Raw genomic sequence first — 55,502 nt, 5'->3', positions numbered from 1 at the left:
GCCGCACTACCCGGGCGTGGGGACCTTCACCGGACGCCACCTCCACACCCACGGCTACCGGCACCCCGGTGAGTTCGCCGGCCAGCACGTCGTCGTGGTCGGCGGAGGGGCCTCCGCGGTGCAGCTGCTGGCCGAGGTCAGCGAGTACGCGTCCGGGACCACCTGGGTGACGCGCCGCGCGCCGATCTGGCGCAGCGAACCGTTCACGCCGGAGGCCGGTCGGGCCGCCGTCGCACTGGTGGAGGACCGGGTCCGACAGGGCCTGCCCGCGCAGAGCGTCGTGAGCGTCACGGGCCTGATGCTGCGGGAACAGGAACAACCAGCCTGGGACCGCGGCGTCTACCAGCGGCAGCCGATGTTCGAGCGCATCGACGGCGGCGACGTCGTCTGGGCCGACGGCAGGCGACAGCACGCCGACGCGATCATCTGGGCCACCGGCTTCCGCCCCGACGTCGCCCACCTCGCCCCACTCGGTCTCACCTCGCCCGCCGGTGGGATCCAGCTCGAGGGGACCGAGTCCGTGGTGGACCCTCGGGTCCAGCTGGTGGGGTACGGGCCATCGTCGAGCACGATCGGAGCCAACCGCGCCGGACGGGTGGCCGCCCGAAATGTGATGCGCCTACTGGGTCGGTAGCAGCGCAACCGCCGCCACGGCGCCCGCAACCATCCACGGCCCGAACGGGATGTCGGTGTCCTTCCCACCGCTGCGGGCCAGGAGGACCACGAGCGCCACGACGGCGTTGAGCACGAACGCGGCAAGTGTCCCGGCTCCGAGGTGGGCCCAACCGAACCAGCCCAGGAAGCCACCCACCACGCCCGCGAACTTCACGTCCCCGAGGCCCAGACCCGCGGGATTGATGAACGCGAGCACGAAGTAGCCCACAACCAGCGCCAGCGCCGCCAGTGCGGCGCGGCCCAGCCGCGACCAGTCACCCTCGACCGCGGAACTGACCGCGAGCCCCACGAACAGCAGCCCGGCGGCCGCAACAACCATCCTGTCCGGCAGCCGGGCGGCCTCCTCGCCGAGTTCCCTGCGCAACCAGGGAGTCAGCAGGGCGGCAAGCAGCGCGCACAGTGCTGCCACGGCCAGGACGAGCGGGATCGGCATCACATTCCGCTGAACGCGGCGACCATGTTGATGACGGCTGGTCCGAGGACGACGATGAAGAGCACGGGCAGGATGAACAGCATCAGGGGCATGAGCACCTTCACCGGGATCTTCTGTGCGGCCTCCTCGGCGCGCTGCCGGCGCTTGAGCCGCATCTCCTTGGCCTGGGTGCGCAGCACGTCAGCGATGGAGATGCCGTAGGCGTCCGCCTGCACCACGGCCCGCACGAACCGGCGCAGGTCCGGCACGGACGTGCGCTGGGTCAGCGACTCGAAGGCCTGACGGCGCGAGCGGCCGATCTGGATGTCCTGGAGGGTGCGGCGCAACTCCTCCGCAAGCGGGCCCTTCCCGTTGCGGGCAGCCTGCTGCATGGCGGCGTCGAAGCCGAGGCCGGCCTCCACGGAGATAGTCATCTGGTCAAGGGTATCGGCCAGCTCGTACTGGATCTTCTCGTTTCGGGTGGCGCCGTCGCTGTTGAGCTTGATCTCCGGGTAGAAGTACAACGCGATCGCCATCACCACGATGACCAGCGCGAACAGGGGAGGAAGTTCGGATCGCAGGACGCCGAACACGACGAGGGCCGCGACCGGTACCCACAGCATCTTCATGACCAGCAGCTTGTCGATGGCCCAACCCTGGGGGGGACGCCCTGCCAACAGGTGTTGGCGGTGCAGCATCCGCAACACAGGGGGCGGGGTGACCCGGCGCGCGAACGCCGCGATGGCGCTGGTGCTCTCGGGGGCGGGTCGAATGTCGTCGCCCCTGGGGGCGGCCACGACGTTGCGGCCCCGGTTCAGGTTGGCCAACACCTGGCGTCGGCTGGGGTCGACCAGTTCGGCCAGTCCCCACCCGATCAGGGCGGCTGCGGTGGCGGCGAGGCCGGCGGCGATGAGCGTGATCTCGGTCATGGCATCAGAACTTGATCGTCACGGTCTTGGAGAGCCAGATCCCGCCGATGACCAGCATCACGACGCCGGCTCCGAGGATCGCGAATCCGAGCAGGCCGCCGGAGACCAGCGGGGCGAGGTAGGTGGGGTTGGTCAGGAGCAGGAAGGCCATGACGACGAATGGCAGGGCCATCAGGATCACTGCGGACAGGCGGCCCTCGGCGGACAGCGCGCTGACCATGCGACGGATCTCGTTGCGTTCCCGGATGGTGTTGGCGACCTGGTCCAGCACCTCGGCGAGGTTTCCGCCCACCTGGTGGTTGATCGCGATGGCCTGGGCCACCCAGACGAAGTCCTCGCTCTCCATGCGGGCGGCTTCTCTGCTCAATCCAGCCAAATTGGACACGCCGATCGGGACCACGTGGGAGCATGTCCGGGTGAGTTCTACCCAGAGCAAGGCGAGCCACCCAGCCGATTCCCACGACCTGATCCGCGTCACGGGTGCACGGGAGAACAACCTCAAGGACGTATCCGTCGAGATCCCCAAGCGGAGACTCACGGTCTTCACCGGAGTGTCGGGCTCAGGGAAGAGTTCGCTGGTGTTCAACACCATCGCGGCCGACTCGCAGCGGCTCATCAACGAGACCTATTCGGCTTTCCTGCAGGTCTTCATGCCCAACGTCGCTCGTCCCGACGTGGACCGGCTCGAGGGGCTGACCACCGCGATCATCGTCGACCAGGAGCGCATGGGGGCGAACCCACGCTCGACCGTCGGCACCGCCACCGACGCCAATGCCCTGCTGCGGATTCTCTTCAGCAAGCTGGGCGACCCGCACATCGGCCCACCCAATGCGTACTCGTTCAATGTGCCCTCGGTCAGCGCGTCGGGCGCGATCACCGTCGAACGCGGCGGCAAGACCATCGCGGAGAAAGCGTCGTTTCACCGGCTGGGCGGAATGTGCCCGCACTGCGAGGGCAGGGGAGAGGTCAGCGACTTCAACCTCGCCGCCCTCTACGACGAGGAGAAGTCCCTCAACGAGGGCGCCATCACGGTCCCCGGCTACAGCATGGACGGTTGGTACGGACGCATCTACCGCGAGTCCGGTTTCTTCGACCCGGACAAGCCGATCAAGAAGTACAACAAACGAGAGATGCACGACTTCCTCTACAAGGAGGCCACCAAGGTCAAGGCCAGCGGAATCAACATCACCTACCTCGGCCTGATCCCGCAGATCCAGAAGTCCTACCTCTCCAAGGACGTCGAGGCGATGCAGCCCCACATCCGCCGGTTCGTGGACCAGGCCGTGGTGTTCGGGACCTGCCCCGAGTGCGACGGCACCCGGTTGGCTCCCGAGGCCCGCTCGTCGAAGATCCGGGGCATCAACATCGCCGACGCCTGTGCCATGCAGATCACTGATCTCGCAGCCTGGGTGGCGGAACTCGACGAGCCCTCGGTGGTGCCATTGCTGCGCACCCTGGGGGAGACGCTCGACCACTTCGTCGAGGTCGGTCTGGGCTATCTCAGCCTCAACCGTCCCGCCGGCACCCTCTCCGGCGGAGAGGCGCAGCGGACCAAGCTGATCCGCCACCTCGGCTCCTCCCTGACGGACGTCACCTACGTCTTCGACGAACCGACGATCGGTCTCCACCCGCACGACATCAGGCGCATGAACAACCTGCTGCTGCAGCTGCGCGACAAGGGCAACACGGTCCTCGTGGTGGAGCACAAGCCGGAGGTCATCGAGATCGCCGACCACGTCGTCGACCTCGGCCCACGGGCCGGGTCCAAGGGCGGCGAGATCATGTTCGAGGGCGACGTCACCGGACTGCGCCGCAGCTACACCCTCACGGGCAAGCACCTCGAGGACCGCGCCTCCCTGAAGGAGTCCGTTCGCGAGCCGAAGTCCGCCCTGGAGGTGCGGGGAGCAAGAACGAACAACCTCCGGGACGTCGACGTCGACATCCCGCTCGGCGTGCTGGTGGTGCTCACCGGCGTGGCGGGCTCCGGCAAGAGCTCGCTCATCAACGGCTCGGTGGCCGACCGCGACGACGTGGTGGTCATCGACCAGACCGGCATCCGAGGATCCCGCCGCAGCAACCCGGCCACCTACACCGGCATGCTCGACCCGATCCGCAAGGCGTTCGCGAAGGCCAACGACGTCAAGCCTGCCCTGTTCAGCGCCAACTCGGAGGGCGCCTGCCCCACCTGCAAGGGGGCCGGCGTCATCTACATGGAGCTCGGCATCATGGCCACCGTCTCCACCCCGTGCGAGGACTGCGGCGGCAAGCGCTACGACACCGCCGTGCTGGAGTACAAGCTCGCGGGCAGGGACATCAGCGAGGTCCTGGCGATGTCGGTGGACGAGGCCGTGGAGTTCTTCGCGGCCGGCGAGTCCAAGGTCCCCGCGGCCCACAAGATCCTGGTTCGCCTCTCCGACGTCGGACTCGGGTACCTACTGGTGGGACAGCCCCTGACCACCCTGTCCGGTGGTGAGCGCCAGCGCCTCAAGCTGGCCAACCAGATGGGTGACAAGGGCGACATCTACGTCCTCGACGAGCCCACCACCGGCCTCCACCTCGCCGACGTGGACAATCTCCTCGCCCTGCTGGACCGGCTCGTCGACGGTGGCAAGTCAGTCATCGTCGTGGAACACCACCAAGCTGTCATGGCGCATGCCGACTGGATCATCGACCTCGGGCCCGGCGCCGGCCACGACGGCGGCCGGGTCGTCTTCGAGGGCACACCAGCGACCCTCGTCGCCGATGCCTCCACCACCACGGGCGAGCACCTCAAGGCCTACGTCGGCGCCTGACTGCTGCCACCGCCAACACCAGTAGCCAGACCACCGCGCCCACCGAGGTGGCCAGTTCCAAGGGACCGGCGATCAGGGCCGCTGCGGTGGTTCCGGTCCTTGTCGGGAGGATGTCGACGCCGTGCGCGGACCCGGGACCGGTCTCGCGCCAAAGCACCTTTCCCTCGGGGCCGATCAGACCGCTGACGCCGCTCGTGGTGACGACGAGGACCTCGCGCCGCAGCTCGGCAGCCCGGGCCCGGGTGATGGCGAACTGCTGCTCGATCTGGGCAGTTCCCTGGTACATGGCGTTGCTCGACTGGACCAACAGGACGTCGGCTGCCGCGACCTCGTGGACGTAGGGATCGAAGATCACGTCGTAGCAGACGAGCACGCCGAGCCGCAGGGGAGTGCCGTCGGCCAGTTCGACGTCGAGGAGTCCGGGCTCGGTCCCGGCCACCGACTGGGCGCCGACGTAGCGCAGCTGCGGGATGAGGGGGAGCAGCACGTCGCGGAATGGGATCCACTCACCGAAGGGCACGATGCCGCGCTTGACGTAGGTGGCGCCGATGGTGCCGTCGGGTCGCGTCCATCGGCTCGCCGTCTGCCTCTCGTCGGGGCCGGGCCCCTCGAGCACGGAGCCGACGAGGACCGGGGTACCCACGGCGTCGACCGCATCCTTGACGAGCAACCCGGTGGTGGCGTCGGTGTCGGGATCCATGTCGGTGGAGTTCTCGGGCCAGACGACGAAGTCAGGGGTCGGCAGCGCGCCCGCCGCGACGTCGTCGGCGAGTTCCGCAGTCGCGTCGGCCTGGTTGGTGGTGATGGTCCGCGCCGGTCCGAGGCCGTAGACGCCGCCGCCCGGAGCGCCGCCCTGCACCCAACCGACGGCTGCCGATCCGGACGCTGTTGCAGGGGGAACTGCCGACCCCAGACCCGCTGTCAGAGCGATCACGGCCAGCAATGCCGCAGCACCGGCGGCGCGCCGGCGGGACCACCTCAGGCCCAGCCACACGACGGTGGTACCGATGAGCGCCGTCGCCAGACCGGCTCCCACAACGCCGAGGAGGGGGAAGAGTCCCGCCAGCGGCGAGTCGACCTGGGTGTACCCGAGGCGCAACCATCCGAACCCACCGAAGGGAAACCGCGACGCGGCGTAGTCGACGGCCACCCAGGTGCCAGCCGCCAGGAGGGGCCACCAGCGGGTGTGCTCGGTCAGCTTCAGGGCTGGCCCGAGGAGCGTGTACCAGAGCGAAACGACCAGGATCAGGCCGACGGTCGCGGCCACGTCGATCACGTGCATCCAGTTGATGGTGAAACTCGTCAGCGAAAGCCCGAACGCGGCGCCGACGGCCGTCGCTTCCCTCGCGCCAGCCGAGAGTCGGACCGCAAGCACCAGACCGGCCACCCCTGCCGGCGCGAGCGGCCACCAGCCGAGCGGGGCGAATCCGGTTCCGAGCGCCAGGCCCGACACGAGGGCCACCGCAAGTAGCAGCGGAAGCCCCAGCCGTGGGCCTGCTTGGGTCCGTGAGGATGCGGCGGGATCAGGGGCAGCCCGCACGTCAGCGTCGGCCACCGTGGTCATGGAATCAAGCGTAGTCGCACTCTCCGAGGGCTCCGAACCAGCACCGCAGCCCTCGGCCTGTCAGCCGGTGGAGCGGAGGTCGTCGTCCTGGTCGACAGCGTCGGCCTCGGCGGAGGGTGGGTGGTTGGGTTGGAAGTGGATGCAGGTGACGTCCATCGGGGTGCCCCGCAGGGGTGTGGGTCCTGGTGGTGGGTGCTGGGTGGGTGGGACTGTGTCGGGGAGTTGGATCAGTAGTGGTCTGCCGTGTGGGTTGTGGAAGGTGAGTCCGGTGGGGGTGGTTGGGTCGCCGTGGATGCTGAAGCGGTCCTGGTGGAGTTCGCGGTGGTGTCTGGGGCACAGCGAGACGAGGGAGTCGATGTCGGTGCCGCCGCCCTTGCTCCAGTGGGTGATGTGGTGGTTCTCGAGGAAGCTGGTGGTGGTGCAGCCGGGGTAGCGGCAGCCGCCGTCGCGGTCCTCGACGAGGCGGCGGGTGCGGTCTGGGACGATGCGTTGGCTGCGGCCGACGGAGACGGGTTTGGCGTCGCTCCACCACACGGGCCGGATGGTGCCGTCGCAGGTGACTTGGCGCATCAGGTGTGGGGGGAGTGCGCCCTTCTTGTTGAGCCAGGCGTTGCCGTCGGTGTCGAGGTTGATGTGGACGCGGTAGTGCTCCAGGCGGGACTTCGACTCGACGGTGTTCAGGGAGCGGTTGGCGACCTCGAGGAGGGCATCGGCGTAGGTGGCGTCGGTGTCGCCGGCGTTGAACAGGGCGTCCTTGGCCTCCTTGATGGCGCTCTCGAGGAGTGCGCCGTCGACCGGGTTGGCCTCGAAGCGGAGGTGGAAGCGGCCCTCGGTGGTGTGCATGGTCAACTTCGGGCCGTCGTCGACAGGGTTGAGTGGGCGCTCGTCCTCGGGCATCGCGGCGACGGCTTCGTCGTAGGGGGTGATGTCCTCCTTCGGCTTGGGAGGTGTGAACTGGTGCTTGTTCAACGCCCTCCGCAGCTGCGGCACCGTTGCCATCGACACCAACTCATGCGTTACCGAGCCGACGTAGTGGTCCGGGACGTTGCGGGCGACGACGGCCGCCTGGTCCAGACTGACCCGGCCGGCCTGCATCTGGTCCACCAGCCCTGACATCGCAGCGCGGCGTTGGCCCAGCGCAACGACCTCACTTGCACGCGCGGGCGACAGTGCGCAGTAGACCATCAGCCAGTGTTCGGGGGAGCGGACGCCGTCGCCGGCCCAGGTGCGGGTCTCGATGAGATCCGCGGCCAGGTCGACGAGGTCCGCATGGGTTTGTGCGAGTTGGGCGGCCAACACCCCGGCCCGGCCGGTCATCGCGACCCAGCGGTCCAGGTGGTGGTTGACTTCCTCGTCCATTCCCTAATCGTACACCAGTACGAATACCATGGGAAGGGGTTTGGGCAATCTCTATCGAGATCGTCCATACCGATTCTGAGCGCGAGGACTGACACTGGCCAGGGCCCGGACGATACTGAGGGATGGCCTCCTTCATCAGTCACACGACCTTCGATTGCCGAAACGCCTATCAACTCTCGCAGTGGTGGAACAGGTGCTCGGCTACGTCGACATCGAGGACGACCCCAACGAACCGGGCCACGAGGAATGCATGATCCAGCGCCCGGACGGCGGGCGCCAGATCCTGTTCATCGAGACGCCTGACGAGAAGTTGGTCAAGAACAGGCTGCATTTCGACCTGCGACCCAGTGACGGCAGCCGCGACGCCGAGGTCGCCAGGCTCGTCGAGTTGGGCGCCACACAGCTGGCCAACCATCGCGAGGTCCGCGGCGACGGCACGGGCTGGGTGGTTCTTGCAGACCCCGAGGGCAACGAGTTCTGCGTCCTTCGCTCCGAGGGTGAACGGATGGTCGGGTGACCCGTTGCGGCTCTGGACACCGCTGCGGATTGTAGTCCGATAAGCAGCATTATGTCACTTCACGACGCACAGTCCCGGACCGACCACCCTGCCGACTTGGGACTCCCCTCCCTCACAGGATCAATTCGGAGGACAGACGCGCTCGGGCGACTCTTGGTACGCCGGCACGGCCCGGCTCTCGGCCTCCTGAACCGTCGTCGCGATCCCGTTCTCCTGGATGTCCTTGATCAGCCACTCCATCTCGAAGATCTCCTTGCGCTGCGCCTCACTGATCGCGTATGCCAGTTCACACACGCGCACGTCTGAGATGTTCGCACGCTCCGATCGGGTGATGGCAAGCGAGTGGTGCGGAATCATCGCGCTCATGAACCCGGTGTCGTCCACCGTGGCCTGACTGCGGTCAAGGGTCGCACCGCCCACGAGTAGCGCGAGGCTGACCACCACTATCACGACGTTTCCCATGGTGCTCTTGTACATGTTCAGCATCCAGGCGAGCATGATCAGACCCATGGTGCCGCCCATGGTGAGCGACATGAACACCCGGCTCTGACTCCAGCGCACGTGGCTCCACTCCCAGGAGCCAACAAACATGGTGAAGTACATGGCCACCATGCTCGTCAGGATCATGGCCGCGAAACGAAGGTACATCTGCTTCGTGTGAGACTTCTGTTCAGGGCTCTTGCCGTCCTGATCCGATTCCTCCATCTTGCTCATGTCAGACATGACTCCACTCCCTTCCGTGGCCGGCCGTTTGGCTCGAGTCGTTGCCCCGTGTGCTCCACACTGCCATCGTGTGGCTTGCTGCAAGCGGAAACCGGTGCTGTTTGGCATCGCGATGATCGTCAAACGGGATCCTCAAGAGCAAGGGCGCCCGTGCAGCAACGACAGCGAGCCGACGGCAGGTGGAGTGGAAAGTGACTGAGGACGAGATCATCCAGCAGGTCGTCGGAGTGGGTCGGGCTGGGCCCTGAAATCGCTCGTGGCGCGTCGGATGTGACGCCGAGCCCCCGGCGGCGGGCATCCCCGCACCCACGGAGTACCGCGTCCGGCACTGGCGAACCACGGGCACTCGGACCTGAGCGCCATTACTCGGTCTCGTCCTGCTCCCACTTCTCGAACGACTCGGCGCTCTCCTCGGACACGTTGTCCCCGCCCACATCCGGGTTGTGCCTGTCGGCGTCCTCCTCGGAGCGCCGCAGGGGCGCATCCTTGACCTGGCGTTCCTCGTCGTGACCGGCAGCTTGTCCGTCGTTGTTCGTGCTCATGGTTCCAGAGTGGCACAGCGGGGCTCGCACTGGACGGCTCCCGTGACAAGGTGGATCCATGACCAATGACGCATTCGACCTTCCCGACGCCGACGAGCTGGCGCACGTCGACGAGTTCCCGCACGAGGACGAGACAGAGATCATTGAAGAGGCCAACGAGGAACTGCTCGCCAGCGAGTCCGAGGTCACCGACGAGGACCTGTCCTCCTCCGACCTGATCGACGACGGCGTCCCACCCGAGGACGTGGAGCCCGACGCCATCGGCCGGCGCGAGCTGCAGGACGACCTGCTCGAGCCCGCCGGTGAGGAGACCATCGACGAGCGCCTCCGGCAGGAGATCCCGGACCCCGACTCGGCAATCGTCCCCCCGGAGACTGAGCCGGGCCAGGCCTGAGGCGTGCCCGAGCCAGCTGGTCTCCCCCGCTGCTCGCGCGGGACTAGGATCGTCCCCATGGCTATCTCGCGGGACGAAATGATCAAGATCCTGGCTCAGGCGGACCCGGTTGGCCTGATCGCAGCCGGCGCACCCAGGGACGAGTACGCGAACGAGGCCGACGAGATCCTCGCCCTCCGCGGCACCCCTCAGGTGACCGAGATCACGGGGGTCTTCTCAGTCAGCTTCAGCGAGCCCGGCGCCTGCACCCGCGAGACCGCCCGTTGGATCGCGGAGGAGATGGCGCGGCGTTCCGCTGAACGGGGCGAAGGCTAGCAGCGCAGTACTTGACGGATGGCGGGCCAGGCGCGCTCCCCCAGCCGTTGCGCCCCTCCTGCGTCACCGCCCACAGCGTAGGGACGCGCCGGGTTCCCGACCGGCTCGCCCGGCAGTACCACCGCGTGACCGGCTCCGGGGTCGCTCACGAGGGTCGTCGACATCCCGTGGGAAGAGCGCCTCGCAGAGATCGCCCTCGCGTGCTCGAGGCTGGGCCAGACCTGGTCGTCGCCGCCTGCGACCAGCACGAGCTCTCCCCCGAACCGTTCGACGGGAATCCTCGACGCCTCGACCACGCCGGCACCCGCCGCCACCTTGCTGGCCTCGTACCAGGGCCGAAATGACGGAGGCCCGGCGTCCGGCTCCCAGTCGCGATCCATCGGGACGAACGGAACCGGCGCGCCCCGACAGGTCCACTTGCTCCTGGGCGGTCCGGTCTCATCCGAGCGGTGCCCCTCCCACGCGACGTCCGACGGCTGCAGCGCAACGACGGCGTCGACGCGGGGATCCCTCACCGCGGTGAGCAGCGCGGCCTCGGCCCCGTAGGAGAGGCCGAGCAGGACCACGCGGTCGCACTCGGCGGCGAGCAGGTCGAGCGCGGCGGTGAACGTCTCCAGCGGCACTTCGGAGGGCACGGGCGGTTGCCCCGAGCCACCGAACCAACGCAGCGCCAGCGCGGTGACCCCTCGCGAGGCGAGGAGGTCCGCCCGCGCGACGTCGAACCGGCCGCTCGAGCCCGCCAGGACCAACACTCCGGTGCCGTTGCACCCCCGGGAGTGGGCCCAGTGGAGATCAGTGGCTGCGATCACGGACGCAAGGCTATCCGCCGCCACACCCACTTCCCGCCACTGGACCCCCGACGGGCGGTCAGCGGAAGCGCACGATGTTGTTGAACACCCAGCCCTGGTCGCGGAACCAGGTCCGGTTGCCGGCGGAGTCGAGCTTGGAGTTGATGAAGCCCGACCAGGCGTAGCTGCGGCAACCGTTGCCACCGGTGACCGGGGTGTCACAGGCGGTGCGCCAGCGGCGCCCGTCCGCGGCGGTCCACTCCCCCGCGTATCCGAGCGGGTTGTCGGCCCACTGCGAGCGCTTCATCATCGGCAGGTACGTCATGTTGTTGAAGTACCAGTCCGTGACCTGCGCGTAGGCGGTGCCGTTGAACACCACCTGCGTTGCCAGGATCTGCGTACGGCAGCGGACGGTCTGCGAGTAGGGCTCGCAGGTGGTGAACCACTGCCTGCCCCCGACCCGGTGGTACCCGGGCGTGGAGTACAGGTCGCCGTGCGGGTCGAACCAACCGGGCACCGAAGGTTTCGCGCTGGGTGACGGGCTGGCGCTCGGACTCGGCGACGGCGACTGGCTGGGTCCCGGGGAGGGCGACTCGCTCGGCTCGGGCTCGTCGGCCGCGGCCTCCACCAGCAGCGCGGCGGTCCGTGCCGGGATGGTGAGCTCCCCGGTGGCCGTGGCCCACGCCGTCGCCTTGACGACGTCGTCGACGCCATCGGCCTGGATCGGGCTGAGTGCGTACTCGCGTCCCGCCAGGGCCGGCACCGCGACGGTGACCGCGTCGGGCGTGGCGTTGATGGCCACGAGAGCGCCGTCGAGTTCGGGATCGACGTCCTGGGCGTGCACCGGCGGGCGGTCGTCGACCGCCATCAGCACCAGTCCCGGTACTGCCTCGGCGCCGGAGCCCGGGAACGTGACCCGCTCGGCCACCAGCTCGGCCGTGCCCAGCGTGAGCAGCGGCGTCGACCTGCGCAGCCTGAGCAGGTCCAGCGCCTGGGCGAGGGACTCCTCCATGGCCACCGTGTCCGGGTCCAGGTCCGGGTCCTCGAGCAGCGGCGCCATCACGGGCCACTTGTCGCCGTTCTTCTCCTCCACGGGCAGGCCGGAACCGAACGTGTTGGAACCCAGGCTCCAGTCGACCGCGTTGAAGTGGTCGCCCGAGTTGTAGGAGTCCCGGTCGAGGGACTTGGACCGCAGGACCTCCGTGCCGGCGTGCCAGAACGACGGTGACTGGCCCAGGGTCACGGTGGCGAGCGAGACGGTGTTCATCCGGACCCGATCCGCCATGGACGTCCCCACCGGGAGCTTCATGATGCCCAGGTCGTAGAGCGTCTCGTTGTCGTGGGCGTCGACGTAGTTCACGGACTCCTGCGGCTCGCTCGCGTAGCCGGCAGGCTGGCCGTTGTAGTCCAGCTGGTCGCCCCGCTTCTGCGTGCCGTCGGAGGCCGTCAGCACGTAGTCGCTCAGGTTGCCCGCCATCCCGATCCGGACCAGGTCCGCCGAGTGCTGCAGCGTGGCGAGCTGTTCGGCCTCGGTGGCCTCACTGAGGCCGTTCGGGTCGGTGTAGAGGCCGGTGCCGAAGCCCTGGTTGACGCGGTGGTCCTCGTCGAAGGGTCCGCCGCCGTGGACGGCGTCGCGGAGTCGGTCGTTGAACGCCCCGATCCCGGTGCCGTCGAGCTGGCCCTGCTTGGCCTGCTCGAACTGGGCGTTGCCCGCCACCTCGCCGAAGTCCCAGCCCTCGCCGTAGAGGTAGATGGCCGAGCCGTCGACCCCGTCCTCGGCGACGGTGAGCGCGTCGAGCGCAGCCCGGACCGCCTCCATGTTGGCGCGGGAGTGGTGGCCCATCAGGTCGAACCGGAAACCGTCCACCTTGTACTCAGTGGCCCACGTCACGACGGAGTCCACCATCAGCTTCTCGGCCACGCGGTGTTCGGTGGCGATGTTCTGGCAGCAGGTCGAGGTCTCGACGGTGCCGGCGGCGGAGAGTCGGTGGTAGTAGCCGGGCACCACCTTGTCCAGCACGGAGCGTTCACCCTGTCCGGACTCGGCGGTGTGGTTGTAGACCTCGTCCAGCACCACCTGCAGTCCGGTCGCGTGCAGCGCACCGACCATCTCGCGGAACTCGTACGACCGGGCGCCGCCGACCTGGTTCGCTTCGGTGGCGTAGGAGCCCTCGGGCGTCGTGTAGTGGAACGGGTCGTAGCCCCAGTTGAAGGCGTCCTGGTCCGCCACCGCGGACACCGCCGCCTGCTGTTCGGGCGAGGCGGGGCCGGCGTCGGGGACCTCCGGGATCACCTGGAGGTCCCGGTCCTCCTCGATCGTGGCGATGTCGAAGGTGGGCAACAGGTGGACGGTGTCGATACCGGCCTCGGCCAGCTGCGCCAGGTGCCTCATGCCGTCGGACTCGGACCGGGTGAACGCCTTGTAGGTGCCCCGTTCCGCCTCGGGCACGGTCTCGTCGGCGATGGAGAAGTCCCGCACGTGCAGCTCCCAGATGGCTCGCGACGCGTCGTTGCGGACTTGCGGCGACGGTGTCTCGCTCCACTGCGTGGGCGCGAGTGCCGGGTCCGACAGGTCCACGAGGACCGACCGCTGTGAGTTCAGGGTCAGCGCCAGTGAGTACGGGTCGGTCACCTCGTTGGTGACCACGGCGTCCTGCGCCGGCACGTAGACGTCGATGGCCCACAGGTACTGGGCGTCCTTCCACTCCGGGTTACCGGTGACCGCCCAGCTACCGTCGGAGGCTGCGGTGGCCTGTTCGACGGTGGGCTCGCCCGAGCCGTCGGCCGGCCAACGCAGCAGCGAGACGTCACTGGCAGTCGGGGCCCAGACCCGCACGGTCGGGACGTCGCCGTCCCAGACGGGTCCGAGTTCGACCCCCTCGAGCGCGTCGGCGTGGAGCGCGTCGAGCACCCACGGGATCTGCACGGAGGTGGCGGCGACAGGGGTCTCGCCCCGGGTAGCAGTCACCAACAGCTCTCCCCCGACGACGTCCTCGGCCACGCTGCCGTCCAGGGTGAGCGCGACATAGTCGGACAGGTGCGGGAAGCGCTCCACCAGCGGCCCCGGCAGGTCGCCGGCATGGGCCAGTGCCACCGACTCGCCGCCCGAGACGCCGTCGCCCACCTCGAGTGCCCCGGCGGGGTCGTGGTGCAGGGTCCAGGAGAGCTCGGCGAGGTCACCCGCCAGGAGGGACCGCGGCCAGGCGATCACCTCGGGCGTGAGCCACTGCGCCCAGGCCTGGCCGAGCCCGGCCAGCGGCGGGTTGGCCACCTCGATCGTCAGGGCGTGGGTGGTCTCGTCGTAGGTGACCGTGACCACCTCGCCCGCGTTGGTGCTGAAGAGGTAGTTCTGGCCGTCGGGCACACCGCCGACGCCGTAGTTCTCGTCCCAGGAGCCGCCGACGGCGACCTTCAGCTCGTAGCTGCCCGTTGGCAGCGCGTCGGTGGCGAACGTCCAGGTCCCGTCGCCGAGCGGCCGCATCGCGGTGGCCAGGCAGTCCGGCTGCCAGTCGCCCGGGCAGCCCAGCGCGGCCTGCCAGCTGCCGGGCAGCGTGACGACGTCGGCCACGGGTACCACCCACGACAGCTTCGTCGCCGGGTCGTGGAAGAACCGCAGCGGGCTGCCGTCGGTGGTGTAGGTCAGGTTGTCGCCGCCGGGCACTCCACCGGCGCCGTAGTTCTCGTCCCAGGTGCCGCCATAGGCCACCTTCCACTCGTAGCTCCCGGCTGGCACCGTGAACACGCCTGTGTACAGGCCGGACCCGTCGAGGGTGAGGGCGGCCTCTGCGCACCCCGGTGCCCAATCGGCTGCGCAACCCATGGCGGCATTGTGGCTGCCGGGAATGGTGACCTCAGTGCCGCCGGGCTCCTCGCCGCCGCCCTGGGGCGGGGTCAGGGCCAGGTCCTGGCCCACCCAGACGAGGGCCGAGTCCCCGGCCACGCCGTCGGCATCGGTGAGGACGCCGCGGACCTCGAGGGGGGTACCCGCCGCGTGCGCGGAGAAGTCCGCGTACACCCGCGGGGTGTCGTCCTCGGCGACGGCGATCGTGGCGAACCCGTCCCCCGCGCCCAGCGTGCGGTACGCGAAGGTCGTCTCGGCCCAGCGGTCGGCGTCGACCGTCGCGGTCAGGGCGAACAGGTCCCCGCCCACGGCGGCGCCGTCGGGCAGGTCGAGGGTGACCTCCCCCGAGCCCGCGGCCACCGGCCGGTCGGCGAGCAGCACCACGGCGGACAGTCCCGCGACCTCGAGCGTGAGGACGCCGTCGGCGTCGGCGGTCACGGTGTCTCCCCCGCCGTGCATGGGGGTGTAGGTGGCTCCCGGAGTCAGCGTGTTGAACGTCGCGGTGCTGGCCCCGGTGGCGTTGTTGAGCGCAACGACGTACTCCCGACGCTCCTCGGCATCCACGCGCGAGAAGGCATAGATTCCCGCACCGTCGGAGGCGAAGCGCTCGTACTGGGCGCCGTCTGCCAGCGCGGGGTGCGCGGCCCGGAGCGCCGCGAGGTCCTCGATCGCTGAGTAGAGCGTCGTGTCCGTGGCGAAGCGGTCCGCTCCGCCCACAGTGCTCCCGTCGAGCAGCTGCTGGTCCCGGTACATCGGTACCTGGCTGCCGAACAGGCTCTGGCGGGCCGCCTTGTCACCGCCCGACCCGGCGAATCCCTGCTCGTCGCCGTAGTAGACGACGGGTTGCCCGCGGGTGAGGTACATCAGCTCGTGCGCCAGCACGGCACGCTGCTCGGGCTGGTCGGAACCGGCCACGAAGTGTCCGATGCGGCCCATGTCGTGGTTGCCCAGGAACGTCGGGATCGCGGCCGCCGAGGAGTCGGCGGTCAGGTACAGGTCGTCCCCGGCGAACAGCGACGAGAGGCCCTTGGTGGTGAAGCCCTTGGCGAAGTTGGCCGCGGCGGACTGGAAAGCGAAGTCGAGGGTGGCGTCCATGTCCGAGTTGCGGACGTAGGGCGACAGCAGTGCCGGGTCGGCGTCGTAGACCTCTCCGAACATGAAGAAGTCCGGGTTCACGGCCTCGGCATGGGCGGCGATCTCGGCCGTCCACTCCTCCCAGAACTCGAAGTTCACGTGCTTGGCGGTGTCGATGCGGAAGCCGTCGATGCCGAGGTCCATCCAGGACTTGTAGATCTCGACCATGCCGTCGACCACCGCGGGGTGCTCGGTCATGAGGTCGTCGAGGCCGACGAAGTCCCCCATCGTGACCGACTCCCCCTCCCAGGTCGAGTCGCCCCGGTTGTGGTAGAGCGTGACGTCGTTGAGCCACTGCGGCTTCATCGTGACGCCCTCGCGCCGGACCGGCGTGTAGGGGAACGACGTCTCCGCATCCAGTTCGGGCCACGCGTCGTCCCCTGCGAGCGCGGAGATGTCCACCACGTTGCCCTCCGCGTCCCGGTAGGGCGAGGTGGCGGTGTCGACGTAGGCGTACTGGCCCTCCTCGTAGGCGATGCCGTCGGCGGTGTGGTTGACGATGATGTCGAAGTAGACCTTGATCCCGCGCTCGTGGGCCAGGTCGATCAGTTCCACCAGTTCCTCGTTGGTGCCGAGGTGCGGGTCGATCGAGGTGAAGTCCGTGGTCCAGTAGCCGTGGTAGCCCGACGACGCCTCGTCGCCCGAGCCCTGGACGGGGTTGTTGCGGAACGAGGGTGTGAGCCAGATGGCGGTGGTGCCCAGGCCCTCGATGTAGTCCAGGTTCTCCTTCAGCCCCGCGAGGTCCCCGCCGTTGTAGAAGGCCTCGCTGGTGGGGTCGAAGCCATGGGCGAGCCGATCCCCCTCGATCCCGCCGGTGTCGTTGCCGGCGTCACCGTTGGCGAACCGGTCGGTCATGACGAAGTAGAAGTTCTCGACGGCCGCGTTGCGAACCGCCGGCTGCGCGATCAGGGCGTCCCCGGCGATCCCCTCGCCGCTCGGCAGGGTCTCGGCGGTCACGCCGATCCGGGTCGTGGCGGAGTCGAACCAGAAGGTGAGGTCCAGCTCGCGGGGCAGGTTCAGGCGGGCATTGCCGGCCGGGTCGTTGTTCGCGCCGTAGGCGGTCCCCCAGTCGGGGTCCAGCACCACCTTGAACTCGTGCTCACCGGCGGGCACCGTCAGGGTCGCGGAGAACAGGCCGCTGCCGGCCTCGGTCTCGGTCAGTTCCGTGTTGCGGCAGTCGGCCTGCCAGTCCCCCGGGCAGCCGAGTTCGTCCTGGAACGTCCCGGCGACGATCGGGTCCCCCTCCGCCGCGCGGGCGGGAGTCCCGGCCACGGGCGCGACCAGGCCGGCCAGTGCCAACCCGATCGCGGCGCCGAACGCCAGTGTTCGTCGTGATGCAGTGTTGTGAGGCACAGGAGACTCCTTCGTCCTTGTGTGGCGGAACTGAGGCAGATACTAAGCACGGCGGCGGGCCGCTGCTGGCGTTTCGCGAAAGAGCTGCAGTTTTGCAGCAATTTGCAAAGAAGGACCAGTTGCAGCGCCTTGGACGTGTTGGGCCGCGAGCGCGCCGCCGCCTAGCGGCGCCGGTACAGCTTCTTGGTCTGGTACTCGGGCTCGCTCGTGACGTGCACCCCGAGGTTCCGGAAGATGCCCTCGTCCACCGGACCGAGGATGACGCTGGTGTGGACGTCGCAGCCCCGCAGTTGCTGCAGCTCGTCGAGCGCTCGGCGCGCGTACTCGTCGGAGTTGGCGCTCACGGACAGCGCGATCAGGACCTCGTCGGTGTGCAGCCGCGGGTTGCTGCTTCCCAGGTGACCGGTCTTCAGGTGCTGGATCGGCTCGATCAGCTCGGGCGCCAGCAACGTCACCGAGTCGTCGATCCCGGCGAGTTCCTTGAGCGCGTTCAGCAGCATCGCGGAGCAGGCACCCAGCAGGGGTGAGGTCTTTCCGGTGACGATGCGCCCGTCGGGCAGTTCGATCGCCGACGCCGGGCCCTTGGTCCGCCGCGCCACGTCCAGGGCGGGCAGGACCACGGGGCGGTCCTCCTTCGTGATTCCCATGGTGCTCATCAGCAGGGCGATCCGGTCCGAGACGCCGGGGTCCAGCTCCTCCTGCTTCTCGTGCACGAGCGCCTTGTAGTAGCGCCGGATCACCTCCTGGTGGGAGGCCGCCCGGCAGACGGCGTCGTCGGAGATGCAGTAGCCCGCCATGTTCACGCCCATGTCCGTGGGCGACTTGTAGGGCGAGGTCCCCAGCAGCCGCTCGAACAGCATGTTCAGCACGGGGAAGACCTCGACGTCGCGGTTGTAGTTCACAACCTGCTCGCCGTAGGCGGCGAGGTGGAACGGGTCGATCATGTTCACGTCGTCCAGGTCCGCGGTGGCGGCCTCGTAGGCGACGTTGACCGGGTGGTCCAGGGGCAGGTTCCAGATCGGGAACGTCTCGTACTTGGCGTAGCCGGAGCTGATGCCCCGCCTGTGGTCGTGGTAGAGCTGCGACAGGCAGGTCGCCATCTTTCCGCTGCCCGGGCCCGGTGCGGTCACGACGACGAGGTCGCGGCTGGTCTCGATGTAGTCGTTGCGGCCGTAGCCCTGGTCGCTGATCACCAGCGGCACGTCGTTGGGGTAGCCCTTGATGATGTAGTGGCGGTAGACCTTGATCCCGAGGCGCTCGAGCTTGCGCTTGAAGGCCCGCGCCTGCCGGTTCTCCTCGGTGACGTGCGAGATCACCACGGACCCGACGTGCAGCCCGTAGGAGCGGAACACGTCGATGTGGCGCAGGACGTCGGCCTCGTAGGAGATGCCCAGGTCCCCGCGGACCTTGTTGCCGGCCAGGTCGAGGGCGCTGATCACGATCACCACCTCCACCTCGTCGGCGAGCTGCTCCAGCATCAGGATCTTGTTGTCCGGGGTGAACCCGGGCAGGACCCGAGAGGCGTGGTGGTCGTCGAAGAGCTTGCCCCCGAACTCGAGGTAGAGCTTGCCCCCGAACTGCTTGCGTCGCTCGTCGATGTGACGCGACTGCATCTCGAGGTACTTCTCGCGGTCGAAACCGGCCTGCTTCATCCACACAACCTTTCAGCCGCTGGGGATCCTACTCCCCGCGGGCCGGTTCTGCTCAGCCGGCGAACTGGGCGAGGAACGGCCACATCCCACCGAAGAAGACGGCGAACGCGACCAGCGGGGCCGCCACCCCGACGATGATGCCCACGATCCCGAACGCGCGGCCGCGGCGGGTGGCGGCGGCGACAATGCTCATGATCCAGCCCACCAGACCGGCCAGCACCGACAGCGTCAGGATGGTCCACTGGGACTGCGCCCGCGCGGCCCACTCCCTGAACTGCGGGTCGTTGGCGAGCACGTCGGGATCCACGTTCTCGGGATCGAGACCGGTCGACGCGAACAACTCGCCGATCTCCTGGCCGACCATGAACGACACCACCGAGAGCACGACTGCCGCGATCACCACGATTGACATGGCGACCAGGCCAAGGGTGGCCGGGCGCTCCTCGGGCTCACCCTGCTGGTACATCCCGGTGCCCCCGTAGCCACCGTAGGCCGCCTGGCCGTAGTCCTGCTGCTGGTACCCCTGCTGCTGGTAGCCCGGGGCGGGTTGGCCGTAGCCACCCTGCTGCCCGTAGCCCTGCGGCTGCTGTGGGTAACCCTGGGGGTGCTGGCCGTAGCCACCCTGCTGGTCATCGCCCTGGGGCTGGTACGGATTGCTCATCTGGTTCCCTTCGACACGTCAACAGCCATGGTGGCACGCGGGGTCTTCGCTGGTTGCCATCTTGCCCGATTCGGCGGCCACGGACGGGCCACCGGCGCGCTTGTGCGCTCAGCGATCGGAATCGATCGTCTCCCGCTCGCCGGCGTAGCGGTCCTCGACCTTGGAGAACAGCCACGACGCCACCACGCCCAGCAGCAACATGATTGCGCAGAACGCGATGAACCATCCCAGGCCGAGACCGGCCTTGTCGATGGCCCCGGGTGCGAACACGACGGTGGGGAAGATGGCCAGCGACGAGCCGGCGACCATGCCCAGGATGAAGTGGTACATCCCCGCGTAGTGCCGGTCGAAGGCCCAGTTGGCCGCCTTGGCCAGCAGGACGACGCACAGCCCGAGCCCGACGAACAGTGGGATGAACACGGCCGGGTCGAAGTCCTTGATGCCCTCGGCCATCTTGTCGTAGAGGCCGAAGTAGATGAGGAAGTTGGACGGGCTCATGCCGGGCACGATCACGCCCAGGCCAATGAGCGCTCCAGATCCCAGCCACACCGGGATCGACGGCGGCACGTCGAGGTCCATCCCGCCGCCGACGAGCATGACCGCGAAGATGAACACGGACGACAGCAGGAGGATCACCCAGTGCCGCCCGGCGCGCCCCTTGACACCCGCCTGCCGCCAGAGGCTGGGGAACGTCCCGATCACGAACCCGATGAACAGGCACACGAACGCGGCCTCGTACCGGCCGAAGGCGGCCGCCACGACGATCGAGAACAGCACCACTCCGATGATGCCGCCGATCCCGACGGGGAGGAAGTAGCGGAACTGTCGCGCGAAGTGCTTGAAGGGGTTGGCCAGGAACTTGATGAGCGGGTCGTAGATCTTGAAGATGACCGCGAGCACCCCGCCGGACAGACCCGGCAGGATGAACCCCACGCCGACCGCGATCCCCTTCAGCAGCCGCACCAGCCAGGCGCCGGGGCTCTCCGGTGCGTCCAGGTGTTCGACGTCCGTGTGGACGGGGGTGTCTTCGGTCGTCATTGTCAACTCTCCGGGTGCGGTGCGTGATCCGCCGGACAGCCTACCCGCAGCGCGGTCGATCCTCGGGTACGACCGGGGTCCCAGCCGCCAGGTACCGAGGTCCTCAGCCGGCGCCGGGCCAGTAGTCGTTCGGGTCCAGGCGCGCGCCGAAGACGGCCTGCCCCACGCGCACGCAGGTGGCGCCGTGCTCGATGGCCAACTCGAAGTCACCAGACATGCCCATGGACAGCTCGTCCCAGCCGCCGCCGTGGGCGTCGCGCAGCTCCCGCTGGACCTGCTGCATGACCTCGAAGCAGGCCCGGACCCGGCCGTGGTCGGAGGAGAACACGGCGAGCGTCATCAGGCCACGCACGTCGAGGGCTGAGAACGCCCCGAGCTCGCGGGTGAAGGCCAGTACCTCGGCCGGCGGCAGGCCGAACTTCTGGTCCTCCCCGGACGAATTGACCTGCACCAGCACCTGCAGCCGGCGGCCCTCCGCAAGGAGCCGCTTGTCCAACTCGCGCGCCACCTTCAGGGACGCCAGGGCCTGGAACTCAGTTGCGAACTGCGCCACCTGGCGCGCCTTGTTGGACTGGAGGTGTCCGATGACTGCCCACTCGATGTCCGTGTCGCGCAGCTCCTGCCACTTGGCCTGTGCCTCCTGGACCTTGTTCTCCCCGAAGCGCCGGTAGCCGGCGGCGCGGGCCACGAGCACGTCGGCCGGGGACTTGGTCTTGCTGACCGGAAGCAGCCGGACATCATCGGCCGCCCGGCCGGCGCGGGCGGCCGCGGCCGCGATCCTGGACTCGACGGCTGCGAGGTTGGCGGCGATCTGGCTGGTCATGCCCCAATACCTACACCACACGGCAACCGTGGGTCACGGTACGAGCTCCTCCGCGTCCACCTCCGGTGCCGCCAGCAGTTGCTCCCGCACCCATTGCGCCTCCAGCCCCGACTCCGTGCTGAAGCTCGCCACCAACACGGTGTCACCCCTTGTGAGGCCGACGGCGGTGTGGCCCGGTGCGGTGGTCAGGAACGGGTCCCCGTTGCAGGACATGGCGTCGAATCCCAGCGGCCGTGCCACCTCGGCGGCCTCGCAGGCAGCTGCGTCCGCCGCCGGCACGAGCGAGACCTCGGGTTGGGCGTGGTTGTCCGCGCCCCGTCCGCGGTAGTCCACGGAGACGTACCCCCGACCCGCCCACACCCGAGCCACCTCGAACTCGGGGCCGAGGTCGACCAGGCGCAGGGTGACCGGCACTGCTCGCACGGCCTCGATGTCGTCGCGACGCTCGATCCGTTCCTCCACGACGGCGTGCGCGGACACCAGCGCGACGACCAGTGCCAGCGGCAGGACCCGCCACGCGAGCGGGATCGGGGCGCGCCGGACCAGCACCCAGCCTGCCAGGACCACCGCCGCCTCGGCGAACACCCACAACAGCCACCCGGTGCCGACCACGGGGTTTGCGGACTCCAGGAACTCCACCGCCTTCCAGAGCAGCTGCGGTGCAACCACGAGCAGCGGAACCACCAGCAGGTCGCGCCGCGGGAACCTGAGCAGGAGCATCCCCACGAGCACCACCACCGGCGCGACCAGGCTCGCCAGCGCCAGCGAGGCGACGCCGTTGCCCAGGCACTCGCCGAGGTTGCCGCACTCCTGCTCGTCCAGCGCCCTGGCTCCGAGGACGAGGAGACCCGCCATCGACGCGAGCCCGACCATGCTCGGCCAGGCGGGCATGATTGGACGGGGCCTGCCTTCGGAATCCATTCTGGTGAGTGTAGGCGGAGCGCCGTGCAAGGAGGTTCCAGTGCTGATCAGTCGTGCCCGGCTCCTGCCGGGGTTCGCCCAGGACGTCGAGGGACCGGTCGACGTGCTCGTCGAACACGGACGCGTGGCAGCGATCACGCCCACCCGTGGTCCCGGTGGCGACATCGACGCCGACGGCGCGTTGCTACTGCCCGGCCTGTGGGACAACCACACCCATTTCTCCACCCACGCACTGATCACCGAGTGCCTGGCCCTGTCCCCCACCGCGGCCCCGGACGACATCGTCGCCCAGGTCCGCGGCCACGTTCGCAGCAGCAGGGGCGAGGAGCCGGTGCTCGGCTTCGGGTTCCGGTCAGGGGGTTGGCTGGTGCCGCCAACGGCCGCGGCGCTCGATGCCGTGGCGCCGTTCCCGATCGCGCTGGTGGCCCGCGACATGCACTCGGCGTGGCTCAACACCGCCGCGCTCGAGGCCGCCGGCGTCGAGGGACCCTCGACCGGTTTCCTCGTGGAGGACGACGCGTTCACTGCGATCTCCAACCTCATGCGTTCCCTGGCCCCGCTCCTCGACGACGCCGTCGCCCGCGCGGCCGCCGGGGCAGCCGCCCGCGGACTCGTCGGGATCGTGGACATGGAGATGCAGTGGGCCATCGGCGCCTGGGCACGCCGGGCGGCCACGCGCCCGCTCACGCTGCACGTCGAGGCAGCCACCTACCGGCAGGACCTCGACCGGCTCATCGACGAGGGGCTGCGCACCGGTGACCCGCTCGGCGAGCTCCTCAGCGTCGGGCCCCTGAAGATCATCTTCGACGGCTCGATGAGCACCAAGACGGCCTTCTGCGCGGAGCCGTACTCCAATCCGCTGCCCAACCTCTCGCACGGACGGACAAACTTCACCCCTGGAGAACTCCGCGACCTGATGGCCCGCGCGCACACCAACGGCGTGACCTCCGCGGTCCACGCGATCGGCGACGAGGCGGCCCGGCTGGTGCTGGACGCCTTCGAGGCCACGGGCGCCGCCGGCTCGGTCGAGCACGCGCAACTGGTCTCCCCCACCGACGTGGTGCGCTTCGCCCCGTTGGGGGTCACTGCGAGCGTCCAGCCCCTGCACCTCATCGACGACCAGCACCTGGTGGACCGGATCTGGCCGCACGCCGGCTCGAACCTCTTCCCGCTGCGCGCGATGCTCGACTCCGGCACCCGCCTGCGGTTCGGGTCAGACGCGCCGGCGGCGCCGCTGGACCCATGGCTGAGCATCGACACCGCAGTGAACCGCACCCATCATGCCGACCAGGCGATCACGCCGGCCGAGGCGCTGGCCGCCAGCACCAGGAGCAGGGTGGCCGTCGGGGAACCCGCGGACCTCGTGCTCGTGCCCATGACGCGCGAGGAGTTCGACGCCGGGCGGTTCGAGGTGCAAGAGGTGCTGGCCACGCTGGTGGCCGGAACCCCCACCCATCTGGCTTCCTGAGCGCCGTCGGGCTCACTCGAACAGAGACGGGTCCCCTGCGCCCACCCGGACGACCTCCGGCACGTCACCGGTGAGGTCCACCACGGTCGTCGGCTCGACGCCGCAGTCGCCCGAGTCCAGTACCGCGTCCACCTCGTTGTCCAGGAGTTCCTTGACGGTCCAGCCGTCGGTGGGCGGGTCCTCGTGTCCGGGAAGCAGGAGCGTGGAGCTCATCAGTGGCGCCCCGAGGGTCTCCAACAGTGCGAGCGTGGTCCGGTGGTTCGGGATGCGCACGCCCACGGACTTCTTCTTTGGGTGCTGCATCATCTTCGGCACCTCCCGGGTGGCGTGCAGGATGAACGTGTAGCTCCCGGGGGTGGCGGCCTTGACCGCGCGGAAGTCTCGGTTGCTCATGTCCACCCAGGGCCCGAGCTGGGCGAAGCGGTCGACCACAAGTGTGAAGTGGTGCTTGTCGTCGAGCTTTCGGATGCGGCGGATCCGTTCGAGTCCCTCCGCGTTGCCGAGCAGGCAGCCGAGCGCGTAGCAGGAGTCCGTCGGATAGGCCACCAGGCCTCCGTCGGAGAGGATCTTGCTCACCTGCGCGAGCGACCTGGGTTGGGGATTGTCAGGGTGCACGTCGTAGTACTGAGCCATCACCTCAGCCTAGCGTCCACGGTAGGTGTCCACAGGCGACTCACGGGTCTGGACGATGGTGTGCTCCGAGGGGAACCCGGGGAATCCGAAATCGTGGGCGACGGTGCACGTCACGGTGACGGAGACCCGCGCAGCCGCGCCAAGCGGAGCGGCCAGGGCGCGGGCGTCGAGCGTGACGGCTCGCTGCGAGCACTCGATGTTCCCGTCGCGGAGGGCGGCCTCGGCCGTGGCGGCTGCGGCGGCCCGGGCCTCGCCCACCGTGCGCTCGATGGAGGCGGACCTCGCAGCCTGTGCCGCGGCCGCGCCGACGGCCTGCTGCGCCAGGGCGTCACGGGCGAGAATGACCACGAGCCCGACGAACAGGATCAATGCCGGGATCACCACAGCGGCCTCGATGGAAACGGCCATCCCGCGCTGGTCACGGCGTCTCATCGGGTCAACCTCTCGGTGGGGAACTCCGCAGACTTGGTGACCAGCGGGGCCCACCCGGGCACCACGGAGACGGACCTGCCCGAGACGGTGACAGTCGTCAGCACGGCGCCGCGCTGGACGTAGACCGTCATCGCGGTCAGCGAGCCGTTGTCCGCCGCCTCTGAGGCGACTCGGTCCCCCGCATCCGCGTTGCCCTCGAAGCCGGCAGCCACCCGGGCGCCGTCCTGGGCTGCAGCCAGTGCCGTCGCGTCCGCCCAGGACACGAACGCCCACTGCAGGGCCAGCAGCAGCACGCTGAAGGCGACGGGGAACAGCAGCGCCACCTGGACGCCACCGCTGAGTCCGCGCTCGTTGCTCACCTACCGGATCCTGCCACTCGGGGGGATCACTCGGACGACCCTTCGGGCGGGGGTGTGGACAACTTGCCCGGTGCCCGGAACCCGGTGGGCGTGCCCGGTGTCGGGTGCCCTAGGCTGGGCGTGTCAGAACCCACTTCCGAAAGGAATCCCATGGTCCAGAAGGTAGCCATCCTCACTGCCGGCGGCTTCGCGCCCTGCCTCTCGTCCGCCATCGGCGGCCTGATCGAGCGCTACACCGAGATCGCCCCCGAGGTCGAGATCATCGCCTACCGCCACGGCTACCAGGGCCTGCTCAAGGGTGACTACCTCGAGGTCACTGACAGCGTCCGCAAGAACGCCGCACTGCTCCACAAGTTCGGCGGCTCGCCCGTCGGCAACTCGCGGGTCAAGCTCACCAACGTCAAGGACCTCGTCAAGCGCGGGCTCGTCCAGGAGGGCGAGGACCCGCTGAAGGTGGCCGCCGACCGCCTCGTCGCCGACGGCGTCGACGTCCTGCACACCATCGGTGGCGACGACACCAACACCACCGCCGCGGACCTCGCGGCCTTCCTCGCGAGCAACGACTACCCCCTCACGGTGGTGGGTCTGCCGAAGACCATCGACAACGACGTGATCCCGATCAAGCAGTCCCTGGGTGCTTGGACCGCCGCAGAGCAGGGCGCCATCTTCGCCCGCAACGTCGTCGCAGAGCACAACTCCGGCTCGCGCATGCTGATCATCCACGAGGTCATGGGCCGCCACTGCGGCTGGCTGACCGCCGCCACCGCGGCCGAGTACCGCAAGTGGCTCGACACGCAGGAATGGCTGCCCGAGATCGGCCTGAGCCGCGAGGCGTGGGACGTGCACGCCGTCTACGTCCCCGAGGCCGAAATCGACATCGCGCGCGAGGCCGAGCGCCTCGGCAAGGTGATGGACGAGGTGGGCAACGTCACCATCTTCCTGTCCGAGGGCGCCGGTCTCGACGCCATCGTCGCCGAGCTGGAGGCGGCCGGGGAGGAGGTCCCGCGCGACCCGTTCGGCCACGTCAAGCTGGACAAGGTCAACCCCGGCAAGTGGTTCGCCGACAAGTTCGCCAAGCGCCTCGACGCGGAGAAGGTCATGGTCCAGAAGTCGGGCTACTTCTCGCGCTCCGCAGCCGCCAACGACGCGGACCTGGCACTGATCAGGGAGTGCACCGACCTCGCCGTCGACTGCGCCCTGCGCGGGGAGGCCGGCGTGGTCGGCCAGGACGAGGAGAACGGCGACAAGCTCTCGGCCATCGCGTTCGACCGGATCGCCGGCGGCAAGGCGTTCGACATCAGCACCGACTGGTACACCGCCATGCTCGACGGCATCGGCCAGGACGCACCGAAGCCGGCTCCCGCCCACTGAGGTACCGGAAATTCGTTCCCGACCGTCGCGTCGTCCGTCATGGACGACGCGACGGTCGTTTTGTGTCGTCTGCGGGTTCTTGGCTAGCTTGAACCCGAGCACACATCAAGGAGGATGCCTGTGACGAAGAACAGTCTCGGACCCGAGTTCGCCCGCTCCTGGTTGCTGGTGAATGGTACGCACACCAACCGCTTCCGCATCGCGGAGAACTCGCAAGCCGACTCGAACGTGCTGGACATCGAGGACGGGGTGGCCCCCAACCGGAAGGAGGAGGCGCTCGCGAACGCCGTCGAGTGGCTGTCCACCGGGCACGGCGCCTGGGTCCGGATCAACGGGTTCGGCACCGAGTGGTGGGAGAAGGACTGCCGGGAGCTCGCCACCTGCGACGGCCTGCAGGGCGTCATGCTGGCGATGGTGGAGTCGCCGGAGGCGGTGCTTCGGACCGCGGAGCTGCTGCCGGGGACCAGGATCGTGGCGCTGGTGGAGACCGCCCGAGGCGTGCAGCAGCTGCAGGCCATCGCCGAGGCCCGGCCCACGTTCCGGCTCGGCTTCGGGTTGGGCGACTACCGCCGCGACACCGGCTTCGACGACGACCCGATGATCCTGGCCTACACCCGGTCGCAGTTCACGATCGCCTCGCGCGGTGCCGGGCTCCCGGGCCCGATCGACGGACCCGCCGTCGGCGCGCTCGGCGTGGCACTGGCTGACGCGGCCGGAGTCACGGCCCAGTTCGGCATGACCGGCAAGATCTGCCTCAACCCGGAGCAGGCTCCGATCGTGAACGAGATCCTCTCGCCCTCGCAGGCCGACATCTCATGGGCGAACTCGTTCCTGGCCGAGTTCGAGGCAGATGGCGGTGAGATCCGCGACGGCTCCGACATCCCGAGGCTGGCGCGCGCGCGCAAGATCCTGAACCTCGCGCGGCTGTACGGGATCGAGGCCGCCGAGGGCTACACCGTGTGGAACGACCCCACGGAGGTCCACCACAGCTGAACCGGCCTCAGCGGCCGGTCAGCCGCCCCACCAGTGCGGCGATCACGGCACCGATCCCGACGCCGGTGGCAGCTCCGACGCCCCAGCCGACGCCCATCCCCACCTTCACGCTGCGGGCGGCGACGTCCTGGGGCACGTCGGGTGCGACGGCGGGCTCGGGCGGGGCCTCGGGGTCGTAGTTGACGGCACGGAGGTCGTCCAGCGGCTTGCGGGCCGCCCACCGCTCCTGCCTGCGCTTGTCGGCCCACGACTTCGGTGTCTGGGGCAGTGCAGCCGCGGGGGCCTCCGCCTCGGCCTGCTCCTCGGCCTGCTCCTCGGCCTCGTCGATGCCGGTGTCATCTGTGGACTCGACGCCCGCCGCCTTCTCGGCCTCCTTCCTGGCCAGGGCCGCCTCCCAGGTGTTCGACGTCCCCACCCAGGCTGCGACCATCAGGATCACGGTGGCGAGGACGTTGAACAGCAGCATGATGATGATCACCGGCCCGAAGACCCCCGCGCCCTGGTTGCCCGAGAACACCGCGATCAACAGTCCCGCCAGTTGCTGGATTGCCGTGACGGCTACGGCGCCGATCAACGTTCCCGCCAGCCAGACCTTGAGCGGTGCCCCCTCACCCGGGAACACGAGGAACAGGAAGGCGAACAGCAGCCAGCTCGCCAACAGCACCAGCACGATGGTGCCAACCCGCAGCAGGATCCCGATGCCGGGGACGTGTTCCAGCCCCAGCCACCCGATCACGGATTCAGAGAAGGCGCCGCCGGCATTGGTGACGCCGAAGGCCACCGCGACGCTGAGCAGCAGGCCGATGAAGATGAGCAGGTTCTCGAGGATCTCGAGGAAGAAGTTGCGCTTGATACTGGCGTCGGCGAACTTGTCGCGCCACATCGCGCGGAAGGCCCGCTTCAGGTTCCCCACCCAGTTGGAGCCGGAATAGGCGGCGGTCAGCAGCGAGACGCCGAGGTAGGTGCGCCACTGATTGAAGGTCTCGTTGATGAAGCCCTTGATCGACTCAGCGGCGTCGTCGTCGCCCAACTGCTCGGTCATCAGGTCCTGCACCACCGGAAGCAGGTCCGGCCGCAGGACGGTGAGCGTCAGGCCCGTCATGGCGATCGCGAACAGCAGGATCGGGACCATCGACAGCACCGAGAAGTAGGTGACGGCGGCGGCGAACTGTGGCCCCAGCCGCTTGTTGTAGCGTTCGTTGGCCGCCAGGATGTGCGCCACCACCGGCGTCCGCATGATCTTCTCGATGCGTTCCTTCATGCGCCGACCCTATCCGTGTCAGGGCTCGAAGATCTGTCCTACCGGCTCACGCTTCTCGGCCTGGAACCGGTCCTCGGTGCGGCCCTGCGCCCAGTAGCCGGAGATGGAGACCTGGGACCGGTCGAGCCCGTGCACCTTGAACAGCGTGTCCCGCTGCGCCTTGACGGCTCCGCGCTCGCCGTGGGCGAAGACCTGCACCCGGCCGGGGCGCCACGGGTGGTTGGCGACGGCGTCGGGCAGCACGTTCGAGGTCCCGGCGACGGCGTCCCCTCGGTGGAGCCACTGGATCCGCACGCCCTCGGGCGCGGCGAGGTCGATCTCGTCGGCCGGGCCGGAGACCTCGAGCAGCGCGTCCCCGACCGAGTCGGCCTGCAGGGCCTCGAGCGCGGCGGCGATGGCGGGCAGGGCGCTCTCATCACCGGTGAACAGGTACCAGTCTGCGTCCGGGTCCGGGACGTAGCCCCCTCCGGGACCACCGAAGCTGACCCGCTCCCCCGGCTGCACCCGCGCCGCCCAGGGGCCGGCGATGCCGTCATCGCCGTGCACGACGAAGTCGATGGAGATCCAGCGCTCGTCCGGGTTGACCTCACGGACCGTGTAGGTGCGGGTGACGGGGCGGTCCTCCGGGGCGAGGCGCTCGCGGAGGGCCGGCAGGTCGTAGGGAGGTTCGAGTCCGAGGCCCGCCTTCACGAACGTGAGCTTGACGTACTTGTCGGTGAAGTGGTTGTCCTCGAAGCGCCCGAAGTCCTCGCCGCCGAGCCGGAGCCTGACCATGTGTGGCGCGATCTGTTCCCGACGGAGGACCTCGAGGACGATCTGCGGCCGGCTGCGGCGGTCTGTGGGCTTGTTCACTTGGCTCCTGGGGCTCACGGGAACCGTTCGGTCCCATTTACAACCCTAGCCAGTGACGAAAATGGTTGCCAGTCAGGTCTCAGACGGCGCGCGTGCGGCGGCGGGCCGCCAGTTCGTCCATCACTTCGCCCTCCACCGCCGGCACCTCGTGCTCCGGACGCTCGGTGGGCAGTGCGCTGAGGGTGCCCTCGATCTCCTTCCAGACACTGGAGACGGAGATCAGGAACATGCCCTGGCCACCCTTGGAGAGGTCGTAGAGCTCGTTCGCCGAGGTGCACTCGTAGACGCTGAACCCGTCGCTGAGGAGGGTGATCTCGGTCAGGTCCTCGACGCCGCGGGCGCGGAGGTGGTCGATGGCCACTCGGATCTGCTGCAGGGAGATGCCGACGTCGAGGAAGCGCTTCACGACGCGCAGGAGCAGGATGTCACGGAAGGAGTAGAGCCGCTGGGTGCCGGAGCCGCCCGCCTGGCGGATCTCGGGGACGACCAGTCCGGTGCGTGCCCAGTAGTCGAGCTGGCGGTAGGTGATGCCGGCGACGCGGTGGGCCACGGGGCCGCGGTAACCGGAGTCGCTCGGAAGCGGAGAGAAGTCCCCCTCGACCAGCAGATCCTGCAGCGGCGGCTGCCCACTTGCACTTCCTGCGTTCTTCGACACTGCGTTTCCCTCGCTCTTGCCATGAATGACATCGACGTAACTGATGTCGATGCAGACGACGCTAACCCTCGGCCGCGCCCCCGGTCAACGACACGCCCAAGACTCGCCGCCATCCATTCCGGCGGCTGCCGAAACCCTCAACCTTCACTTGATCCATCTGACTCGTCGTTCTCGAAGTCGTCCGGGTTGACGGAGTCGAGGAACTCGCGGAACCGCTCCACCTCGTCGGTGCCGCCCTCGTCCATCTCCACCCCGACCTGGTCCATCAGCTGCTCGGCGCACTCGATCCCCCAGCCGAGTCTCAGGGCGATGTTCACGCCGTCGCTGGGGCGGGTGTCGAAGGCGCGGTCCCCCACCTCGAGCACGGCGTGGAAGACGCCGTCGCGCATCTCGGTGATCTTGAGCACGCCTGGTTCCTCGGTGTCGGCCACCTCCAGCAGGAGGGTCGCCAGGAGGTCGTGCGTCAGGGGCCGGTGGAACGTCTTCTCGCCGTCGAGCAGCAGCGCGATCCCCGCCGCGTCCACCGAGGAGATCCAGATTGGGAGCAGCCGGGAGCCGGTGCGCTCGCGCAGCAACAGGACCGGTGAGTCCTCGGGGGAGGTGAGCCTGATGCCGATGACGTCGAGCTTGATCATGGCACCCAGCCTATTACTCGTTGATCTGGCTGTGGAGCAGTGCGGCGTGGGCCTGCAGGACCTGGCGGTACACGTCGGCCAGCACGTCCTTCGGGATACCGCTGCGACGGCGGTACGGGGCGAGTGCTTGTTCCACGAGTGCCGCCTCCATGACTGCGGCCTGCTGCACCACTCGCAGCTGTCGGGGATCCACTCCGACGTTGCCGAGCTTGCGCGCTGCCGCGGCGATCGCGACGGCCTCGCGCCCGTAGAGGTTCGAACCCCGCCGGGTCTCGATGATGCGGAGGCGTTCGAGTTCGATGAGGGCGGCCTCCCCCAGTCCTGACTCGGACAGCAGCTGGCGACGGGTCACCATCCGGGAGCCGGTTCGGGGCCGTGGCCTGGCGGGCTTGGCGGGTTCGTCCGGGGTGTCGGCGGGCTCCGCGGCGGGGGCGGGCCCATCCAGCGTGACCTCCTCGCCCCTGTCGAGGGCCTCCAACTGTTCCCGGATCACCTTGAGCGGCAGGTAGCGGTCCCGCTGGGCACGCAGCACGAACAGCAGCCGGTCGACGTCCTCCTGGCGGAACCGTCGGTAGCCCGACGGCTGGTCGCGCTCCGGGGCCACGAGGCCCTCCGACTCCAGGTACCGCAGCTTCGAGACGGAGATGTCCTGGAACTCCGGCCGTAGCAGCTCCAGAACCTGGCCGATCGTGCGGGGGGCAGCCGGCATTAGCGCAGCCCGGGCTCGCTCAGGCTGATGGTTGCCCTGTACTTGCCGATCTGGATCTCGTCGCCCTGCCTGAGCTGGACGCGCTCCTCCACCAGCTTCTTGTTGACGTAGGTGCCGTTGAGGCTGCCAAGGTCCTCGAGGAACAACGCACCGCCGGAGCGGATGAACTTCGCGTGGTGGCGCGAAACCGTGATGTCGTCCAGGAACACGTCGGACTCGGGGTGGCGCCCGACGCTGGTCACGTCGGAGTCGATCAGGATCCGGGAGCTCTGGGGGCTGCCGCGGTTGATGATCAGGAGCGCGTCACCCTGCGTCAGACCGCGGACCGCCTCGAGGTCCTCCGGGCTGAGCTCACTGTCCTGGTCGTCGATGATCGCGCCGAGGACTGTGGTGGTGTCACCCATCGGGTCGTGGAACGGGGTTCCGCAGTTGCTGCAGAATTTGGCCCCGACCTGGCTCTCAGCCCCACACTGACGGCACTTCATCGTCGTCTTCCTCTCACTCGCTCGGGCCCTGGCAAATAGTCACCCGCCACAAGCTTATCGGTGGCCCGAGCATACCCAACCCAGCGACGCTCAGTTGGGAAGGGCGAACTCGTTCTCCTCCGCCACGACCACGGAGGAGATCGCGATCTCCTCCAGCTGGTCGATCTCGACCGTGCCGCCGACCCGCGGCCCCTCGATCTCGCTCACCAGTCCGCCGCGGAAGCGCGCGCCCGCCTCCAGGGTGGCCGGGTCCCCGATCGCCTCGATCATGATGGGCGCCTCCAGGACCACGTCGTCGGCGACCACCCGGCCCTGGGCGTCCAGCGCCAGCCAGGTGGACGCCACGACGCGCACGGAGTCGTTGAACTCGACCACTTCGGCCCCGGCGTCGCGGAGCTCCTCCAGGGCGTCCAGCAGCAGCTCCGGGCTGACCTTGTTCTCGGGGTCCTGCACCATGATGCGGATCCCGGGCCCCTCGACCGGGACGGTGCCGGCGATTATCTGGAGCTGGTCGAGCCGGCGCTGGGCCTCCTCCTCGGCCACCTGCGCCCCCTCGGCGCCGCTGGCGAGCTCGTCGCGCGTGGTCTGCAGGTCCCTCACCTCAGCCTCGAGGCGACGCGTCTCGGCCGCCAGGTTGTCCAGCAGCTGGACGAGTTCGGCACGACGCAGGTTGGAGTAGTCGGGGGCGGCCGCCTGCGAGCGCAGCGTGAGCACGACGAGCATGGCGGTCAGCGCCAGCACCACCGCGACCACCAACTGGCCCTTGCCGGGCCTCAGGAACGCCATGATCCGTCCTCGCGCGCCGGGTGGGGGCTCCGGCACAGGATTGGCAGGGGCCGCCTCGGGCTGCGCCACGTCCTCGGGCTCGGGTGTCTGGTCCGCCTCCGACTCGGTGGGCAGTCCGCGGCGGGGCGTGGGCTCCTCAGGCATGGAAGATCTTCCTGCGGATGGCGGCCGCGTTGTTGAAGATCCGGATCCCGAGCACGACGACGACGCCCGTGGACAGCTGCGCTCCCACCCCGATCTGGTCGCCCACGAAGACGATCAGACCCGCGATCAGGACGTTCGAGATGAACGAGACCGCGAAGACCTTGTCCGAGAACACGCCCTCGAGGTGCGAGCGCGCCGCACCGAGGATGGCGTCGAGCGCGGCGACGATGGCGATGGGCAGGTAGGGCTCCAGGAAGACGGGCAGGGTGGGCTCCAGGAGCAGCCCCACGGCTACCCCGACGATGATTCCGATGACTGCCAGCATCTGCCCGTTCCCCCTACGTCACTTCTCCGCGTACCGCAGGACCATGCCGGGATCGGCCTCGAGCTGCAGGTCCTCGTCGGCCACCCGGATGCTGAATCCTACGCCGTAATTGTCACTGATGTACTTCCACCACACCATGGCAGACGTCCTCGCGAACCTTGCCTGGAGGGTGTTGGGGTCCCCGATCACCTCGACCGTGTAGGGCGGGTTCAGGGACACGTAGTCGACGGTGATCGCCGAGCCGGCGGACCGGATGGGCGTCAGTGACGTCAGGCGCCGCCCGTTTATGGCGATCGCCTCGGCACCCGCCTGCCGCAGGCCGTTGACCAGTCGTGTGAGGTCGGAGTCGAAGACCACACCCTCTCCCCCGGCGGTGGCTGCGTCGTCGACCCGGACCACGATCCCCGGGCCGCTGACGGCGACGTCGCCCGCCAGGGGTGCCAGGAGGTCGAGCTGGGCACGGAGCTGGGGGTCGGTGACCTGGTCATCGCTCAGGTCCTGGATCTCGCCCTCCAGTTGGCGGATCTCCTCCTCCATCTCGGCCAGCCCTGTTTCGGTGGTCTCGATCTGGTCCAACAGCCCCTGCCGCTCCGAGGCCGCCTCACCCGACGTGCGGAAGGTGTTGACCCCGGCCAGCACCAGCAGAGCGGCCAGGAGCGCGGCGGTTACTGCACGGAGTCCGGGCGAGCGCTTCTCGCCGCGCTCGTGCGCGGTTCGGTACTCCGGTTCCAGGGCGTTCTCCTGCAGGTCGGTCAGCAGGCTCATGCTCTGGTCAGGGCGAGCCATCGATCGCTTCCCTGCGCTCCCGCGCCATCTCGACGGTGCGCCTCAGATACATGATGCCGGAGGTCCAGTAGAGGACCGCGCCGGCCACGGCGAACGTCCAACCGACCCAGAACGCGGCCTGGATGCCCAGCGACTTGGCCGATCCGATCAGCACCAGGGGGAAGGCCATCAGGAGGAACATGGTGGCGGCCTTGCCCGTGCGCAGGACGGGCAGGGCGAGCTTGCCGGTGGCCCGTCGGATGGGCGGGACCAGCATCAGCAGCATCACGTCTCGGGCCAGCAGCACCACGAGCATCCACCACGGCAGGATTCCGCGCACCACGAGCGCGATGATTGCCATGAGGATGTAGAGCCTGTCCGCGGCTGGGTCGAGCCGGATCCCCAGGGGCGAGCGCTGCTTGAGCTTGCGGGCGAGCCAGCCGTCCAACCAGTCGGTGGCGCCGAAGAGGGCGAGCATGCCCACGGCCCAGACGTCGTGGCCGGCGATGATCAACCACCCGAAGACTGGGACGCCGAGCAGCCGGACGAAGGAAATGAGGTTTGGGACGGTGAGCACCTTGTCGGTGTCCCATTCAGGGGCCGGCTGCGCTTGGCTCATTCCAGAATCCTAGGCCATCCCCACAACCTCGCCGTAGGCGCCGGCCACTTGGGGACCGACCCTCTCCCAGCTCCAGCGGGCCGCCGCCGCGTGCGCCACGAGGGGCTCGACTGGAGAGCCCAGCCGCTCGCGAAGTACGGCCAGCGCCGCTGTGGCGGAACCGGTCTCGAACACGTCTCCCACGCCTGCGGCTGCCAGCACCCGGCGAAACGCGGGCAGGTCACTCGCCACGACGTCGCAGCCGGCGGCGAGGGCCTCCACCAGGACCATCCCGAAGCTCTCGCCCGAGGTGTTGGGTGCCACCAGGACGTCGGTCCCGGCCAGGAACCTGGCGCGGCCCTCGGGGTCGAGGGTTCCCAGGTGCTGGACCGCCGGGTCTCGGACCCGACCGGGACCGGCCGCGACGAACTCCGCGTCCAGGCCCGCCCGCGGCGCGAGTCCCGCCAGTGCGGCGAAGACGTCGAAGCCCTTGCGCGCCTCGTCGGAGCGCCCCAGGAACCCGATCCGGGGTCGCGCGCCGCCGCGCCACCGGTTGCGAGGCGGCGGAGCGGGGGGCAGTTCGATCCCGTTGGGGACGATTGTGGGGAGCAGCCCCGTGACGGCCACGGCGGTCTCGGCCGCCTCCGGGGAGACGGCGAGGCTGACCCGCGGGCCCAGCGCTCGCGCCCGCAGCCGGAGCGCGGCGTGCAGGGGGCTCGGGAGTTGGAAGCTCGCGTGGTGCGTGACCACCAGCCGCGACGCGGCCCGCGCGGCGGCGTGCGCGACACCTGGGGTGAGCGGCTCGTGGACGTGGACCACGTCCGCGCCGCCCAGGAGGGCGACGGCGCGACGGGACTGTCGCGGCGCCAGTGCGAGGTTGGCGACCGAGCCGTTGAAGGGCAGCCCGGTGGCGGGTCCCAGGAGCTCGACCTCGACACCCGGCCCGGCCCCCGGCCTGCGGGTGCCAGGGGCGATCACCGTCGGGGCGTTGCCCTGCTCCGCCAACCAGCCGGCAAGACCGAGGACGTGGGTGCCGACCCCGCCCGGTACGTCGAGTGAGTACGGGCACACCAGCACCACCCGCAGCGTCATGGCCGGAACAGCCGCTGCAGCATCAACCAGCTGGTGGGTGCGGCGTCCACGCCCTCGGCGAAGGCCGCCACGACGTCGGTCATGGTCTCCTTCACCGAGGTCACCTCGATGCGCTCCGAGACGCGCAGCTCGACGCTGTCGCCCCGGAAGATGGTGACCACCACCCGCAGGTCCGCCCCGGTGCGGGCAGCCAGCAGAGCAGGGCCCATGGGGACGCCGACCACCAGCGGGTGGTCGTCCGTCGGCCAGGGCACGTCGACGCCGCGGCGCGACAGGTCGCGATCGCTGAGCAGGCACACCATCCGACCGGCCCGGACGTCGTCGGCGAGTGCGTCCATCAGAGCGCGCTTGCCCATCGGGTGGATGTCCATGCCCATGCCCTCGCGGGCTTCGCGGAACTTCTCGTAGAGGCCCGCGGGCAGCCGTTCGGCGACGCTGACCACCTTGATGCCCTCACGGGCGCACCAGGCGCCGGCGAAGTCCCAGCTGCCCATGTGCGGCAGCGCCACCACGAGTCCGGGACCGGCAAGGGAGGTCCGCAGCCGCGCGAGGTGGTGCTCGGAGATGATGCAACGGCTGAGGACGTCCTCGTCACTCCAGTTCGCGAGCGACAGCGACATCAGGTTGTTGCGGAGCCAGGACTCCACGAGGAGGCGACGCTCGGCGTGGGTCGGGTGGCGGCCCATCACCTTGCGGAAGTTGCTGTCCCACTGCTTCAGGCCGCCCAGGGGCAACCGGTGCACCAGCACCGCACCGACGACGCACAGCACGTTGCGCAGCCGGTGCGGGATCCGCCCTCCGAGCCGCCAGACGAGATGCACGCCCAGACGCCTCAGCCCAGTCATGGCCTCACTCGTCCCAGGCCGCGGCCAGCAGGCGGCGGGCGTCGTCGAGCAGTTGCGGAAGGGCGCGGGTGCGGCCGATCACCGGCAGGAAGTTCATGTCGCCGCCCCATCGCGGGACGACGTGCTGGTGGAGGTGCATGGCGATCCCGGCGCCGGCCACCTCGCCCTGGTTCATGCCGAGGTTGAAGCCGTCGGGTCCGCTGACCCGTCGCAGCACGCGCATGGCGCGCTGCGTCAGCTCCGCGACGTCCCGGGTCTCGTCCGCGGTGAGGTCGGTGTAGTCCGGGACGTGGCGGTAGGGACACACCAGCAGGTGGCCCGGCGAGTACGGGAACAGGTTCATCACGACGTAGGCGTGCTCTCCCCGTGCCACGACCAGCCCGTCCGCGTCATCCTTCGTCGGGGACGTGCAGAACGGACAGTCGTGGTCGCCCTCGGGCTTGCCCTGGCCGTGGATGTAGACCATCCGGTGCGGGGTCCACAGGCGCTGGAATGCGTCCGGGACCCCGGCCAGGGTGGAGCTGTCCTCGATGTCAGGCATTCGCCGTCGGGGACTCGTTGGAGCGCGAGGCGATGAACCCGACGATCTCCGCGACTGCCTCGGCGACGGGGACACCGTTGCGCTGCGATCCGTCGCGGAACCGGAACGAGACCGCGTCCGCGTCGCGGTCCTCGCCGCCGGCGATCAGCACGAACGGCGCCTTGAGCTTGGCCGAATTGCGGATCTTCTTGGGGAAGCGGTCGTCGGAGGTGTCGAACTCCACCCGGACACCGGCCGCGCGCAACTGCGCGACGACGCCACCCAGGTACTCGTCGAACTCGCCGGCCACCGGGATGGCCACCACCTGGATGGGTGCCAGCCAAGCCGGGAACGCGCCCGCGTAGTGCTCGATCAGCACGCCCATGAACCGCTCGATCGAGCCGAACTTGGCCGAGTGGATCATGACCGGCTGCTGGTGCGAGCCGTCGCTGGCGGTGTACTGGAGCTGGAACCGCTCGGGCTGGTTGAAGTCGTACTGGATGGTGGACATCTGCCAGGTGCGTCCGATGGCGTCCCGGGCCTGGATCGAGATCTTCGGCCCGTAGTAGGCGGCGCCACCCGGGTCGGCCACCACGGGCAGCCCGGACTCGTCGGCGATCTGCTGCAGGATGGCGGTCGCCTCGTCCCACTGGGCGTCGGAGCCGATGAACTTGTCCTTCTTCTTGCCGTCCTCGTCACGGGTCGAGACCTCGAGCGCGACGTCGGTCATGCCGAAGTCGTTGAGCAGCGACAGGATGAAGCGCAGCAGGTGGCGCACCTCGTCGGGAGCCTGCTCCTTGGCCACGTAGCTGTGGGAGTCGTCCTGCGTGATCGAGCGCACGCGGGTCAGGCCCTGCACCACCCCGGACTTCTCGTCGCGGTAGACGGTTCCGAACTCGAAGAACCGCAGCGGCAGCTCCCTGTAGGAGCGGCCGCGCGAGGAGAAGATCAGGTTGTGCATCGGGCAGTTCATCGCCTTCAGCCGGTAGGCCTGGCCGCCCCTGACCACGTTGCCCTGCTCATCGCGCTCCGCGTCCTCCAGCAGCGGCGGGAACATGCCGTCGGCGTAGTACGGAAGATGCCCGGAGGTGTAGAAGAGCTCCTCCTTGGCGATGTGAGGGGTGCCGACGTAGTCGAAACCCTCCTCGATGTGCCGGGCGCGGACGTAGTCCTCCATCTCGCGCTTGATGACGCCCCCGAGGGGGTGGAACAGCGGCAGGCCGGATCCGACGATCTCGTGGAAGCTGAACAGGTCGAGCTCTTGGCCGAGCTTGCGGTGGTCGCGCTTGGCGGCCTCCTCCAGGCGGGTCTTGTATGCCTGGAGCTCCTCCTTGGTCGCCCACGCGGTGCCGTAGACGCGCTGCAGGCCGGCGTTGCTCTGGTCACCGCGCCAGTAGGCGGCCGACGACCGGGTCAGGGCCCAGCCGTTGCCGAGGTAGCCGGTGTTGGGCACGTGGGGACCGCGGCACAGGTCCTTCCAGGCCACCGACCCGTCGCGTCGGACGTTGTCGTAGATGGTCAGCTCGCCGGCACCGACCTCGACGGAGGAGCCGTCGTCATCGCTGGCGCTGCCCTTGTCGGCGATGAGCTCGAGCTTGAAGGGCTCGGCCGCGAGTTCGGCACGCGCGTCGTCGTCCGAGACGGCGCGACGCACGAAGCGCTGCTTCTCCTTCACGATCCGGCCCATCTGCTTCTCGATGGCCTTCAGGTCCTCGGGCGTGAGGGGTGCGGTCTCGAAGTCGTAGTAGAAGCCGTCGACGATGGGCGGGCCGATGCCGAGCTTCGCCTCCCCGTGCAGGTTCTGGACGGCCTGCGCGGTCACGTGGGCCGCGGAGTGGCGCAGGATCGCCAGGCCCTCCGGGCTGTCCACGAGGACCGGCTCGACGACGTCGCCGTCGCCCAACTCGCGCTGCAGGTCGAGGATCTCCTCGCCGACGCGCATTGCGACGACCGTCCTGTCGGTGCCGAAGATGTCCAGTCCGGTGGTCGTGGTGGTCAGCTCAACCTGTTCCGCGTAGTCTGGGCGGCGGACGGTGATGACTCCACTCATCGTTTCTCCTTCGAGAGGGTTCTGGACTGTTCCACGCCTCATTGTGCCGCACTCGGCGCGGTTCGCGTTCCCGTGGCCCCGCGGCGGGTGCTGGAGCTCCAGGTGGCCCCGATGGACGCGGCCACCACGCACAGCATCGCCAGCCACTCCTGCCAGCCGAGCAACTCCCCCACGATCAGGAACGCGAGCAGGGCGGCGGCGCCGGGCTCGAGGCTCATCAGGATGCTGAAGGTGTGTGACCGGATGCTGCGGCGCGCGAACATCTCCAGTCCGTACGGGATCACGGTGGCCAGCAGCGCGACCACCAGACCGAGGCCGAGCACGCGCCAGGACAGCAACTCGGGACCGGACAGGGCCAGGCCCGGCACGACCAGCGCCAGGGCACCGGCACCGCTGGCCACGGTCACCCCGGTGGCGCCGCTCCAGCGCACGCCAACAGGGCCGGCGAGCACGATGTAGGCGGCCCAGAAGGCACCCGCACCAACCGCCAGAGCCATGCCCAGCAGGTCGGCCTCCGCCGGGAAGGCACCGAGCAGCGCCACTCCCCCGGCGGCGAGCAACACCCAGCCGAACTCCACCGCCCGCTTGGCGCCCCTGACGGCGAGCAGCAGCGGTCCGATGAACTCGAGCGTCACGGCCAGACCGATCGGGATGCGGGCGATCGAAAGGTAGAACAGCAGGTTCATGCCCGCCAGGCACAGGCCGTAGGCGACGACGTAGCCCCAGTCAGCGCGGGTACGCCCGCGCAGGCGGGGCGGTGCGATCGCCAGCAGCACCAGAGTCGCGAACACGGCCCGCAACAGGGTGACGCCGTACGGGCTGGTCTGGTCGAACAGGAGCTTCGCAAAGGAGGAGCCCGTCTGGACGCTGACGATCGCGACGAGGACGAGCAGGACGGGATTGACCCGGGGACGGCGGGCCTGCGCCGACGCCGCCGGAACCACTGCGTTCAGTCGGCCGCCACCAGGGTGCCGTACGCAGGGTTGCGCTCGATGTGCTTCCTGATGAACGAGCACGCGGGCCGCACGAGCAGGCCGGTGTCGCGGATGTCGGCCAGCGCGAAGTCCGCCAGCTTCTGGGCGTAGCCCTTGCCGCCGTACTCCTTGTCCACCTCGGTGTGGGGCAGGGCGACGACGTCCGTGTCGCGCACGTAGTCGATGAAACCGATGCGCTTGCCGTCGAGATGGATCTCGTAGCGCTGCTCTGCCTCGTTCTTGACCAGTTCGGGATCAGCCATGCGGCAACCCTACTCCACGGCATCAGCCCCGGGCGGGAGTGGAGTAGCGTCGCCGCCATGACCATCACGAGCCCCTACGACGGGGACGACTTCTACTGCGACATGGCACAGCCGAACATCCCCGAGCTCGCCGTCGTGCACCTCGACGAGAGGGTCCTCGCGCGGGCGCAACTGCGCTGACCAGCGCCGACGAATGCGGCGCAGCCCCGCACTGTGGTCAGGATTGGCCTATCGTGTGTGGCATCCGCAGTCACCAGGCACTGCCGGTACCACTGCAGGTCCCGGCGCACGGGGGAAGTCGCCGCGGCTGTGATCCCTGCCCACGGGCTGCCGGTCGCGCCAGCCCTCTCACCCCGGAGAACCACCTTGACCAGGAAACTGTTCGCGCTACCGGCGCTGCTGCTGGCGCTGGTCGCCAGCCTCACAATCCTCACGAACCCCGCCACGGCGACAGCCGACGACGACGTCAACGTCTACACCACCCCCGGCTACCACACGGTGAACGGCAGGGAGTGGCACACGACCTGCGCGAAGTACGACGCGCGGATCACCCGCTGCCGCGCCGAGATCAAGTCCGAGGGCAAGTGGGTGTTCAACAACCTCACCTACCTCGCCACCGACCACGCCAACTGGTACGGCAACAACCTCGCCAAGTCGGGCTTCTTCACCTCCGACCGCCGCCAGTGGGTGACCTCCTGCAATGACTCCTGGACCGGCGCCAACGCCTGCCGCTCGTTCATCTTCGCCGGCGACAAGTGGGTGTTCAACAACATCGTGTACTTCACCCCCGGCACCGCGCAGCTACCCCCCTCGACGTTCGACCAGGACAGCGGCGTGCTGACGGTCAACGGCAAGATCACCAACCCGCCGGAGTCACTCAACCGTGGCAACTCCAGCGGTCTTGACTACACCAACGAGAACACCAAGAAGGTCATCCGCCACGTCTGGGCGAACTACCCCCAGATCAAGACGATGTACGGCTGGCGTCGCGACGTCACCCCGGACCACCCCGCCGGCCGCGCCGTCGACGTCATGATCCCGAACTGGCGCACCGACAGCGGCATCCTGCTGGGCTGGGAGATCGCCCTGTACTACAAGGCCCACGCCTCGGACTTCGGCATCGACTACATCATCTGGGACCAGCGGATCTGGTCCGTCTCCCGCAACTCCGAGGGCTGGCGTCCGATGGGTGACCGCGGGAGCCACACCTCCAACCACCTGGACCACGTCCACATCAACACCTACGACAGCTGATCGCCGCGGCGGGGGTGCGCCTACGCTTGGCGCATGCGCATCCTCGTCCTGGGCGGTACCGCGTTCCTGTCGGCCGCCATCGCCCGCTCCGCCGCGCGCACACACGACGTGACCTGTGCCGCCCGGGGCACCTCGGGCGAGCCACCCGAGGCTGCGACGTTCGTCCGCTGGGACCGCAACCAGCCCGTGCCGGAGGGACTGGTCGCTGGTGGCTTCGACGCGGTCGTCGACGTATCCGGTTCCCCTTCCCACGTCCGGGCGGCAGTGGCGGCGTTCCCGACCGCCCACTGGGTGTTCGTGTCCACAATCAGCGTGTACTCAGATCTCTCCGTGCCCGGGGGCGGCCCGGACGACACGCCACTCCTGGCACCGGAGCCCGACGACACCGAGGCCTCACCCGAGACCTACGGCGGCAGGAAGGTGGCCTGCGAGGCCCACGTGCGCGAGGGTGCGACGCGGGCGACAATCCTGCGCCCCGGCCTGATCGTCGGGCCCGGCGACGCCTCGGGCCGGTTCGCCCACTGGCCGTCGAGGCTGCGCCAGTCTTCCTTGGACGGCAAGCCCTACCTGGCCCCGCTGCCGATGGATGATCCCGCCCAGTGGATCGACGCCCGCGACCTGGCGGACTGGACGGTGCGCATCATCGAGGACGGGACCACTGGCACTTTCGACGCGATCGGGCAGCCGGTCCCCCGCTCGCAGTTCCTCTCGGAGGTCGGAGACGGTGTCGGCGCCCACCCCGATATCGAGTGGGCAGAACCCGACCGGCTGCTCGAGCAGGGAGTCGGGTTCTGGGCGGGTCCCGGGGCGATCCCGATGTGGGTTCCCCTCCCTGAGTACGCGGGAATGATGGATCGCGACCATGCGCCGGCCCAGCGCGCCGGCCTGAGCACCAGGGCGTTGGCCGAGACTGCGGCGGACGTGCTCGCCTGGGTCGACGGCCGGGACCTGCCGATGGGTCTCACGCGTCAGGACGAGCTGACCGTCATCGCCGGCGGCTCGCTCACCGGTCAGGAATAGGTGCCGCCCAGCGCTCGGACCAAGCCGTCTCGGGCGGTGATGGCGGCGTAGTGGTCGCTGACGTTGGCGGAGTACTCGATCGTGATGGCGGCCCCGTCGGTGGTGGCGTTGACCCACTGCGTCATGGTGCCGCGGCACTCACCCCCGCAGTCGAGGCTGCGCGACGGCAGCCCGAGTTCCCGCACCAGGGCGTCGTGGAGGCCGCGGTCCTTGATCCTGTAGTTGTCGACACCCGTCAGCGGCTGGTGGATGGAGACCATCCGGTCCGGCCGGATCTTCTCGATGAAGGCGGCCATCGCCTGTGACTCCGGCTCGCTCAGCGGTCCGGTGCCGGAGTAGTAGCGGTTGCCCTTCTCGTTCTGCTCGTAGTTGACGGGCCAATTGCGGTTCAGGTCGACGCCGTTGGAGTTCTGGCGCCGATTCCTGGCGTGGCCGTCAGGGTTCATGCTGGGGACTACCCACAGCTGGACTCCGGAGACCTCCCGGTGGTCGTTCACCATTCCCCAGGCGCTGAGCGTCCCGGCAGGCTCCTCGCCGTGCATCTGGCCCAGGACCAGTGCCACGTTGTCGGCGTCGGGATCCCCCACCTGGTAGGCCCACAGCTCACGGCCCTCGACCGAGTGACCGATCAGCTCCCGGGAGACATAGGACTGCCGCGCCGTCCCAGGGCGCGCGATCACGCCGTCGGCGAACAGCACGATGTTGTTGAAGACCATCTTCGTCTCCTGCACGAATGCACTCCCGCGCTTGGCCACGACAGTGGCCATGGCCCAGCTGCGGCAGCCGTCGCGTCCCGTCTGCGGGGTGTCGCACTCGGTGCGCCACCTGCGGCCGTCGTCGGCGGTCCACTCCTTGTTCTGCGCCAAGGGGTTGCCGGCCCAGTTCTTGCGGGGCGAGGCCAGGTAGGTCAGGTTGTTGAACACATAGGAGTTGCGTTCGACATAGCGGCCACCCGAGACGACGACGGTCCGCGCGAGGATGTCGGTGCGGCAGCGGAACACGGTGGTCGAGTACTGCTCGCACGATGTCCGCCACTCCCTGCCGTTGACCGAGTGGCTGCCGGGGGTGCTGTAGACCCAGGCGCCGTTGCTGGTGTCGGCCGCCGCAGGTGGCGCCGTCCGGGCGACGAGGCCGAGGGAGGCGACCACGAAAGCTGCCAGGGTGAGGACCAGCAGCCGTCTCAGCGGAATTCTGGCGCGGTCGGCTGCGCGACGACGAAGGGGCAGGGCGATGGTGGCTGGCGCTGGCACGTCGTCAGGCTACAGGCGGGAGGGTCACACGACCGGGGCGTCGGGGTGGGGACGACCTCCCGTCGGCGACTACGTTGGCCTCGTGCACACGATCGACAAGGCCTTCGCCGACCTGACCACGCGGGAGCTGTACGAGATCCTGCGGCTGCGCGTCGACGTGTTCGTGGTGGAGCAGGCGTGCGCCTACCCCGAACTCGATGGCCATGACTTGGTACCGACCACCCGGCACGTGTGGATCCCCGGCGATGCCGCCACAGGACCGATCGCGTACCTGCGGGTGCTGCGCGCCTCGGAAGCCCTCCGCATCGGCCGGGTCGTCACCCACCCCGACAGCAGAGGCCGGGGGCTCGCCCGGATGCTGCTCCGCTCCACCGTCGAGGCCCACGCCGATGAACGGATCGACATCGACGCGCAGGCGCACCTCACCGCCTGGTACGAGCAGTTCGGGTTCCGCGTTTCCGGGGACGAGTTCCTGGATTTCGGTATCCCGCACCTGCCGATGACGCGGATGCCCCGCTGAGTTCCGCAACCCACGCAGCCTGAGCTGCTGAGGCGCTCGCTAGTTGGACGGGCCTGTCGCAGTAGTTGTTTCCCGGGCGCCGTCCCTGCTCGGTTCGGCTGAGGCGCCTTCGGTTGCTCCAGCCGCTCGCGCCCGGACCTGGACCCACAAGTGGATCGCGTAGGCGACCGCGACGAGCATGATGGCGCCGGCGGCGATGAGCTCCCGGCCCTGGTCGTCGGCCGAGACGTTGCCGCTGATGTTGAGCAGGACGTGGAACACCACGCCCGGGAGAATGCTGCCGGTCATCTCGAACAACAGGCACAAAGCGATGCCGATCCCGACTCCGAGGACGACCTGCGCCCGCTGCTGGCCCAGGCAGCGGAGACGCCGCAGCGGCCGGGGATCCGTTGTCGGTCATCAACGCCGACCCGGCCATGCGGCACACCCCGTACTCGGAAGCTGCTGCAGCGGCGGCGGGGATCACAACCGACCTGCGGTTGAAGAAACTGAACGGTGCGTCGGTGACGGTCACGAAGGAGGCGCAGTACAACGCCGCCGTGATGGTGACCACGATCCGGAACGCGAACTGGCCTGGTGTGTCGGCGGCGGACAAGGACCGCCTCGCCCTGATCGCGCTCATCACGATGGCGCAGGAGTCGACGTTCTACACGAACGCTTCGGCGTTGAACCCGGACGAGAACGAGGACGCTGGCCCGTTCCAGCAGCGCACGAAGGTCGGCTGGTACGCCGACGGCGCCACCCAAGCCGAAAACGTGCAGATTCTGCAGTCGATCCCGTATGCGACGTTGACGTTCATCGAGGGCCACAAGGTTGCGGTGAAAGCGTCTGGTGGCGCCGGACCGGTCGGGTACCGCATCCCTGGCGTGTTTGCGAAGAAGGAGTGGCGCACCGCTGAGCCGTGGCGCACCTCGGTGGCGGTGCAGGTGCCGGCGAAGTGGACGTATCCGATGTCGGAGGCGTGGACTCCGGTCGCGCAAGCCCTGTTGGCGGCGATCGACGGGACCGTCGTGCCAGTCGATGGCGGCTCGAACCTGGCGGGGTGTTGGGGTGGCGGGAACGCGCAGTTCACGACCGGGACCCTGTCGTTGGTGGAGCCGGGCCCGTGGGGTGGACACAGCAGCGGCGACATCCCGTCGGGGTTGTGTGATGCCCGCGTCGCCGGCCGGAGCGTCCAGCTGCGCTGCGACGCGGCGAAGAGCCTCGAGGTCCTCGCGGAGGAGTACAAACGGTTCGGGAACGGCGCCGGGGAGGTTCGTCTGGCTGCCGGCCCGAACGGGTGTCCCGCATCGACCAGACACAAGCTGGTGGCGGATTCCATGCCGCGTTCGGGTGGGGCTTGGCGGTGAGGCTCGATCCTGGGTCGCCGGCGTTCGCGTGGGTTGTTGAGCATCAGGACACGTCGAGTTGGCGGCAGCCCGCTGACACGCGCGCGAAAGATCCCGGCCTGTTCCTGTACTACGCGGTCGCGGGGCCGCAGGCGGAAGGGTGGGAGGTTGGCCTGAAACCGGCCACCGTCAACATCGGCCGGTACGTGAAGGCGAACTACGAGCAGATCACCACGATCGGTGGGCATCGGCGTGACACGACGAACGATCACCCGTCCGGTAGGGCGATCGACATCATGATCCCGGACTACAAGTCGACGGAGGGTCGTGACCTCGGTGACCGGATGGCTGCTGATCTGCGGTCCCGGGCGACTCAGCTCGGCATCCAGTACATCATCTGGGACGGCCACATCTGGAACGTTGCCCGTGATGGGGAGGGGTGGCGGCACATGGCGGATCGGGGTTCGGATTCGGCGAACCATTACGACCACCTCCACGTCAACACGTGGTGACTATCGGAGTCTTTATGGGCTCTTCACAATCGAGGGTGTAGTTGGGGTCTGAAGCCCCGAGTCTCGAGTAGGGATCTGGCGATGTAGTTGGTGAGGTTGCGGAACCCGAGGGCGGAGCCGCGGAGGTGTTCTAGGCGGCCGTTGATCGCCTCCGTGGGACCGTTCGAGGTGCCGGGCCGGTCGAAGTAGGCCAGCACATCAGCGGCTCGCTTCTTCAGTGTCCTGCCCAGGGTTGCGACCTCCTCCAGCGCAGCGGGAATCCCACTGCTGAGGGCTGTGATGAGCTCGTCCATGAGGTGCCGGCCCTTGGCGCGGTCGGGTTCTCTGTAGGCGCCGATCATGCGCTGGTAGATGCCCCAGGTGGCTTCGACCTCGCCGTGATCATCGCCGCTGAACAGGGCTCGGAGACGCGCTGCTTGTTTGTCGGTGAGTAGATCGGTTCCGGTGTGGAGGGTGCGTCTGGCGCGGTAGAGCGGGTCCCCGGTGCGGCCGCGGTGCCCGTGGAGGTTCTGCTGGACCCGTCGGCGACAGCGGTCGAGGGCGTCGCCGGCCAGGCGGACGACGTGGAAGGGATCCATCACGGCGACCGCGTCGGGAACCTCTTCGCTGGCTGCGGTCTTGAAGCCGGTGAACCCGTCCATCGCAACCACCTCCACCGCTTGGCGCCATGCGTGGTCGCGGTCGGCGAGCCATTGTTTGAACGCCTGCTTGGATCGGCCCGGGACCATGTCCAGCAACCGTGCCGGGCCGGTCCCGTCACGCACTGGGGTGAGGTCGATGACCACGGTGACGTACTTGTCGCCGCGGCGGGTGTGGCGCCACACGTGCTCATCGACGCCTACCACCCTCACGCCGTCGAAGCGGGCGGGATCGTTGATCAGGACCCGACTGCCCTCGGCCAAGACCGCGTCGTTGGCGGTGTTCCACGAAACCCCCAGCCCTTCAGCGACGCGGGCGATGGTGAGGTGAGCGACCACGATCCCCTGCAGCGCCCACCGCAGCCCACGACGTGACAACTTCGCTCTGGGCTCGGCTGCCCGGCTGGTGTCCTGGCGCCACACATGACCACACCCGGAGCACTTGTAGCGGCGGATCGTGACCTCCAGCACAGTGGGACGCCATCCCAACGGTTCGTGGGCCAGCCGCCGCTTCACCGTTCCCCGCGCGGTCCCTTCACAGCCGCAGCGTCGACACCAACGGTCGAGCTCCACGACCCGACAGGCGAGGATGGCCCGATCGGGCTCCAGACGCTGCCCCGTGACCTCGAGGCCAAGCTCGTCGAGCCGGCAGAAGGTCGTCAGGTCAGGACAGGCGAAGCCGGCAGCAGCGGTAACATCGGGCACGTCGAGGTCTTCCAGATGGGCAGCGTGAGAACTTCCATCATCGGGAGGCCTCGACCCCTATCCGGTCAACGACGCGCCGGACCCACTACACCCTGCTTTGTGATGAGCCGATAGACCGCTGCGGTGCTTTCAGGGGGACACCAACCAGAACGCATCCACCGGCGGGCCTTCCCACTTCTGTCGCCCATCTGGGTACTCGCCGCCCCCAAACGTGACGGTCGAGCCAGAGTCAGCGACTCGGACCCCCTCGGCATCAACTAGGCGAACTGATGCGCCTGATCCGTCTGCCCGGTAGCCTGGCGGAAAGATGAGTCCGTACAAGGTGCTGTCCATTTCGATTGTGAAGTAGGCTATTTCCGGGGCGATTTGCACTAGAAGAGCTCCCGACAACGAAGCGGTCGGATACTCGGGTAGAACGTGGTCAGTGGTCACCGTTTTCACGTATCCATCAGCAGCCCCCGGTCGCGTTTCGCCTGCGGATGGCTGAGCAACGGGGCCCGAGGGTGTGCAACTGCTAAGCAGGATCATGAAGGCAGCCCCTAAGCCCGCAAGCGCGAGTCGAACCCAGAGGTGATTGTTACGCATGCGCTACAACCCACGGGGACGGCAGGTAGGACAGAGACATGTAAATCCCATACGCTCCACCATTTCCGACGCCACTCGTCCAGCCGTACGCTGTAGAGTTGTTGAACCAAGGCCCACCAGAGTCACCGACCTGGACGATTGGCGAAGTCACCCCCGAGAACCGATTCACCTTGACGAAAGTGGCACTTCCGGACGGAACATAGCTTGGCAGGTGGCTCTTGGAGGCCACAGCCCCACACGTGTACCCAGTCACCTTTCCCATCTTGCAGACCGTCGTTCCAATCACCGTCCCGCTGATGCTTGTCGACGCGGTGACATTTCGGGTCGCACCCGACCCTAGGTCAATTCTCGCGATCAGAGAATGGTTGCTCGCGAACGAGTGGAACTGCACATCTCGACTGCCGCTGTACCATTCGCCGGCAAACGTAGAACTTACTCCGTTGAACACTTGGGAGTTGCCGCAATGCCCTGCGACTGTGCCACGACGGACATTGGTGGAAGTGTTTCGCACTACGAAGCCGGATGTGCAAGACGATGTCGTGAGTCCAGCAAAGATGTTGACGCCTTCAACCGACAGCGCTTCGGTCTTGCTAACGTGGACAGCGCCCCACGAGTTGTCCGAGGCCTTGCGTTTCTCAACGAGAAGCAGGACTCGCTGGTAGTTGTCTTCCGTGACATCGACCGCGACTACTCCCTTCCGGACGTCTATCCAACTATCGAAAGCTACGCCTTCCTCACGCAGAAGGTTTGACACCTTCCCCTGCGCTGCCATGAGGTCCGACTCCTCAAAGCTCACGCTCCTGAGCCGGACATTGGGATGCGACAAAACCTCAGGTGGAGGCACGACCGCACTCCCCGCCAACCAATTGACAGTTATCTGGGTGGGATTGTAGTCAAAATACAACCCACCGAAGGCCCCTGGGTACCGGTCGCTGAGCGACTCCTGCAAAGCTCGCGCGTTCTCGAGCACGTTCTCCGCGCGGCTAAGCTCGCCGCTGGACAGTCCATGCACTGCCGCGATCGCTTCAGCATCCGTGGCTTTCGCACCTCCGACGGGGAGGTCGTGGGTCTCATCAGGCGGGGTTGCTACACCGTCGGCGGGTAAGAGAACAGCTAGCGCGAGGATCAGTGAAATTGAGGAAATCACGCGCTTCCAACTAGTACGGTTACACATGTTGCGACCTTCCTGATGCAGAACATACGACAGGACATCGGCACTTGAACGATCGACCTCCGCCATTGGAGGTTCACGTGGCATTCCGTAGAGAATTGGTACTTAACCTTAAGCGTACTCTCCTAGTCGTTCACGCGCTGCATGTGTCTGCTATGACCCAGACCGGGATCCAGCCCTGTGGCCTGTCGGCACGTCTTCGCGCCAACCCACAGGGAACCTGGTTCGGTGAGCCGCGCCTTCACGGACCCCGCGGTGCCTGAAGGACATACCGGAGGACGCGGAGTGGGCGGGGGCCCGGGATGCCGCACACCCGGAGGGGTGAAGACACCACTTCGACCGGACCGTCGGACGGACCGGCAACATCGCCTACACCGCCGTCCTCGAACCCGTCGGTGTCGACGGCTCCGTCGTCGCCCGCGCCACCCTCCACAACGCCGACTTCATCGGTGAGCGTGACCTCCGCATCGGTGACACCGTGACGGTGTTCAAAGCCGGTGACATCATCCCCCGCGTCGAAGAACCCCTCATCGGTCTGCGCCCCGACGACGCGACCCCGTACGAGGCGCCGGACACGTGCCCCAGCTGCGGTGAACTCCTCGACCAGTCCGCCGTCATCTGGAAGTGTTCCACTCCGGCGTGCTCGATCGCCGGCGGCCTCGCGTACGCCGTCTCGAGGGACGCCCTCGACGTCGACGGGTTCTCCGTGAAGATCGCCGAAGCGCTCGCCGAGCACGACCTCGCCGCCGACCTGGCGGACCTGTTCACCCTCACCGTCGACCAGTACGCGACGCTGCCGCTCGGTGTGACGTCGACCGGGAACCCTCGCCTCCTCGGGAAGGTGACCGCTGCGAAGATCGTCGCCGGACTCGACGCAGCGAAGCAGGCTCCGCTGCACCGCGTCATCACCGCGCTCGGTCTCCGCGGCACCGGCCGCGGCGTGTCCCGACGCCTCGCCACCCATTTCGGGTCGCTGGCCGCTCTCCAGGCCGCCACGCCCGCCGAGCTCGCCGCAATGCCGATGGGGACGTACTCGTCAACGGGGAAGGCGCTCACCCTCGGCCCCGCGAAGGCGACCCTGGTCGCAGCCCAGCTGGCGTCTCCCTACTACCAGACCCTGATCGGGAAGCTCGAGAGGGCCGGTGTCACCACCACCGCAACAGCTTCCACGGATGATGGCGTGGCCGGGAACACGGACACAGCTGCTGGCGACGCGAGCGCGGGTTCGCCGCTGTCGGGGATGAACGTCGTCGTCTCCGGCACAGTGCCCGGCTACTCCCGCACCACGGTCGCGGAGGCGATCGAAGCTGCCGGGGGTCGGGCGTCGGGCAGTGTGTCGGCGACCACGTCGCTGCTGGTGTCGGAGCCGTCGTCGACGTCGAAGTACGTGAAGGCGCAGCAGCTCGGGGTACGGATCGTCACCCCGTCCGAGTTCCTCACCATCCTCCATGGCTGACGCTCAGCGGCAGCGTCCCCAAGCCTCGCTCTCCCCGCACGTGGAGCCGGGTCGCGCAGCTACAGGCGGAGGCCGGAACGCAGGGGCGATAGGCTCGCGAGCCATGACCGACCAGCCTGCAGAGCCAGCCACCAAGACTTCGGCGCGCTCATGGGTCGGCTGGCTCGTCGCAGCTTCAACGGCCCTCGTTGTTCTGTTGCTCGCCCAGCCTGTCGGCCTCGACCTCAAGGTGTACCGAGAGGGCGCACGGATCGCCCTCCAGGGCGGGCAGGGACTCTACGCTCCCTATCTAGGGCCGGTCGGCGATCCAGGTCTACCGTTCACCTACCCGCCCTTCGCGGCGCTGCTCTTCGCTCCACTCGCCCTCGTGCCCTTCGAGGCGACCTACGTAGTGATGACGGCACTCTCCGTCACCCTGATACACCTCGTCTCATGCCGGATCATGGACCGGCTGCGAGCCGCAGGACGATTCGGCCGCGTCCCGGCGTGGGCGCTGACCCCGTTCCTGCTGATCTCTGCTCCGTTCCTGGACACCCTGACCTACGGTCAAGTCAACGTCATCCTCTTGGCGGCCTGCTACTTGACGGCGTCACAGGCTCGCTGGCCGTGGCTATTCGGCGTTGCTGTTGGCGTCACTGCCGGGGTGAAGCTCACGCCTCTGGCGTTACTCCTACTTCCGCTTGCTCTGTGGAAGTGGCGCACCATCCTCGTTGCTGGGGCAACGTTCGCGGGCACTCAGCTGCTCGGACTTCTCGTGTTTCCCGCGCAGTCCGTCGAGTACTGGGGACATGTCATCTGGGACCCTACGCGTGTCGGCGCCACCGACTACATCGACAACCTGTCTCTGCGCGGCATTCTGGAACGCGCCGGTTTCGGATTCCCGGCATGGGCTGTTGCTGTCGGCCTTGCGATCGTGTTGGCGGGCGTGGCTATCTACCGCGCCCGTGATCAGCTGCCGGAGCAGTCGCTCGGCTTCGCTGCCGGGTGCATGCTCCTCATCTCCCCGGTGAGCTGGGTCCACCATTTCGTCTGGTGGCCGGTCATCGCGAGCGGTTGGGCACCGTCCGACCGACGTGCCACTTCCGGTTCTTTGGGTGCCGCCGCCCTCCGCAAGATTGCGCTCGCGCTCCTGATCCTTCCGCTGGTTGCCAGCCCGAAGATCCTCATGAAGTTGGCGGGCGTGGACGAGACGTCGATTTTTTACATCGTCGGTGTGGTGCTCTCGGCTCTGCCTGCGGTCGGCATCCTGTTGGGGACGGCGATCAACGCCTTCCGTCCCGGACGCGGCGAGCAGCCGAGGGCGGAGGCCGGGTAGGCGGCATCGAGTTCGTAATCGCTGCGACCCTGCCACCCCACCCGAGCCGGCGGCTTACCGGACCTAGGTTCTGGCCTGCACCATTGCCTTCATCGGCGGCGGCCTCATGAAGCTGCGACTATTCTCTCCGAAGTGACCTCGCTGGCAGCGGCGCCGGGCTAGTTTGGGGTCAGACGAGAACGACCTCGTCCCGATCCCCCGGAAGGAAAGCTCAAGGAAGAGACTATTCAGAGCCGCGGTGCTCGCATGCGTCGCAGTGGTCGGCTTGGTGCCGGCTGCCAGCGCGACCGAAGCGCAAGCCGCGACGTGCAACAGCGTGAAGATCGCTTCGAAGGACGGCCGCACGGTCTACCTGTGGCGATGCGGATCGAACGTGCACGCCCAGCTCGTCAACGCGTCCACCGGCGACCTCGTGTTCCTGCGTACCGCCGGCGGCACAAGCCTCGGTGGAGCACGCGTCCCCTCAGGCAAGACCTCGGTGAACTCGGGCTCGTACAGCCTGGCTCAGACCGGTGTCGTCAAGGCGTGTGTCACGCCGACCAACCGGTCGGAGTGGTGCACCTCCTACTACGTGGCAATCGTGTAGCAAGTGACCTGTAGGCGTGGCCCGAGAGAGTGTCTGCTCCCTCTCCGGGCCACGCCCCTGCCGGCAACCGGTCTGTGGTGCTCTCGAGCGGGCTCGCCCGCACCGCTCCCCTTCGCTTTGCTGAAGCCGATGAGTCCCCTCCCGCCAAGCCATGTAAGCAAGTCGCCTGCCGAGTTGACTCCTCGCGACAGCGAACTGTTGACCGAACGCTAAGGTCAGCGGGGACGAAAGGGCAACGATGGCAGCAAGCACAACATCGGGTCGACTAGGCACTGCAGCTGCGAAGAGTCGTGTCGCGCGTGCGCGACATTTCGCCGACCAATGGGCCGGCCGCGGATCCGAAAAGGGCGACACGCACACATTCTGGCTGCAACTGCTGCGTGACGTGGTCGGAATGGAGGACGTCACGACGAACGTCCGTTTCGAGCGTGCAACGTCGGAGCGCGGCTACATCGACGTGGTCATTCCCGCCGCCAAGACGATGATCGAGCAGAAATCACTCGGCGTCGATCTCGACAAACCGGAGGAACGCCAGGGCTGGATCGGGCGACCTTCTCGGTCTCGTTGCCATACAGCCATCCGCAACGGGGTCAGCACCAGGTCGGTGTGCATGCTCGCTGCGGCGTGCCAGGCCACGATGCGCTGTGAGTACACGTCGAGGATGAACGCGACATAGGCGAACCCTGCCCAGGTCCGGACATAGGTGAAGTCCATCACCCAGGTGTGATCGGGCCAGGGGGCGGTGAAGTCCCGATCGAGCAGGTCACCGGCGCGGGTGCCGTCCTTGGCGGGGATGGTGGTGCGGATACCCTTGCCACGGCGCACCCCCGACAGTCCCAGAGCCGTCATGGCCCGGTCCACACTGCCCGCCGACGCCTCAGCGAACCCGGGCTGGCGCCGCACCAGCGCGGTCATCTTCCTGCGTCCGTAGAGGCCTTCTGGTGTCATCTGGCGCTGCCCAACATGGTTGGTTACCCAGGCCAGATCCCGGACCTTGTCCAGGACGTGGGCGTCGCCGATGGTGCGCGCCGCGACAGTGGTGGTCCTGGCCTTCCAGGAGCGGTAGGTTCTTGCGGCGATCTGGCAGCCCTGCTCACGCAGCACCCGGCAGATCGACTCGACCGCGAACCCGTCGGCCTTCATCTGGTCGATGAAGCCGGCCATCATCGGTTGCGGGGGTCGAGTTCCCCCGCAAAGAAAGTCGTTGCCGCTCTCAGGATCGCGACGTCTTCTCGCAGGCGCCGGTTCTCGGCCTTCAACCGCTTCACCTCGGCCAGCTCCTCGGTGGTGGTGCCTTCGCGTTCGCCGGTGTCGACCTGGGCCTGAACCACCCAGCGTCGCACGGTCTCCTTCCCCAACCCCAGCTGCTTGGCCACGGCCGCTGCCGCGGCCGTCAGCGACGGGTACTCAGACTGGTGCTCGGTGACCAGACGCACAGCTCGTGCTTTCAACTCTGGATCGATGATCTTGGGCATAGTGCTCATTCTCCTTGACTCAAACAGGAGCGGCATCAAACCTGGGGCGCTTCAGCAGCGTTCCGCTTGGCCTCGTCGACGACGTGCTGATAACGGCCAGCCATACGGGTCGATGTCCACCCAAACCAGGACATCAACTCCCGCTCAGAAACGCCGCCAAGCATGAAGGCCGTCGCAAGCTGGTGCCTCATATCGTGCACACGACGCTCCGGGATGCCAGCATCACGGCAAATTTTCTTGATGTCGGAAAGGTCCCGCCGGTGCTCGATCGGCTGCCCGACATTGTTGGTGAAGACCCAGTCTCCATCATCCCAGTACGACGCCCGCAGCCGCCGCTGGGCTTGCGCTGCACGGTGCTTCTTCAACACAGGGAGCACTGAGGCCGCCAACATCACGGTGCGCTTGCTGGCCTTCGTCTTCAACAGCTGCACCCGATCCTGCAGGATGCGGTCTGGGCACTTCGCGGCTTTGTTCGGACACTTCGACTCCTGCTTGCAGCCGTGCAGGTACGTCCGGCGAACCCACTGCCGGCGGATCTTCACCACGCCGGTCTCGAGGTTGAAGTCGCTCCACTTCAGCCCCAGGACCTCACCTTGCCGGAGACCCAGGGTGAACCCGACGAGCCACCTTGCGACGTCGGGACGGAGGCTTGCGGCTTTGAAGAATGCAGCCACCTCCTCACGTTCCATCGGGGTAATCTCCACCTCCTCGACCGGCTTGAACCGCACGGTCTCGGCTGGGTTCCGGGCGATCCGTTGGCGTTGCGTAGCCAACTCGAGGGCAGTCTTCAGGACGCGAAGGATTTCCGCCCTTGTGTTCTCTGAACCGGGTCTGCCCTTGTAGTCGAACGGCTTGCGGATCGCCATTTCGATCTTCTCGGGTGTCAACGCCTTCAAGGTGATGTCACCCAGGCAGGGGATGAGCCAGTTGAATATCAGCGCTGCTGGGGGCCGTTGATCGTGTGTTTGGGGGCCACTGGCTGGCGGTGCTGATTGTCTCGTTGGGGGCCGGTGGTGGCGTGGTTGGGGGCCGCTGGTCT

General features: G+C 68.2%; 55 protein-coding genes and 3 pseudogenes (1 of these 58 running past the window's edge). 19 read left to right on the top strand and 39 right to left on the bottom strand.

The features are described 5' to 3' along the window. Window positions 1–634: the 3' portion of an NAD(P)-binding domain-containing protein gene (locus FOJ82_RS11985; protein WP_143938733.1), read on the top strand. It extends 419 nt beyond the left edge of the window; 634 of the gene's 1,053 nt are visible here — the last part of the coding sequence; the start codon falls outside the window, past its left edge; the stop codon is at window positions 632–634. On the opposite strand, the gene FOJ82_RS11980 is transcribed toward FOJ82_RS11985, so the two are convergent. From FOJ82_RS11980 to FOJ82_RS11970, 3 genes are read right to left on the bottom strand one after another with little or no spacing between them, the layout of a single operon-like run. Beyond that, window positions 620–1,108 carry a prepilin peptidase gene (locus FOJ82_RS11980; RefSeq protein WP_143938732.1) on the bottom strand — a complete coding sequence of 163 codons (489 nt, stop codon included), beginning with the start codon at window positions 1,106–1,108 and terminating at the stop codon, window positions 620–622. The genes FOJ82_RS11985 and FOJ82_RS11980 overlap by 15 nt on opposite strands. Continuing rightward, window positions 1,108–2,016, bottom strand: coding sequence for a type II secretion system F family protein (locus FOJ82_RS11975; protein WP_143938731.1), 909 nt, complete (start codon window positions 2,014–2,016; stop codon window positions 1,108–1,110). Before FOJ82_RS11975 ends, FOJ82_RS11980 begins: the two co-directional genes overlap by 1 nt. Window positions 2,017–2,020: 4 nt before the next feature. Next, the gene (locus FOJ82_RS11970; protein ID WP_281279946.1) at window positions 2,021–2,401 is read right to left on the bottom strand and encodes a type II secretion system F family protein; all 381 of its coding nucleotides are present in this window, start codon (window positions 2,399–2,401) and stop codon (window positions 2,021–2,023) included. A gap of 31 nt (window positions 2,402–2,432) precedes the next feature. Between FOJ82_RS11970 and FOJ82_RS11965 the strand changes: the two genes are divergently transcribed. Further along, window positions 2,433–4,808 (top strand): ATP-binding cassette domain-containing protein, encoded by a 2,376-nt coding sequence (locus tag FOJ82_RS11965; RefSeq protein WP_246099864.1) that lies wholly within the window; start codon window positions 2,433–2,435, stop codon window positions 4,806–4,808. Here the strand turns inward: FOJ82_RS11965 and lnt are convergent. Together lnt and FOJ82_RS11955 are read right to left on the bottom strand one after the other, a co-directional pair. Continuing rightward, complete coding sequence (lnt, locus tag FOJ82_RS11960) at window positions 4,786–6,372, bottom strand: apolipoprotein N-acyltransferase (protein ID WP_143938729.1); 1,587 nt, start codon at window positions 6,370–6,372, stop codon at window positions 4,786–4,788. The two genes, FOJ82_RS11965 and lnt, sit on opposite strands and share 23 nt — an antisense overlap. A 60-nt stretch (window positions 6,373–6,432) precedes the next feature. Continuing rightward, window positions 6,433–7,731, bottom strand: a complete 1,299-nt coding sequence (locus FOJ82_RS11955; protein ID WP_143938728.1) for an HNH endonuclease signature motif containing protein — start codon at window positions 7,729–7,731, stop codon at window positions 6,433–6,435. A 184-nt stretch (window positions 7,732–7,915) separates the two neighbouring features. On the opposite strand from FOJ82_RS11955, the gene FOJ82_RS11950 reads away from it, so the two are divergent. After that, window positions 7,916–8,248: a VOC family protein gene (locus FOJ82_RS11950; protein ID WP_246099863.1), complete on the top strand. Its 333-nt coding sequence runs from the start codon at window positions 7,916–7,918 to the stop codon at window positions 8,246–8,248. Between the two features lie 120 nt (window positions 8,249–8,368). Here the strand turns inward: FOJ82_RS11950 and FOJ82_RS11945 are convergent, their stop codons facing one another. Next, window positions 8,369–8,971 carry a DUF305 domain-containing protein gene (locus FOJ82_RS11945; protein ID WP_221933142.1) on the bottom strand — a complete coding sequence of 201 codons (603 nt, stop codon included), beginning with the start codon at window positions 8,969–8,971 and terminating at the stop codon, window positions 8,369–8,371. Window positions 8,972–9,333: 362 nt separating this feature from the next. Continuing rightward, on the bottom strand, window positions 9,334–9,513 hold the full coding sequence (locus FOJ82_RS11940; RefSeq protein ID WP_143938727.1) for a hypothetical protein: 180 nt from the start codon (window positions 9,511–9,513) through the stop codon (window positions 9,334–9,336). A 58-nt stretch (window positions 9,514–9,571) separates the two neighbouring features. Between FOJ82_RS11940 and FOJ82_RS11935 the strand changes: the two genes are divergently transcribed. Both FOJ82_RS11935 and FOJ82_RS11930 read left to right on the top strand, forming a co-directional pair. Further along, window positions 9,572–9,907: a hypothetical protein gene (locus tag FOJ82_RS11935; protein ID WP_143938726.1), complete on the top strand. Its 336-nt coding sequence runs from the start codon at window positions 9,572–9,574 to the stop codon at window positions 9,905–9,907. 57 nt (window positions 9,908–9,964) lie between these two features. Then, complete coding sequence (locus FOJ82_RS11930; protein ID WP_143938725.1) at window positions 9,965–10,222, top strand: hypothetical protein; 258 nt, start codon at window positions 9,965–9,967, stop codon at window positions 10,220–10,222. Here FOJ82_RS11930 and FOJ82_RS11925 read toward each other — a convergent pair. The 7 genes from FOJ82_RS11925 to FOJ82_RS11895 all read right to left on the bottom strand — a co-directional run bounded on the left by FOJ82_RS11925 (window position 10,219) and on the right by FOJ82_RS11895 (window position 22,433). Next, a complete protein-coding gene (locus tag FOJ82_RS11925; protein ID WP_185975770.1) occupies window positions 10,219–11,031 on the bottom strand; it encodes an alpha/beta fold hydrolase in 813 nt (270 codons plus the stop codon). The genes FOJ82_RS11930 and FOJ82_RS11925 overlap by 4 nt on opposite strands. 58 nt (window positions 11,032–11,089) lie before the next feature. After that, entirely contained in the window at window positions 11,090–17,338 is a 6,249-nt protein-coding gene (gene pulA, locus FOJ82_RS11920; RefSeq protein WP_143938723.1) for a pullulanase-type alpha-1,6-glucosidase, read from the bottom strand. 161 nt (window positions 17,339–17,499) lie between these two features. Further along, window positions 17,500–18,990, bottom strand: a complete 1,491-nt coding sequence (locus tag FOJ82_RS11915; RefSeq protein ID WP_143938722.1) for a DUF1846 domain-containing protein — start codon at window positions 18,988–18,990, stop codon at window positions 17,500–17,502. A gap of 52 nt (window positions 18,991–19,042) precedes the next feature. Continuing rightward, window positions 19,043–19,651 (bottom strand): hypothetical protein, encoded by a 609-nt coding sequence (locus tag FOJ82_RS16250; RefSeq protein ID WP_185975769.1) that lies wholly within the window; start codon window positions 19,649–19,651, stop codon window positions 19,043–19,045. 108 nt (window positions 19,652–19,759) lie between these two features. After that, complete coding sequence (locus tag FOJ82_RS11905) at window positions 19,760–20,689, bottom strand: DUF368 domain-containing protein (RefSeq protein ID WP_143938721.1); 930 nt, start codon at window positions 20,687–20,689, stop codon at window positions 19,760–19,762. A 103-nt stretch (window positions 20,690–20,792) separates the two neighbouring features. Continuing rightward, window positions 20,793–21,512, bottom strand: coding sequence for a YggS family pyridoxal phosphate-dependent enzyme (locus FOJ82_RS11900; protein ID WP_143938720.1), 720 nt, complete (start codon window positions 21,510–21,512; stop codon window positions 20,793–20,795). A gap of 33 nt (window positions 21,513–21,545) precedes the next feature. Continuing rightward, window positions 21,546–22,433 (bottom strand): hypothetical protein, encoded by an 888-nt coding sequence (locus tag FOJ82_RS11895; protein WP_143938719.1) that lies wholly within the window; start codon window positions 22,431–22,433, stop codon window positions 21,546–21,548. A 40-nt stretch (window positions 22,434–22,473) separates the two neighbouring features. Between FOJ82_RS11895 and FOJ82_RS11890 the strand changes: the two genes are divergently transcribed. Then, window positions 22,474–23,901 carry an amidohydrolase gene (locus FOJ82_RS11890; RefSeq protein WP_185975768.1) on the top strand — a complete coding sequence of 476 codons (1,428 nt, stop codon included), beginning with the start codon at window positions 22,474–22,476 and terminating at the stop codon, window positions 23,899–23,901. Between the two features lie 12 nt (window positions 23,902–23,913). On the opposite strand, the gene FOJ82_RS11885 is transcribed toward FOJ82_RS11890, so the two are convergent. Genes FOJ82_RS11885 through FOJ82_RS11875 form a run of 3 tightly spaced genes read right to left on the bottom strand, consistent with a single transcriptional unit; the run spans window position 23,914 to window position 25,325 of the window. After that, window positions 23,914–24,534 carry an L-threonylcarbamoyladenylate synthase gene (locus FOJ82_RS11885; protein WP_143938717.1) on the bottom strand — a complete coding sequence of 207 codons (621 nt, stop codon included), beginning with the start codon at window positions 24,532–24,534 and terminating at the stop codon, window positions 23,914–23,916. A gap of 9 nt (window positions 24,535–24,543) precedes the next feature. Continuing rightward, window positions 24,544–24,966 carry a pilus assembly protein gene (locus FOJ82_RS11880; protein ID WP_143938716.1) on the bottom strand — a complete coding sequence of 141 codons (423 nt, stop codon included), beginning with the start codon at window positions 24,964–24,966 and terminating at the stop codon, window positions 24,544–24,546. Continuing rightward, window positions 24,963–25,325 (bottom strand): TadE/TadG family type IV pilus assembly protein, encoded by a 363-nt coding sequence (locus FOJ82_RS11875; protein WP_143938715.1) that lies wholly within the window; start codon window positions 25,323–25,325, stop codon window positions 24,963–24,965. The genes FOJ82_RS11880 and FOJ82_RS11875 overlap by 4 nt, the downstream gene beginning before the upstream one ends. A 150-nt stretch (window positions 25,326–25,475) precedes the next feature. On the opposite strand from FOJ82_RS11875, the gene FOJ82_RS11870 reads away from it, so the two are divergent. Together FOJ82_RS11870 and FOJ82_RS11865 are read left to right on the top strand one after the other, a co-directional pair. Next, entirely contained in the window at window positions 25,476–26,696 is a 1,221-nt protein-coding gene (locus tag FOJ82_RS11870; RefSeq protein ID WP_143938714.1) for a pyrophosphate--fructose-6-phosphate 1-phosphotransferase, read from the top strand. A gap of 120 nt (window positions 26,697–26,816) precedes the next feature. Then, the gene (locus FOJ82_RS11865; protein ID WP_221933141.1) at window positions 26,817–27,689 is read left to right on the top strand and encodes an HpcH/HpaI aldolase/citrate lyase family protein; all 873 of its coding nucleotides are present in this window, start codon (window positions 26,817–26,819) and stop codon (window positions 27,687–27,689) included. Between the two features lie 7 nt (window positions 27,690–27,696). Here the strand turns inward: FOJ82_RS11865 and FOJ82_RS11860 are convergent, their stop codons facing one another. The 16 genes from FOJ82_RS11860 to FOJ82_RS11785 all read right to left on the bottom strand — a co-directional run bounded on the left by FOJ82_RS11860 (window position 27,697) and on the right by FOJ82_RS11785 (window position 40,648). Then, window positions 27,697–28,950 carry a YihY/virulence factor BrkB family protein gene (locus FOJ82_RS11860; protein WP_143938712.1) on the bottom strand — a complete coding sequence of 418 codons (1,254 nt, stop codon included), beginning with the start codon at window positions 28,948–28,950 and terminating at the stop codon, window positions 27,697–27,699. Window positions 28,951–28,968: 18 nt separating this feature from the next. Further along, on the bottom strand, window positions 28,969–29,802 hold the full coding sequence (locus tag FOJ82_RS11855) for a siderophore-interacting protein (protein WP_143938711.1): 834 nt from the start codon (window positions 29,800–29,802) through the stop codon (window positions 28,969–28,971). A 79-nt stretch (window positions 29,803–29,881) separates the two neighbouring features. Next, entirely contained in the window at window positions 29,882–30,457 is a 576-nt protein-coding gene (locus FOJ82_RS11850) for a MerR family transcriptional regulator (protein WP_185975767.1), read from the bottom strand. 137 nt (window positions 30,458–30,594) lie between these two features. Then, window positions 30,595–31,092 (bottom strand): bifunctional nuclease family protein, encoded by a 498-nt coding sequence (locus tag FOJ82_RS11845; RefSeq protein ID WP_143938709.1) that lies wholly within the window; start codon window positions 31,090–31,092, stop codon window positions 30,595–30,597. Window positions 31,093–31,105: 13 nt separating this feature from the next. Beyond that, window positions 31,106–31,801, bottom strand: a complete 696-nt coding sequence (gene ftsR, locus FOJ82_RS11840) for a transcriptional regulator FtsR (protein ID WP_143938708.1) — start codon at window positions 31,799–31,801, stop codon at window positions 31,106–31,108. After that, window positions 31,801–32,286 carry an FHA domain-containing protein gene (locus FOJ82_RS11835; protein WP_143938707.1) on the bottom strand — a complete coding sequence of 162 codons (486 nt, stop codon included), beginning with the start codon at window positions 32,284–32,286 and terminating at the stop codon, window positions 31,801–31,803. The genes ftsR and FOJ82_RS11835 overlap by 1 nt, the downstream gene beginning before the upstream one ends. A 90-nt stretch (window positions 32,287–32,376) precedes the next feature. Next, window positions 32,377–33,216 carry a DUF881 domain-containing protein gene (locus FOJ82_RS11830; protein WP_246099862.1) on the bottom strand — a complete coding sequence of 280 codons (840 nt, stop codon included), beginning with the start codon at window positions 33,214–33,216 and terminating at the stop codon, window positions 32,377–32,379. Then, window positions 33,209–33,541, bottom strand: a complete 333-nt coding sequence (locus FOJ82_RS11825; protein WP_143938706.1) for a small basic family protein — start codon at window positions 33,539–33,541, stop codon at window positions 33,209–33,211. Before FOJ82_RS11825 ends, FOJ82_RS11830 begins: the two co-directional genes overlap by 8 nt. A gap of 18 nt (window positions 33,542–33,559) precedes the next feature. Then, complete coding sequence (locus FOJ82_RS11820) at window positions 33,560–34,327, bottom strand: DUF881 domain-containing protein (RefSeq protein WP_143938705.1); 768 nt, start codon at window positions 34,325–34,327, stop codon at window positions 33,560–33,562. After that, window positions 34,314–34,925: a CDP-alcohol phosphatidyltransferase family protein gene (locus tag FOJ82_RS11815; RefSeq protein WP_143938704.1), complete on the bottom strand. Its 612-nt coding sequence runs from the start codon at window positions 34,923–34,925 to the stop codon at window positions 34,314–34,316. Before FOJ82_RS11815 ends, FOJ82_RS11820 begins: the two co-directional genes overlap by 14 nt. 9 nt (window positions 34,926–34,934) lie before the next feature. Next, window positions 34,935–35,996, bottom strand: coding sequence for a glycosyltransferase family 4 protein (locus tag FOJ82_RS11810; protein WP_143938703.1), 1,062 nt, complete (start codon window positions 35,994–35,996; stop codon window positions 34,935–34,937). After that, the gene (locus tag FOJ82_RS11805; RefSeq protein WP_143938702.1) at window positions 35,993–36,841 is read right to left on the bottom strand and encodes an LpxL/LpxP family acyltransferase; all 849 of its coding nucleotides are present in this window, start codon (window positions 36,839–36,841) and stop codon (window positions 35,993–35,995) included. The genes FOJ82_RS11810 and FOJ82_RS11805 overlap by 4 nt, the downstream gene beginning before the upstream one ends. 4 nt (window positions 36,842–36,845) lie before the next feature. Continuing rightward, window positions 36,846–37,382, bottom strand: a complete 537-nt coding sequence (locus FOJ82_RS11800; RefSeq protein WP_143938701.1) for an HIT family protein — start codon at window positions 37,380–37,382, stop codon at window positions 36,846–36,848. Further along, window positions 37,375–39,411, bottom strand: coding sequence for a threonine--tRNA ligase (gene thrS / locus FOJ82_RS11795; protein WP_143938700.1), 2,037 nt, complete (start codon window positions 39,409–39,411; stop codon window positions 37,375–37,377). Before thrS ends, FOJ82_RS11800 begins: the two co-directional genes overlap by 8 nt. 38 nt (window positions 39,412–39,449) lie before the next feature. Then, a complete protein-coding gene (locus FOJ82_RS11790) occupies window positions 39,450–40,355 on the bottom strand; it encodes an EamA family transporter (RefSeq protein ID WP_143938699.1) in 906 nt (301 codons plus the stop codon). 5 nt (window positions 40,356–40,360) lie between these two features. Continuing rightward, the gene (locus FOJ82_RS11785; protein WP_143938698.1) at window positions 40,361–40,648 is read right to left on the bottom strand and encodes a GNAT family N-acetyltransferase; all 288 of its coding nucleotides are present in this window, start codon (window positions 40,646–40,648) and stop codon (window positions 40,361–40,363) included. Window positions 40,649–40,705: 57 nt separating this feature from the next. Here FOJ82_RS11785 and FOJ82_RS16900 point away from each other — a divergent pair, with 57 nt between their 5' ends. The 3 genes from FOJ82_RS16900 (at window position 40,706) to FOJ82_RS11775 (ending at window position 42,922) form a co-directional block, all read left to right on the top strand. Then, the gene (locus FOJ82_RS16900) at window positions 40,706–40,828 is read left to right on the top strand and encodes a hypothetical protein (protein WP_281279943.1); all 123 of its coding nucleotides are present in this window, start codon (window positions 40,706–40,708) and stop codon (window positions 40,826–40,828) included. 186 nt (window positions 40,829–41,014) lie between these two features. Beyond that, window positions 41,015–41,902 carry a VldE C-terminal domain-containing protein gene (locus FOJ82_RS11780; RefSeq protein ID WP_143938697.1) on the top strand — a complete coding sequence of 296 codons (888 nt, stop codon included), beginning with the start codon at window positions 41,015–41,017 and terminating at the stop codon, window positions 41,900–41,902. Window positions 41,903–41,935: 33 nt separating this feature from the next. Next, window positions 41,936–42,922, top strand: coding sequence for an NAD-dependent epimerase/dehydratase family protein (locus FOJ82_RS11775; protein ID WP_143938696.1), 987 nt, complete (start codon window positions 41,936–41,938; stop codon window positions 42,920–42,922). On the opposite strand, the gene FOJ82_RS11770 is transcribed toward FOJ82_RS11775, so the two are convergent. After that, window positions 42,913–44,172 (bottom strand): DUF2817 domain-containing protein, encoded by a 1,260-nt coding sequence (locus tag FOJ82_RS11770; protein ID WP_143938695.1) that lies wholly within the window; start codon window positions 44,170–44,172, stop codon window positions 42,913–42,915. The genes FOJ82_RS11775 and FOJ82_RS11770 overlap by 10 nt on opposite strands. Before the next feature lie 82 nt (window positions 44,173–44,254). On the opposite strand from FOJ82_RS11770, the gene FOJ82_RS11765 reads away from it, so the two are divergent. After that, window positions 44,255–44,692, top strand: a complete 438-nt coding sequence (locus FOJ82_RS11765) for a GNAT family N-acetyltransferase (protein WP_246099861.1) — start codon at window positions 44,255–44,257, stop codon at window positions 44,690–44,692. 39 nt (window positions 44,693–44,731) lie between these two features. Here FOJ82_RS11765 and FOJ82_RS11760 read toward each other — a convergent pair whose 3' ends face one another. Next, the gene (locus tag FOJ82_RS11760) at window positions 44,732–44,980 is read right to left on the bottom strand and encodes a hypothetical protein (protein WP_143938693.1); all 249 of its coding nucleotides are present in this window, start codon (window positions 44,978–44,980) and stop codon (window positions 44,732–44,734) included. A gap of 101 nt (window positions 44,981–45,081) precedes the next feature. Between FOJ82_RS11760 and FOJ82_RS11755 the strand changes: the two genes are divergently transcribed. Beyond that, entirely contained in the window at window positions 45,082–46,041 is a 960-nt protein-coding gene (locus FOJ82_RS11755) for a hypothetical protein (RefSeq protein ID WP_143938692.1), read from the top strand. Beyond that, on the top strand, window positions 46,038–46,532 hold the full coding sequence (locus FOJ82_RS11750; protein ID WP_143938691.1) for a VldE C-terminal domain-containing protein: 495 nt from the start codon (window positions 46,038–46,040) through the stop codon (window positions 46,530–46,532). Before FOJ82_RS11755 ends, FOJ82_RS11750 begins: the two co-directional genes overlap by 4 nt. 23 nt (window positions 46,533–46,555) lie before the next feature. Here FOJ82_RS11750 and FOJ82_RS11745 read toward each other — a convergent pair whose 3' ends face one another. Together FOJ82_RS11745 and FOJ82_RS11740 are read right to left on the bottom strand one after the other, a co-directional pair. After that, entirely contained in the window at window positions 46,556–47,875 is a 1,320-nt protein-coding gene (locus tag FOJ82_RS11745; RefSeq protein ID WP_143938690.1) for an ISL3 family transposase, read from the bottom strand. A gap of 577 nt (window positions 47,876–48,452) precedes the next feature. Further along, entirely contained in the window at window positions 48,453–49,607 is a 1,155-nt protein-coding gene (locus tag FOJ82_RS11740; RefSeq protein ID WP_143938689.1) for a chymotrypsin family serine protease, read from the bottom strand. 379 nt (window positions 49,608–49,986) lie between these two features. Here FOJ82_RS11740 and FOJ82_RS16895 point away from each other — a divergent pair. The 5 genes and pseudogenes from FOJ82_RS16895 to FOJ82_RS16965 all read left to right on the top strand — a co-directional run. Continuing rightward, window positions 49,987–50,634, top strand: a pseudogene (locus tag FOJ82_RS16895) (hypothetical protein); the annotation flags it as partial. Window positions 50,635–50,646: 12 nt separating this feature from the next. Beyond that, window positions 50,647–51,087, top strand: a complete 441-nt coding sequence (locus FOJ82_RS16890) for a BRCT domain-containing protein (protein WP_342780588.1) — start codon at window positions 50,647–50,649, stop codon at window positions 51,085–51,087. 103 nt (window positions 51,088–51,190) lie between these two features. Next, window positions 51,191–52,402, top strand: a complete 1,212-nt coding sequence (locus FOJ82_RS11730; protein WP_185975766.1) for a glycosyltransferase 87 family protein — start codon at window positions 51,191–51,193, stop codon at window positions 52,400–52,402. A gap of 316 nt (window positions 52,403–52,718) precedes the next feature. Next, on the top strand, window positions 52,719–52,988 hold the full coding sequence (locus tag FOJ82_RS11725) for a hypothetical protein (RefSeq protein WP_143938686.1): 270 nt from the start codon (window positions 52,719–52,721) through the stop codon (window positions 52,986–52,988). 238 nt (window positions 52,989–53,226) lie between these two features. Further along, window positions 53,227–53,460, top strand: a pseudogene (locus FOJ82_RS16965) (type IIL restriction-modification enzyme MmeI); the annotation flags it as partial. A gap of 67 nt (window positions 53,461–53,527) precedes the next feature. Here the strand turns inward: FOJ82_RS16965 and FOJ82_RS16725 are convergent. Together FOJ82_RS16725 and FOJ82_RS11705 are read right to left on the bottom strand one after the other, a co-directional pair. Continuing rightward, window positions 53,528–54,463 (bottom strand): annotated as a pseudogene (locus tag FOJ82_RS16725) (IS3 family transposase); the annotation flags it as partial. A gap of 35 nt (window positions 54,464–54,498) precedes the next feature. Further along, window positions 54,499–55,329 carry a tyrosine-type recombinase/integrase gene (locus FOJ82_RS11705; RefSeq protein WP_143938683.1) on the bottom strand — a complete coding sequence of 277 codons (831 nt, stop codon included), beginning with the start codon at window positions 55,327–55,329 and terminating at the stop codon, window positions 54,499–54,501. Between the last annotated feature and the right edge of the window lie 173 nt (window positions 55,330–55,502).

The organism is Tessaracoccus rhinocerotis, from assembly GCF_007197885.1.
GTDB classification, from domain to species: Bacteria; Actinomycetota; Actinomycetes; order Propionibacteriales; family Propionibacteriaceae; genus Arachnia; species Arachnia rhinocerotis.
The sequence above is the reverse complement of the archived record's forward strand: the minus strand, read 5'-3'. Positions and strand labels throughout refer to the sequence as shown.

What these genes read in the sequence shown, in the direction of transcription:
- FOJ82_RS11880 (WP_143938716.1), bottom strand. Translation starts at nt 24,966, where the DNA reads ATGAGACGCCGTGACCAGCGCGGGATGGCCGTTTCCATCGAGGCCGCT.
- FOJ82_RS11775 (WP_143938696.1), top strand. Translation starts at nt 41,936, where the DNA reads ATGCGCATCCTCGTCCTGGGCGGTACCGCGTTCCTGTCGGCCGCCATC.
- FOJ82_RS11820 (WP_143938705.1), bottom strand. Translation starts at nt 34,327, where the DNA reads ATGGCTCGCCCTGACCAGAGCATGAGCCTGCTGACCGACCTGCAGGAG.
- FOJ82_RS11705 (WP_143938683.1), bottom strand. Translation starts at nt 55,329, where the DNA reads ATGGCGATCCGCAAGCCGTTCGACTACAAGGGCAGACCCGGTTCAGAG.
- FOJ82_RS11900 (WP_143938720.1), bottom strand. Translation starts at nt 21,512, where the DNA reads ATGACCAGCCAGATCGCCGCCAACCTCGCAGCCGTCGAGTCCAGGATC.
- FOJ82_RS11975 (WP_143938731.1), bottom strand. Translation starts at nt 2,016, where the DNA reads ATGACCGAGATCACGCTCATCGCCGCCGGCCTCGCCGCCACCGCAGCC.
- FOJ82_RS11885 (WP_143938717.1), bottom strand. Translation starts at nt 24,534, where the DNA reads ATGGCTCAGTACTACGACGTGCACCCTGACAATCCCCAACCCAGGTCG.
- FOJ82_RS11815 (WP_143938704.1), bottom strand. Translation starts at nt 34,925, where the DNA reads ATGAGCCAAGCGCAGCCGGCCCCTGAATGGGACACCGACAAGGTGCTC.
- FOJ82_RS11835 (WP_143938707.1), bottom strand. Translation starts at nt 32,286, where the DNA reads ATGAAGTGCCGTCAGTGTGGGGCTGAGAGCCAGGTCGGGGCCAAATTC.
- FOJ82_RS11870 (WP_143938714.1), top strand. Translation starts at nt 25,476, where the DNA reads ATGGTCCAGAAGGTAGCCATCCTCACTGCCGGCGGCTTCGCGCCCTGC.
- FOJ82_RS11785 (WP_143938698.1), bottom strand. Translation starts at nt 40,648, where the DNA reads ATGGCTGATCCCGAACTGGTCAAGAACGAGGCAGAGCAGCGCTACGAG.
- FOJ82_RS11845 (WP_143938709.1), bottom strand. Translation starts at nt 31,092, where the DNA reads ATGATCAAGCTCGACGTCATCGGCATCAGGCTCACCTCCCCCGAGGAC.
- FOJ82_RS11915 (WP_143938722.1), bottom strand. Translation starts at nt 18,990, where the DNA reads ATGAAGCAGGCCGGTTTCGACCGCGAGAAGTACCTCGAGATGCAGTCG.
- FOJ82_RS11945 (WP_221933142.1), bottom strand. Translation starts at nt 8,971, where the DNA reads ATGTCTGACATGAGCAAGATGGAGGAATCGGATCAGGACGGCAAGAGC.
- FOJ82_RS11800 (WP_143938701.1), bottom strand. Translation starts at nt 37,382, where the DNA reads ATGCCTGACATCGAGGACAGCTCCACCCTGGCCGGGGTCCCGGACGCA.
- FOJ82_RS11940 (WP_143938727.1), bottom strand. Translation starts at nt 9,513, where the DNA reads ATGAGCACGAACAACGACGGACAAGCTGCCGGTCACGACGAGGAACGC.
- FOJ82_RS11760 (WP_143938693.1), bottom strand. Translation starts at nt 44,980, where the DNA reads ATGACCGGCAGCATTCTCCCGGGCGTGGTGTTCCACGTCCTGCTCAAC.
- ftsR (WP_143938708.1), bottom strand. Translation starts at nt 31,801, where the DNA reads ATGCCGGCTGCCCCCCGCACGATCGGCCAGGTTCTGGAGCTGCTACGG.
- FOJ82_RS11830 (WP_246099862.1), bottom strand. Translation starts at nt 33,216, where the DNA reads ATGCCTGAGGAGCCCACGCCCCGCCGCGGACTGCCCACCGAGTCGGAG.
- FOJ82_RS11805 (WP_143938702.1), bottom strand. Translation starts at nt 36,841, where the DNA reads ATGACTGGGCTGAGGCGTCTGGGCGTGCATCTCGTCTGGCGGCTCGGA.
- FOJ82_RS16250 (WP_185975769.1), bottom strand. Translation starts at nt 19,651, where the DNA reads ATGAGCAATCCGTACCAGCCCCAGGGCGATGACCAGCAGGGTGGCTAC.
- FOJ82_RS11810 (WP_143938703.1), bottom strand. Translation starts at nt 35,996, where the DNA reads ATGACGCTGCGGGTGGTGCTGGTGTGCCCGTACTCACTCGACGTACCG.
- FOJ82_RS16900 (WP_281279943.1), top strand. Translation starts at nt 40,706, where the DNA reads ATGACCATCACGAGCCCCTACGACGGGGACGACTTCTACTGCGACATG.
- FOJ82_RS11895 (WP_143938719.1), bottom strand. Translation starts at nt 22,433, where the DNA reads ATGGATTCCGAAGGCAGGCCCCGTCCAATCATGCCCGCCTGGCCGAGC.
- FOJ82_RS11980 (WP_143938732.1), bottom strand. Translation starts at nt 1,108, where the DNA reads ATGCCGATCCCGCTCGTCCTGGCCGTGGCAGCACTGTGCGCGCTGCTT.
- lnt (WP_143938729.1), bottom strand. Translation starts at nt 6,372, where the DNA reads ATGACCACGGTGGCCGACGCTGACGTGCGGGCTGCCCCTGATCCCGCC.
- FOJ82_RS16890 (WP_342780588.1), top strand. Translation starts at nt 50,647, where the DNA reads ATGCCGATGGGGACGTACTCGTCAACGGGGAAGGCGCTCACCCTCGGC.
- FOJ82_RS11935 (WP_143938726.1), top strand. Translation starts at nt 9,572, where the DNA reads ATGACCAATGACGCATTCGACCTTCCCGACGCCGACGAGCTGGCGCAC.
- FOJ82_RS11825 (WP_143938706.1), bottom strand. Translation starts at nt 33,541, where the DNA reads ATGCTGGCAGTCATCGGAATCATCGTCGGGGTAGCCGTGGGGCTGCTC.
- FOJ82_RS11860 (WP_143938712.1), bottom strand. Translation starts at nt 28,950, where the DNA reads ATGAAGGAACGCATCGAGAAGATCATGCGGACGCCGGTGGTGGCGCAC.
- FOJ82_RS11905 (WP_143938721.1), bottom strand. Translation starts at nt 20,689, where the DNA reads ATGACGACCGAAGACACCCCCGTCCACACGGACGTCGAACACCTGGAC.
- FOJ82_RS11955 (WP_143938728.1), bottom strand. Translation starts at nt 7,731, where the DNA reads ATGGACGAGGAAGTCAACCACCACCTGGACCGCTGGGTCGCGATGACC.
- FOJ82_RS11730 (WP_185975766.1), top strand. Translation starts at nt 51,191, where the DNA reads ATGACCGACCAGCCTGCAGAGCCAGCCACCAAGACTTCGGCGCGCTCA.
- FOJ82_RS11930 (WP_143938725.1), top strand. Translation starts at nt 9,965, where the DNA reads ATGGCTATCTCGCGGGACGAAATGATCAAGATCCTGGCTCAGGCGGAC.
- thrS (WP_143938700.1), bottom strand. Translation starts at nt 39,411, where the DNA reads ATGAGTGGAGTCATCACCGTCCGCCGCCCAGACTACGCGGAACAGGTT.